We start from the raw sequence: 50,683 nt of genomic DNA, 5'->3' as shown, positions 1-50,683 counted from the left end.
GGCGAACACCGAGGCGGCGAACCTGCCGTACGGCGCCCAGCGCAAACTGGAAATCGCCCGCGCCCTCGCCACCGGCATGAATCCCTATAATGTGAGACGTCGCGTAACGCGACACCACACGATTTTCCCCCACGCGAAGGAGCCCATCATGACATCGTTGCCCCCGGTCGAATTGCGTACGCCACGCCGCAGCGAGCACGAGGAGATGCTGGACGGCAAACTGTACCGTTCCGGCGACCCCGAATTGAACGCCCTGCTCGAACGATCCGCCGACCTGTGCAGCAAGTTCAACGCGCTGCCGCGAGGCGCCACCGAGGCGAGAAACGCCATCCTCGACGAACTGCTGCCCGGCCACGGCGAGCATCTCGACGTGATGGGCCCTGTTTTCTTCGATTACGGCTGCCACACCACGATCGGCGACCGCGTGTTCATGAACTTCAATTTCACTTGTCTTGATTGCGTGCCCGTGACCATCGGCGATGATGTGCTGTTCGGGCCGAATGTCTCGCTGCTGCCGCCCATGCACCCGATTCGTTGGCAGGATCGCAATGTCAGGCGAGCGGAGGACGGCTCCTACTACGACTATGAGTACGGCCGCCCGATCACGATCGGTTCGAACTGCTGGTTCGGAGGCAATGTGACCGTGCTCGGCGGCGTGACGATCGGCGATGGCTGCGTGATCGGCGCGGGTGCCGTGGTGACGAAGGATATTCCCGCCAATTCCGTGGCCGTAGGCAATCCCGCGCGCGTAATCCGCGAAATCACCGACGCCGACGCCGCCGCCCTGCAGGATTACGCCCAGTAAATCCCGATGATCCCGCGAACCTAGGGAATCGTGTCTGCGGCCGACCGTAAAGACTCGGCCAGAGCGGCCCGGAGCGTGTCGGACACAGACACGATTCCCGACCACACCGGAACAAACAGGAAAAATCCACCCCGTCCCAATCCAACCGATCCCGCGAACCCAGGGAATCGTGCCTGCGGCCGACCGTAAAGACTCGGCCAGAGCGGCCCGGAGCGTGTCGGACACAGACACGATTCTCGACCACACCGGAACAAACAAGAGAAATCCAGCCCGTCCCAATCCGCCGAATTCCGAATCGCACAGAAGAACACGCAAACATCAGACGAACCGCATATATGCGAAAACCGTGCCCGCCCGACCATGGTCAAGCCGAAAAGCTTGAGCCGGTCAGGCGGACGCGGTTTCACCGGATCACGAATCGGGGAACTGCGTGCTTAGGCACCCAAGTACGCCTTGCGAACCTTCTCGTCGTGCAGCAGTTCCTTGGCGTCGCCTTCCATGGTGATGACGCCGGTTTCCAGCACGTAGGCGCGGTCGGCGATGGACAACGCCATCTTCGCGTTCTGTTCGACGAGCAGCACGGTGATGCCCTCGTCGTGCAGTTTCCTGATGATGGCGAAGATCTCCTTCACCAGCTTCGGGGACAGGCCCATCGAAGGTTCGTCCATGAGGATGGTGTTCGGATGGCTCATCAACGCACGGCCCATGGCGACCATCTGCTGTTCGCCGCCGGACAACGTGCCGGCCAGCTGGCGGCGGCGTTCCTTCAGACGCGGGAACAGCCCGAACACCATGTCCAGATCGTCACTCATCTTCGAATCGTCCTTGAGGCTGAACGCACCCATTTCCAGGTTCTCCTGGACGGTCATGCGCGTGAACACATGCCTGCCTTCGGGGATGTGCGCCATGCCGTAGGTCACGATTTTATGGTTGCGTTCGTTGAGCAGATCGTGGCCGTTGAACATGACCGAACCGGATTTCGCGGGTACGAGGCCGGTGATGGTGTGCAACGTGGTGGTTTTACCGGCGCCGTTCGCGCCGATCAGGGAGACGATTTCGCCGTCGTCCACGTGCAGGCTGATGTTCTTGACGGCGTCGATCGCGCCGTAGGATACGCACAGATTCTTGATGTCGAGCATCAGTTTGCCTCCTCGGATTCGGTGTCGTCGGCTCCAAGGTATGCGGAGATCACCTGCGGGTTGTTGGCGATTTCCTCCGGTAGGCCGGAGGCGATGGTCCGCCCGTAGTCGAGCACTTGGATGCGCTGGCAGACGTTCATGACCAGGCTCATGTCGTGTTCGATCAGCAGGATGGCGATGCCGAAGCGGTCGCGGATCGTGTTGATGCAGTTGAGCAGGTCTTCGGTTTCCGTGGGGTTCATGCCGGCTGCGGGCTCGTCGAGCAGGAGCAGTTTCATGCCGGTGGCGAGGGCGCGGGCGATTTCCAGTTTGCGCTGGGCGCCGTACGGCAGGTTCGCCGCCTCGGTGTTCGCCAGGCCTTCGAGGCCGAAGATGCGCAGCAGGTCGATGGCCTTGGCGTGCATGTCGTTCTCCTGCTTCCAGAAGCGCGGGGTGCGGAAGATCGCGCCGCCCATCTTGTAGGTGAACGATTCGTTGAACGCGACCAGCACGTTCTCTTCGACGGTCATCTGCTTGAACAGTCGGATGTTCTGGAAGGTGCGGGCGATGCCGGCGCGTACGACCTGATAGGTCTTTTTGCCGTTCATCTTCTTGCCGTCCAAGTAGAACGCGCCTTCGGTCGGCTGGTAGACGCCGGTGAGCAGGTTGAACACGGTGGTTTTGCCGGCGCCGTTCGGGCCGATGAGGCCGACGAGTTCGCCCTTGTTGATGGTCATGTTGAAGTCGGAGACGGCTTTCAGACCACCGAAGGTGATGCCGAGATGCTCCGCTTTCAGGATCGGTTCACTCATGCTTGGCCTCCTTGGCTTCGGCGGTGTCTGCGGTGTCGCTCTTGGCTTCGCTCTTCTTCCCTTTCGGGTAGAAGATGCGGTTGATGGCCTTCGGCAGTGAGAATTCCCAGTTGCCGAAGATGCCTTGCGGGCGGAAGATCATGATGAGTACGAGCACCACCGAGTAGACGAGCATGCGGTAGTCGGAGAATGCGCGCAGCAGTTCCGGCAGGATCGTCAGGCCGACGGCGGAGACGATGGAGCCGGTCAGCGAGCCCATGCCGCCGAACACGACCATGATCACGTAGTTGATGGATTGCAGCCAGCCGGCCATGCTCGGGGTGAGTGCGCCGATGTACTGCGCGAAGATGCCGCCCGCAATGCCTGCGAAGAATGCGGAGATGGCGAAGACGAGCACTTTCATGTAGGTGATGTTGATGCCGGATGCGCCTGCGGCGATTTCGTCGTCGCGGATGGCTTTGACCGCACGTCCGTAGCGGGAGCGCGCGAACATGAACAGCAGCACCACGGTGATGACGGTGATCCAGAAGACCACGTACAGGTTGGCGAGACGGTCGATGCCGATCAGGGCCTGGCCTTGCTGGCCTTTGTCGAGGCCTTCGCCGCCGGCGACCTTGAGGTTCTGGATGATGACTCGGATGATTTCGCCGAAGCCGAGCGTGATGATGGCGAGGTAGTCGCCGTGCAGGCGCAGGGCGGGGATGCCGATGAGCACGCCGAATACGCAGGCGACCAGGCCGCCGGCGACGGTGACGAGCAGGAATCGCAGGGTGTCGTTCATCACGACGCCGTTGGCGACGAGCAGTTTGCTGAGCAGTGCCGCGGAGTATGCGCCGATGGCTTCGAATCCGCAGCAGCCCAGGGTCAGCTGGCCGAGCACGCCGATGGTGAGGTTCAGGGAGGTGGTCATGATGACCGCGATGCAGCAGGTCATGATGATGCCTTTGACGTACAGCGAGACCATGCCGGTTTCGCACACGCCCATGAGGATGCCGAAGAGTACGACGACGCCGATGGCGCAGACGATGTAGGACTGTTTGATGGAAAGCATTGATTTCTTCATGGGATCACACCTTTTCGCTTTCCGGTTCGCCCATCAGGCCGGACGGTTTGACCAGCAGCACGATGATGAGGATGCCGAACACGATGGCGTCCGCGAATGCGGAGGTGATGATGCCTCCGGTGATGGTGCCGATGTAGGCCTTGGTGAGGCTTTCGACCACGCCGATCACCAGACCGCCGACCATGGCGCCGGGGATGGAGCCGATGCCGCCGAGCACTGCGGCGACGAAGGCTTTCAGGCCCAGCATGGCGCCCATCATCGGGGACACCTGCGGGTAGGAGATGCAGTACATGAGCGAGGCGACCGCGGCCAGACCGGAACCGATGGCGAAGGTCAGGGTGATCGTGGAGTTCACGTTGATGCCCATGAGGATGGAGGCTTCCTTGTCTTCCGAAACCGCGCGCATGGCCTTGCCTTGCTTGGTTCGGGAGACGAACAGCTGCAACGCGATCATGATGATGATGCCGAGCAGCACGGTCACGATCGTCGCGCCGTCGATTTTGAGGTCGCCGATGGCGATGGACGGGATCTGGATGATCGTGGGGATGGTCTGGTAGTCGGCGCCGAAGACGGCTTGGGAGCCGTTTTCGAGCAGCAGGCTCATGGCGATGGCGGTGATCAGGGCGGTCATGTTGTTGCCTTTTTCACGCACCGGCTTGTATGCGGCCTTTTCCACGATGATGCCGACTGCGACGCACACGAGGATTGCCGGGATTACGGAGAGCCATGCGGGCATGCCGCAGGCGATGATTGCTGGAATGGTAAGCATGAGCACGTACGCGCCGACCATGATGAAGTCGCCGTGCGCGAAGTTGATCAGACGAATGATGCCGTACACCATGGTGTATCCCAGAGCCACGAGGGAGTACACGCTGCCGATTTTCAGACCGTTGAAGATCTGACTGATAAACATTATGACCTGATTGCCCATCATTCCCCCTTTCTTATAGAGGTTGATTCGTTGCTGTTACGGGTGTTGGGGACCGGCGGTTCACTTGGCCGGTTCGATGGTGCTGCGATAGGTGGGTTCGCCGTTCTTCATTTCGAGCACGATGACGGACTTCTTCGGGGAGCCGTGCGAGTCGAGGGTGAATTTGCCGGTGACGCCGGAGAAGCTCATGCCGCTGATGGCTTTGCGGATGTCGGCTCGGCTGGCGTTGGGGCCGGCTTTTTCGATGGCCTGCTTGAACATGTAGACGGAGTCGTAGCCCAACGCGGTGAACGTGTTCGGCGTGGCGTTGTTGTTGGCCTTCTTGTACGACTTGATGAACTTCTGCACCTTCTTGTTGGAGGTGTCGTCGGGCGAGTAGTGCGTGGTGTACAGCACCTTGTTGTAGCGCGATTTGGCGCCGGTGATCTGCAGGCCGTCGTAGCCGTCGGGGCCCATGATGTACCCGTCGTAGCCGACGGATCGGGCTTGCGGGATGATGTACGGGCCGGCCGCGGAATAGTAGTACGGCGCGTACAGGAATTCGGCGCCTGCCGCCTGCACTTTCTGCAGCTGGGACGAGTATTCGGTGTCGTCGGCGCTGGAGGAGTTTTCTTCGGCCACTACTTCCAGTCCGGCTTTCTTGGCGGCGTTCACGAACGCTTTGCCGACGCCGGAGGAGTATGGGTCGCCGGTGCCGTACAGCACGGCGACTTTCTTGACTTTCAGGTCTTCGGCGGCGAATTTGGCTGCGATCTCACCCTGGTAGGAGTCCTTGAAGCAGGTGCGGAACAGGTAGCCGCCGGTTTCGATGGAATCGGATGTGGCGGCGGGGGCGATGGATGGCAGCTGATTCTGGTCGGCCAATGGCGCCACCGCGCCCGTGGTGGATGAGATGGTGGGGCCGAGGATGCCGATGACCTGCTTTTCGCCGGCGAGACGGTTGAAGGCGTTGGACGCCTCGATCACGTCGCCTTTGTCGTCCATGGATTTGAGTTCGACTTTCTTGCCGAAGATGCCGCCGGCCGCGTTGATTTCGTTGACCGCCAGTTTGAATCCGCTGACTTCCGCTTCGCCGTATGCTGCGGCGGCGCCGGAATTGGTGGTGACCGATCCCAGGGTGATGACATCGTTATCGGACAGTTTCATGCTGTCTTCGCTTGTCGCATACATGTTGCCGCCGGAACATGCCGTCAGCGACAACGTCATGGCCGCGGCCATGCACAGCGCCGCGGCCTTTCCGGCAAATTTTCGTTTCATTGCCGTTCTTCCTCTCCTTATGGTCCTCTGACCTGTTGCAGTCTTGCCGACCTTGATGCAGCCACTCATCATATGCGGGTGCCCGACGGCCTGTGCAATATCTTCTACATGGCGGACTCGCCGGGCATGACGGCTGGTAATGGCTGGTGGTTGCGACGGACCGTTTCCTGCCTGTGGCAACACCGCACGCGGGAATCGGCCGTCAGTCGCCGGAGCGCACGGCGACGAGATACCGGGGTCGACCGGTGTAATCGTTGCGGATGTGCACTTCGCCGAAACCGTTGGCACCGGCGAACGCGGCGAGGCGATCACCTTGCGAAATGTCGTGTTCCATGACGAACAGACCTTGCGGCTTCAACAGTTTGGCCGCTCGTCTGATGATGCGTTCGGGGATCAGGGTGCCATCCAGGTTACCGCCGTACAGCGCGAGTTCGGGATCATGGTCGCGCACTTCGGGCTGTTCGGGGATTTCGCTTTGCGGCACGTACGGCGGATTCGTGATGACCATGTCGATGGTTCCGTCGAGCTTGTCCAGCGTGGTGGGGCTGGTGGCGTCGCCTATTTCCAGTTCGTAGTTGGAGGCGAGCGCCGGCCAGCGCCGCATGGTTGCTTCGATGTTTTTGCGGGTCCATGCCACGGCTTGCGGGCTGATTTCCACACCCCAGACGTGGCTGCCTTGCACTTCGGTGACGATGGCGAGGCCGATGGCGCCCGATCCTGCGCACAGGTCGACCACGCGCGGGTTGTACAGCCTGTTTTTGGTGATCCAGTCGATGCCTTCCTGCACCACGAGTTCGGTTTCCTGGCGCGGGATGAACACGCCCGGCCCGACCTTGAGGTCGAGGTAGCGGAATGGCGTGTGACCCACGATGTATTGCAATGGTTCGCGTTTCGCGCGTCGTGCGATCATCGTGTCGAACGTCTCGGCGCTGTAATCGAGGCTCTCCCCCATGAGCATGGCTTTGTCCACGTCGCGCAGATCGCAGCCCGCCGCTTCGGCGAATAGGAGTTTCGCGTCGTGTTCCGGCGTATCCACTCCCGCTTCCTTCAGGGTGGCGGCCGCCGCTGCGATGGTTTCGTCCATCATCCTTCCGTTTCCTTTTCCCTCTACCGTTCCCGGCCTGTGCCATGAATCGTTCCATGAAAAAGCCGCCTCGCCCGGTTCTGGGCGAAGACGTCGTTCGCGCTCACTGCTGGTGGGCGAGCCTTTCGGCCTCATCCGCCTGGATGTCGGAGTCGATGACGGCCTGCAGGTCGCCGTCGAGCACCGCGTCGAGGTTGTACGCCTTGTAGTTCGTACGATGGTCGACGATGCGGTTCTCTGGGAAGTTGTAGGTGCGGATGCGCTCGGACCTGTCGAGGGAGCGGACCTGCGAATGGCGCATGTCGGCGGCTTCGGCGGCCTCCTGCTCGTGCTTCATGGCGAGCAGTCGGGATTTGAGCACGCGCAGCGCGGCGGCACGGTTCTGGATCTGCGACTTTTCGTCCTGCATGTTCACCGTGATGCCGGTGGGGATGTGCGTCATGCGCACGGCGGAATACGTGGTGTTCACGGACTGGCCGCCCGGTCCGGAGCTCATGAAGATGTCGATCTTCAGGTCTTTCGGATCGATTTCGATCTCGTCGTTGTCGTCGTCGGCTTCGGGGAACACGATGACGCCCGCCGCGGAGGTCTGGATGCGTCCCTGCGATTCGGTGACGGGGACGCGCTGCACGCGGTGCACGCCGCCTTCGTATTTCAGCGACGCCCACACGCCGTCTTCCGGCGCGGGCGTGCCTTTGGCGCGGATGGCGACCTGAACGTCCTTGACGCCGCCGAGTTCCGTGGTGTTTTCGGATTGCACGGTGACGGTCCAGCCGCGCTTTTCGGCGTACCGGGTGTACATGCGCAGCAGATCGCCCGCGAACAGCGCCGCTTCTTCGCCGCCGGTACCGGCTTTGATCTCCATGATCGTGTCGCGTGCGTCATCCGGGTCGCGCGGGATGAGCGCGGTGCGCAGTTTCTCCTCCACTTCGGGCAGTTCGCCTTCGAGTCTTTTGGCTTCGGCTGCGAAATCGGGATCCTCGGCGGCCATTTCCTTGGCGGCCTCAAGGTCGTTCTTCACGGCGAGATACGCGTTGTATGCGTTGACGATGCCGCCCAGTTCGGCATGACGACGGCCGAGCTTGCGCATCTTGTTCGGATCGGTCACCACTTCGGGGCTGGCCATCTGCTCTTCGAGCGATTGGTATTCCTTCAACGCGGATTGCGCCGCGGGGAACTGTTCGTCTGCCATGTGCTTCCTTGATGCTTGCGAATGTTTGCGTTGTTTGCGAATGTAACGGTTGGAGACGCGGGCGTGGATCGCGTTCTACGAGGCGATGCCTTCCGCGAAGGGTGCAGGGTTGGAAACCCCTTTGAGAATACGAAAACGCCAGCCCCCTCCGGAGCCGGGTGCGTTGGCACGCACCGGAACGGAAACGGGCTGGCGTTCGATAAGCTACTTGCTCTTCTTGCCGTAGCGCTTCTCGAAGCGAGCAACGCGGCCACCGGTGTCGAGAATCTTCTGCTTGCCGGTGTAGAAGGGGTGGCACTTCGCGCACACGTCGACCGTCATGTGGTCGCCCTTGGCGGTGGAACGGGTGACGAAGGTGTTGCCGCACGAGCACAGGACTTCGACGGCATGGTAATCGGGATGGATACCCTGCTTCATAGTGTCTCCTAGGGAATTCAGGTGACCCGGGTCGCCTCGCCCCTTTGGCTGGCGTGAACCGGAACCTCAGCAAGGGTAGACGATGGCTGGGACACCGGCGGCTTATGGCCGAACCCGGCGGGAAACGGCGCGGGAACCGCGCTGGAACGGCATGGAAAAACGGTACAGGCGGCATGAGAAATCGCCCGTCCTTCCGCATCGCGGCCCCGCGGGGCGCGGCGTGCGGCTTGGACGGGCGATTCCCTCACCAACAAGTCGGCCGGAGGCCGGCCGACGATCAATACAGCTCGGTGAAGATCTTGAGCACCCGATCGTAATCGAGCGGCACGAAGCAGTTCTTCATCAGGCGTTCCTGGGTTTTCATCACGCGGTCGGCGAATTCCGGCAGATCCTCCTCGGTCACGCCATACTCGTGCAGGGCCTTCTTCGGCAGCAGCTGGTCGATGAGCGCCTCCAGCGCGTCGTACACATCGGCCTCGTCGCAGTCGAGGATCTCGGCGAGGTACCGGTTGAGCTTGGCGATCTCGCCGTCCGATTTGATCTCCATATAGTTGCGGAGCACGCCGGTGAACATGGCGTAGTTGGATTCGCCGTGCGGCACATGGTATTTGCCGCCGAGCTGGTAGCTCAACGCGTGCACCGCCGCGCAGCCGCCGGTGTCGAAGCTGATGCCCGCATAATCGGAGGCGATGAGGAAATCGCCCATCAGCTCGTTGCGCTTGGCACGACGTTCCGGCGAACCGGCGGGACCGGCCTCGACCACCGCCTTATAGCCGCCGACGATCATCTTCATGGCCTCATAGCCGAACATCCTGGTATACGGCGTGGCGTTCGGCGACAGCGTCGATTCCACGGAATGTACGAGCGCGTCGAGCGAGCTGGTGGCGAACACATGGTCCGGCAGGCCGTACAGCAGTTCGGGGATGAGCACGGCGTCGTCCGCGAACATCTCCGGGCTGGCGACGCCGGCCTTGCAGCCGAGACGGGTACGGTTGATGGCCGCGATCTCCGTGACTTCGGAACCGGTGCCGCAGGTGGTCGGCACGAGCACGAGGCGCACTTTGCGCGTGAACTGCGGCAGATGGTCGATCACCTCGTCGATGGACGCGCCGCCCGCCACGGCGACGATCTTCGACATGTCCATCACGGCACCGCCGCCGATGGCGACGATGCGGTCGTACTCGTATTCGCCGGCATCCTTGATGAACTCGTCGATCATGACGTCGGTCGGCTCCTGGGCGCCGTATTTGTCGACCAGGATGACGTTCGCGCCGTTCGCATACGGTTCGAGGAACCTCGTGTAGATCGCCTCGATGCTCACCAGCAGGTCCGTGGGGCCCAGCCGGAAGGATTCGGCGAATTCCTTGACCGTGTCGAAGGAGTAGATGTTGTCCGGTCCGACGGTAAGCAGTTTCATCGGTCACGTTCCTTTCCCGCGTGCGCCGGCCTCCCCTGACCTGGAGCGACCGGCACACGCCTTGTCATTCGGCTATTGACGCACACCGCTTCGTGCGCGTTCCGGAACCCGCTTGGGGCGGGTCGGCGGCTTACTTGGCGCTTTCCTCGATGATGATCTCCTTGAGCACCTCGACGGCCTCGGTCAGTTCATCGTCGGTGATGACCAGCGGCGGCAGCAGACGGATCACGTTGCCGTTGATGCCGCAGGTCAGCATGATCAGACCTTCCTGAATCGTGCGCTTCGTAATGCGGCCGACAAGTTCCTTGTTCGGTCCCATCGTACCCGCCTTGACGAATTCGATGCCGATCATGGCACCGCGCCCGCGCACTTCGGCCACGGTCGGCACTTCGCCGACGAGCGGCTTGAGCAGACCGTCCACGACTTCACCGATATGCGCGGCCTTCGCCGGCAGGTCGAGCTTTTCCATGATGCCCACCGCGGCGAGCGCCGAAGCGCAGGATACCGGGTTGCCACCGTAGGTGCCGCCGATGCCGCCGGGCTGCACGGCGTCCATGATGTCGGCGCGACCGGTGACCGCGGCGATCGGCATACCGCCGCCGAGCGCCTTCGCGGTGGTGATGAGATCGGGAACGACGCCGTCGTACTCGCAGGCGAACCACTTGCCGGAACGGCAGAAGCCGGCCTGGATTTCGTCGGAGATGTACAGCACGTCGTGCGCGTGGGCCCAGTCGGCCAGTCCGGACAGGAAGCCTTCGGCCGGGACGATGAAGCCGCCTTCGCCCTGGATCGGTTCGGCGATGATGGCGGCCACGTTGGCGGAGCCGACCAGCAGTTCGATCTTGTCGGCGGCGGCTTTGGCTGCGGCTGCACCGTCGGCCCCGAAGGCGTCGCGCAGCGGGTAGGAGAACGGCACGCGGTAGATGTCCGGGGCGAAAGCGCCGAAACCTTGCTTGTACGGCATGGACTTGGTGGTCATGGCCATGGTCAGGTTGGTACGGCCGTGGAACGCGTTCTCCATCACCACGACGGCGGAACGACCGGTGTATCTGCGGGCGATCTTGATGGCGTTTTCGACCGCTTCCGCACCGGAGTTGACCAGTACGCTCTTCTTGGGGAAGTCGCCGGGCGTGTGTTCGGCGAGCTTCTTGCACACGTCGATGTAGTTGGCGTACGGGGTGGTGGCGAAGTTCGTGTGCGTCAGTTTGGTGACTTCATCCTGAACGGCTTTGACGACTTCCGGTGCGCAGTTGCCGACGCCGGTGACGGCGATGCCGGAGGCGAGGTCGATGAAGCGGTTGCCGTCGACGTCGGTGATGGTGGAGCCGGAGGCGCTTTCCGCGAAGATCGGCATGCCCTGGCCGACGCCCGCGCTCACATACTTCTTGTGTTCCTCTTCCAACGCCTTGGACTTCGGACCGGGGATGGCGGTGACGATGTTGCGTGCGACCTGTGGGACTGACATGATGGTTCCTTTCGTTGTTGGTGATATTCGAAAAGTCTTGGTGGTTGATGGTGGCACCGCCTTGCTGGCGGGTTCACGGATTATTCGGTTATCCGCTTATTCGGCTATTCGGCTCAGTCGCCGTATTCCGGCGGGTTGCGGCGGAACCCTCGGGTGAGCACCGCGAGGACGATGATGCCGATGGCGAGCCAGGAGAGGCCGAGTTCGACCGCGTGGATGTCGAGGTGCAGCAGCAGGTAGGCGCAGCACACGGCGCCGATGGCCGGGGCCAGCACGTTGAGCCATACGCCGCCGCGGAAATGCTCCTTGCGTTCCGCCGCATCCGCCTTGGCGTAGGCGCAGATGACGCACACGTTGACCAGGGTGAAGGCGGTGAAGGCGCCGAAGTTCACGAAGGATGTGGAGGTGGCGACGTCGAGGAACAGGGCGATCAGGCCGACGCAGGCGACCAGCAGGATGCTGAGCACCGGGGTGCCGAAACGCTTGCCCAGCTTGCCGAAGATCCGCTTGGGCAGAACGCCGTCGCGGCCCATCACGTACAGCAGACGGGATGCGGAGGCCTGGGTGGCGATGCCGGACGTGAACTGGCCGAAGCACAGTCCCGCGATGAACACGGAGGTGAAGAGGTTGCCTCCCACCTGGGTGGCGATCTCGTAGGCCGCGGACGATTCGTCGTCGAACATGCCGCCCGGATGCACCAGCTGGGTGATGTAGGCGATGCCCACGAAGATCAGACCGCCGATGAGCGCGACCAGCATGATCGCCTTGGGAATGGTGTGGCGGGCGTCGCGCGTTTCCTCACTCATCGTGGTGACCGCGTCGAATCCGAGGAAGGAGTAGGCGGCGATGGCGGCTCCGGCCACGATCACGGACGGCGACGAACCGTTGCCGGTGAACGGCAGGGTGCTGAACAGCGTTCCTGTGCCCATGCCTCCCATGACGGATCGGATGGAAAGCATCATGAAGATGACGATCACAAGCGCCTGGAACAGCATCAGCGCGTAGTTGATCTTGTCCGCCACGTTGAGTCCGATGACGTTGATGGCGGTGGTGAGCACGATGAAGCCGAGCACCCACGCCTGGATCGGCACCGCCGGGAACTGCGCGTTCAGGTAGGAGGCTCCGATCAGCCACACCACCATGGGCAGGAACATGTAGTCGAGCAGCATCGCCCACCCGACGAGGAAGCCGAGTTTGCGCCCGATGGTTTTGCCGACATATGTGTAGGCGCTGCCCGCCTGCGGGTGGAGCACCGCCATGCGGCCGTAGCTTCCCGCGGTGAACATCATGGCGACGGTGGCCACCAGATAGGACATGGCCGCCGCACCGTGCGAGGTGGAGGCGATCACGCCGAAGGTGCCAAGCGCGATGATCGGGGTCATGTAGGCCAGACCGAACAGGACCACGGAACGCAATCCCATGGTGCGTTTCAGCGCGCCTTCGGTTTCGACGGGCTGCGCGACGGAACGTGCGACGGCGGGGCCGTTGACTATCTGTGCTGTCATGTCGGTTCCTTCCTGAACAACTTGTTCTGTACGGACCGGTCGGGCGGTTCGCGCCGATCAATCCTGTATGCGCCAACGCTGCGGATCGATGGCGCCCTCGTATAGGGGAAGCTGGATGGGCGGTTCGCCCGGGCGGAATTGCTCCCACATCCGATTGCTGCCGGCGGTGCCGCGTTCACGGACCAGACGCACGGCGTCAAGGTCGATGGTGCGGATGATGACGTGATCGTCCGCGTCGTCGGTGGACGCGATGACGCCGCCTTCCGGATCGACGAGCAGCGATTCGCCGACGCCTTGCGGCGCGGGGGCGTTGAGGCTTGCGACGAACACCTGGTTGACGATGGCGTTCGCGCGGGCGAGGATAAGTTCCTGCGCACGATCCGGGGTGGTGGTGCGCACCGGGTTGATGATGAGGTCGGCGCCCAGCCAAGCCAGTTGGCGGCTGATTTCGGGGAACCAGGCGTCGTAGCAGATCATGATGCCGACGCGGCCTTTGCCGGGAATGTCGAACACGGTGAAGGAATCACCGGGCGTGTAACGTTCGAACGGACGCCACGGGCAGATCTTGCGGTAGGAGGCGACGAGTTCGCCTTCCGGGGAGAACACGGGTGCGGTGTTGAAGATGCCGCCTTCGGGATTGCGTTCCGCGACGGTTCCAGGAATGAGCCAGATGCCGAGTTCGCGAGCGAGGTTGCCGAGCTTGCCGGCCATGTCGTCGTGCAGGTCGGTGGCCGAGGCGCATTGCATGCGGTAGGCGCGTTCATCGTCGAGTTCACCGGTGCCGTAGAGATGCATTTCCGGGTAGACGATGAGTTCCGGGGCCAGCCCGTCGGCGCTCTGCATGGATGCCACACGGCGTACATCGTTCGCGAACGCGCCGAAGGGCTTGCCGATGGACAGCTGGCCCGTTTGGGCCATCGCGATGGTGAGTGTTCCACGGGTGGTCATCCTGCGCTCCTTTCGGTGTTCCGTTCGTTGTTGGCTTTCACCATAGGAATCCGCGGCGGTGAATGATATGGACGTTCTGTTGAAAATAGGTTCGATATATGGCCGAGTTGTCCACACAGTGCCGAAAGCCGGTTAGATTGGCCGTATGGCGATGACCTTGAACACGTTGCTGGAGCAGCGTTCCCTTGATCTTTCCCTGGTTGTGGAGGGCGATGCCGGTGCATTGGACGCGCCGATCTCATGGATGCATTTTTCGGAGTCCCCCGACCCGACGGCGTATCTCGAAGGCGGTGAGATCCTGCTCACCACCGGTCTGCTCATGCCCGACGATCAGCCGGACGATCCGCACCGCGCGTTCGCGTCCCGACTGGTCGAAGCCGGCGTGCGCGGTGTCGGATTCGGCATCGGCGTGCAGCACGACGCCATCCCCCAATGGCTGGTCTACCAGTGCGAAGCCACCGGGCTTCCCCTGTTCAGCGTCCCTCTGGCCACACCGTTCATCGCGATCTCCAAAGCCGTGGCACGTGGCATCTCCGATGACACCAGCCAGCATTTCGCACGCCTGTACCGCAATCAGCAACGACTGCTGCGCAGCGTGCACACCCTCGACCCGGTGAGCACGATCGTCTCCCGGCTGGCCGAGCTTATCGGCGGCTGGGCGGCGTTGCTGAACCCTGTGGGCACCATCATCGCCTCCTCGCACCATGCGATTCCCGTGGATATGGATTCGCTGGGTGACGCGCTGGCGTTCAGCGTGCTCGGCGAAGCGAAATTCACCGTGGCGAAAGGCTATGACATCGCCATCTTCCACATCGCCTCCCCCACCAAGCAGACGCTTGGCTATCTTGTTTCGGGGCGCAAGGGGAACAAGGGCAGCATCGACCACCCGCTGGTCGCGGAGGCGACGAGCCTGCTGTCGCTGGCCATCAACGGAGCCGCCGATTCCAACCGTTCCCTCGCCAATCTGCGATCCACCATGACCCGGATGTGCCTGGAAGGCGATGCCGATACGGTGCGCCGGTTCGCCGACGACGTGTGGAACGGCATGCCCGTGCAGCCGTTGGTCGCATTGCGCATCATCGGGCGGCAGGACGCGCTGGAGGACGCGGGGCGACTGTTCGAACCGTTCCGCCGAACGCTGGCCAAGAACACGAATCTTGCGGTGTTCGGCATGATGGACGGCGACATGTGGGCCATCGTCTCGCAGTCGAACGCGCGGACGTGGACGGAACAGCTGACCCATGACGGGCGTCTCACCGTCGGTCAATCGTCGGGCGCGACGTGGGCCGATATGCCCAGAGCACGGCATGAGGCGTATCAGGCCGGGGCGGAGGCGTTGACCTCAGGGGCGCCGTTGATTCGCTACGGCAGCGACCGGAATTCCGCAAGCTTGGAAAGCGTGGTGGAGCCTTCGCTGATGAGGGCGTTCGCCGATCTGAAGCTCGCGCCGATCGCCGACCTGACATTCGACCTGTCCACCGGCCCTCACACCCCGGATCATGACGCCGCCACCACGATCCGCGCCGTGGACGTGCTGTGGGCTTGGCTGAGCAGCCGTGGCAGAACCGAGGAGGCCGCGCGCATGGCCGGCATGCATCGGCATACGTTGACCAAATATCTTGGCGTCATCGCCAAGGCACTGAACGCCGACCTGACCGATCCGGGCACCACCGCCGAACTATGGTATGCCTGCCGTTTCTCGCGTTTCGGCAGCACCCTCCCCCAACCGGAATCAATCTGACATGCGGAAAATGGGCGCCCTTCGAACACGTACCGTCATTCGGATGAGCGGAAACGCCGCAACGATGCCAGCGGCTATTCGGCGGAGGGATCCTCTCCAGTGAACGGCGGCGCCATATTGTCACCGGTCTTGCGACCTTTAATCGCATCAATGACGCGCGGAAGCAAGCAGCCGATAAAGCATGCCACACTGAGCATCGCCTGTGCTTTCATGCCCAAAGCCCACAGAATCACCGTGACGATGAATATCATCACGATCAGCAGCGAGAACACGGCACTGGTGAATTTCAAGCACCAGTTTTCCGCCTTTCTGTCCTCGGCGTATATTCTGCGGATATCACGTTGCCCTTCGATTTCGGATTGCAATGATTGCTCCGCCATGGCGAGGATTCGATCCGCAGCACCGGGGAGAATCCTTTCATAACGTTCGAGTTCCGCAGCTGGAGGAAGCGGTCCCGATGTCACTTCCATGTGCGTCATCGAAACACGATGCCCTAGCGCTGCGTCTCCAACGCCTTTCGGATCGCGTTCCCGGTTCTGTTCCAGGCCATCGCCTGCAATTCTCCCGAGGTCGGAACCGCCGGCGCCTGCCGACGAACCACCCGGCCGGTCAGTCCTGTTTTCAGGCCCATGCGCATCCCCTTGGAAATCGCCGCCTTGCGACCGGTCATTGCCGTTTTGCCCATTGCTCATGCCCCCTCCGATTGCATATTTGGAATAGTCTCGTACAGAGCTCTATCCTACACAGACAATCTACGAAAACCCATCTGCGTCTTTCTATGCCGACAGCTGATTCACATGATCCGATTACACGATTCTCCCTCACCGGAAAATGGTTGGAATATGGAGGAACCCGCCGGCTTCGGCGGGTTCTCTGCTGTGCCCTCGCTGGGACTTGAACCCAGGACAAACACCTTATAAGGGTGCTGCTCTAACCGACTGAGCTACGAGGGCAACAGGTGGAAGTATATCCCGACCGCGGAATATTGACGGCATCACGCCGATGAGACGTTGCGGCAACACGCTTGCAGCACGTTATTTATAACTTTATAAATAACGTGCTATCCTATTTAGTAAGACGAATGGACGAATATGAATCAGTATACGTCCCACCCGCGTCATTTCACCGATGAAAGGACACCCATGCGCTACGGTCATTTCGACGATGCCGCCAAGGAATACGTGATCGAGACTCCTGCAACCCCGCTGCCGTGGATCAACTACCTCGGCAACGAGGACTTCTTCTCCCTGATCTCCAACACCGGCGGCGGTTACTCCTTCTACAAGGACGCCAAGCTGCGCCGCATCACCCGCTACCGTTACAACAACGTTCCGGGCGACAACGGATCGCGCTGCTACTACCTGAGCCTGATGGACTCCGCCGACGCCGACGCCAAGCCCCTCGAAACCTGGTCCCCGACCTTCCTGCCGACCAAGACCCCGCTCGACTCCTACCGCTGCCGTCAGGGCATCGGCTACACCGTGTTCGAATCGTCCAAGAGAGGCATCGAATCCAAGCTCACCGCCTTCGTGCCGCTGCACACCAACGCCGAAATCAACCGTCTCGACGTGACCAACACCACCGACGCACCCGTCGTCATCGACGCCACCGCCTCCGTGGAATGGTGCCTGTGGAACGCCGTCGACGATTCCTCGAACTTCCAGCGCAACCTGTCCACCGGCGAAGTCGAGATCGAACGCGAAAGCGACGCCACGCTGCTGTACCACAAGACCGAGTTCAAGGAACGTCGCAACCATTACGCCTTCTTCGCGGTGAACTCCCCCGTGATCGGTTTCGACACCAGCCGCGACGAATTCCTCGGCCAGTTCAACGGCTGGGACACCCCGCAGGTCATCGCCGAGGGCAAGGCGCACGATTCCGTGGCGCACGGCTGGTTCCCGATCGCCGCCAACCGCGTGCGCCTGGAACTACAGCCCGGCGAAACCAAGTCGCTGGTCTTCGTGCTGGGCTACATCGAAGTCGCCAAAGATCAGAAGTGGGAGGACCCCAACGATCCCGCCAAGGTCGGCATCATCAACAAGAAGCCGGCGCACGAGCTGTTCCGCCGCTTCGCCACCGTGGAACAGGTCGAAGCCGCGCTGAGCGAGCTGAACGCCTACTGGACCGAACTGCTGAGCACCTACAGCGTCGAATCCGGCGACGAAAAGCTCGACCGCATGGTCAACATCTGGCACCAGTACCAGTGCATGGTCACCTTCAACATGTCCCGTTCCGCCTCCTACTACGAGTCCGGCATGGGCCGCGGCATGGGCTTCCGCGATTCCAACCAGGATCTGCTCGGCTTCGTGCACCTGGTTCCGCAGCGCGCACGCCAGCGCATCATCGACATCGCCTCCACCCAGATGGAGGACGGTTCCGCCTGGCACCAGTACCAGCCGCTCACCAAGAAAGGCAACGCCGACATTGGCGGCGGCTTCAACGACGATCCGCTGTGGCTGGTCGCCGGCACCTACGCCTATCTCGCCGAAACCGGCGACACGAGCATCCTCACCGAGCCCGTGCCATTCAACAACGTGGAAGGCTCCGAAGTCCCGCTGCTCGAGCATCTGCGCCGTTCGGTGAACTTCACCATCACGCATAAGGGTCCCCACGGCCTGCCGCTGATCGGCCGCGCCGACTGGAACGACTGCCTGAACCTCAACTGCTTCTCCGACACCCCGGGCGAAAGCTTCCAAACCGTTGAGAACAACGACACCGGCGTCGCCGAATCCGTGTTCATCGGCGGCATGTTCGTACTGTACGGCGGCCAGTACGCCGACATCATCGAACATTACGGCGAAGCCTCCGGCATGACCGGCGCACAGACGGCGGCGGAAACGGCCACCATACGCGCCGAGATCAACGCGGTGGACGAAGCGGTGAAAACCGCCGGCTGGGACGGCGAATGGTTCCTGCGCGCCTACGACGCCTACTCCCGCAAGGTCGGCACGCATGAAGACACCGAAGGCCAGATCTACATCGAGCCGCAAGGCATGTGCGTCATGGCGGGCATCGGTCTGGACGACGGCAAGGCGAAGCAGGCTCTCGAATCCGTCAAGAACAAGCTGACCTGCGACTGGGGCACCGCCATCCTCGCCCCCGCCTATTCCACCTACCGCATCGAACTGGGCGAAATCTCCTCCTACCCGCGCGGTTACAAGGAGAACGGCGGCATCTTCTGCCATAACAACCCGTGGATCTCCATCGCCAACGCCCTGGCCGGCAACGACGACGAGGCATTCGCCGTATACAAGCGCAACTGCCCCGCGTACATGGAAGACAAGTCCGACGTGCGCAAGGTGGAACCGTACGTGTACTGCCAGATGGTCGCAGGCCCCGAAGCCGCCACCCCGGGCGAGGGCAAGAACTCCTGGCTGACCGGCACCGCCGCCTGGACCTTTGTGGACGTCTCGCAGTACCTGCTGGGCGTGCGCCCGACGCTTGACGGCCTGGCGGTCGAACCGCATCTGCCGGCCGAATTCACCGATCTTACGGTGACCCGCGTGTTCCGCGGCACGACCTACCGTATCGGCATGAAGCGCACCGGCGAGCGTTCCGTCAGCGTGAACGGCGAGCGCATCGACGGCAATGTGGTGCCGCCCGCCGCCGGCAACGACGTGGTCGAGGTCGAAGTCACGTTCTGACATATTTCGTATGCGGGGAAGACCGGCAATATGACCGGCTTCCCCGCACGAACGACTTATTTTCCTTGCTTGGAACGCAAGACCATCAACATCCCCTAATATCATGGGAGTGTTTTCGGGCAGCCCCTCAAAAAAACACACAGGCCCGGAAACACACGATCGCACGGAATCAAGGAGCAAGTATGGGCGTTGCGGCATGGGATGGTTTTGTGAACGATCAAAGTACATGGCCCGCAGCATCGCGTGCCGAAGCCTCCAAAAGCAATGTGACCACGGCCAGGGACACGTTGGGCGACAAAACCTTCGTCAGGCGCAAACGCATGAGTCCGGAGGAACGTCACCGGCAAATCCTGCAGGCGGCCGTCAAAGTCATCGCCATCAAGGGATTCTGGGGTATGTCGTTGCAAGGCATCGCCAACGAGTTGGGCATCACCGAAGCCGCGCTCTACCATTACATCTCCTCGAAGGACGACCTGCTCAACATGGTGCTGTCCGAATGCTACGACACTCCGGATGCGGACGAATACAATGCGGTGACCGCGGGATTCGTGGACGCGGACGGACACCGCGTCTACTGCTACCCGCGCTATTGTCTGAACATCGTGCTGTACAACCTGCAACGCCCGGAACTCGTGCAACTGTATTCGGTGCTGAACGGCGAAGCATTGAGCCCTTCCCACCCAGCGCACAGTTTCTTCATCGGACGTCATATGCGCCAGTGGGAGATGATTCGTTCGATGAACTGGCTGATGCCGCCCAGCATGACCGAGGATCGCTTCTACGACCTGTACACCCTGGCGATGAGCGCCATGGACGGCTTGCAATACCGCTGGCTGGGCGACGATTCGATGAACCTGCTGGAACAGTGGATCAGCCTGTCCGACATCATCTTCCCGGAAAACGAGTGGAAAGGCTTCCTCGACCCTTCGGAGCATGATCCGAAGCAGGAGACCGAGTGCCTGCTGCCGTTGACGCTGTCCGCACGAGCCTGAGCCGTTCCCGCGGAACGATCACAACGGCAGGTCGACGTCTGCGACCGCATGCGGCATACATAGCATCTCCGGAAACGAACCGATCACCAAGCAACCGGCGGATCCTGACGCCTTTCCAGCATGGTCACCCGCATATCAAGGAACTGCTGAAAAGAAACCATATCGATCATGGCCTGTTCGAGAAGCTCGCCGCACTCCATCTCGCCCGACCTGTACCGTTCCACAAGCCCCAGCAGATTGTCCATGTAGGCATGAGCATACGGCGAATCCTCCGCGTTTACCGACTGCATGGCCTGCAAAGCCTGATTGAACGCTTCCAATTGTTGTTTTTGGGAATCAAACATAACAACACCTCTACTTGCGTACGCCAATCAAATAGGTAACGCCAACGGGAGCGGTCACGCACGCGCCCCAAACCAATGTACGGCGAATCCTCTTCAATGTCTGCTCACACTCGTTTCGTGAGTTAAGTACACGTATCGCGTAATCATACAAAGGATTCGCCGATGCCGCAGGCGCAGCAACGCCCATCCCCAACAGCATGGCTACAGCAACGACCACTGCCAACAATTTCTGACGCATACTCCCCCTATCAAGCTCCGCCCCCATTAAGGAGACCTTAAGAGATTATAGGCATTCCCAAGAAAATCGACAATGGATGAGAAGACGGGGTTTCTCCGTCACAGACGCGCAACAGACTCAAAATGCGACCACGCACTACAACGGCAGGTCGATGTCCACGACCCATCGCTCCTTCGACGAACGGATATCAATCGTTCCGCCACGGGACTTGATTTGATCGGCATAACGTTGCAGACCCATCTTCGTCGGTACTGCAGCGGATTCCTTCTCGGAAGGCTTGTCGCACGCCGAGAGGGAGAATCGAGCCGAGGTCAGACCGATGGTGACGAAATACCCGCCTTCCGGATCGGCGTGTTTGACGATATCCGAGAACAATTCGCTCAACATGGCGGAAATCAGCGCATAGTCGCTGTCCGTCATGATTCCGCCGTCCTGGATGTCGGTGATGGTCTCGCCTTCGAATCCCAAACGCTGCAGACGCTCCTCGTATTTCGTCGCGATCGAACGCAGCTGACGTTCCCTTCCATGAAGCGCGTGATCGGCAGCGACTGCCCCTCGCCCGCCTATCACCGTATCGCCGTCGGCGTCGTTCGCCATGATGGACACCACGGACCGTGTCTGCCTCAATACGTTTTCCAGAACCGACCGCAGTTCCGCCATATCATGATCACCCATCGACCGCGAGGCTCCGCGGATCTCATCGATGCGGCGGATGATGTAGGCCACGTCGTTGCAGGTCTCGTTATGCAAGGTGAGCGCCAAACGCTCCTGCTTCCTACGGTTGGCCAGATGCCGGACCACCGTCAGATCGCGAAGCGAACGGCGTAGCAGCGCACCGGCGAGCGCGCAGACGAACACGGTCATGGCGAACAGCGCGACATTCACCGGCACCAGGTGTTTTCCATCAATCGAATTCACCATGATGTATTCGCAGACGCATATCACCGTCGCCGCGCACCCCTGCGCGAACGCGCGGAATCCCAATACCGCCACTCCCAGCAGACAGGCGAACAGCACCACCGATGATGCGCCGAACGCAAACAGACCGCCCGCCTGGCTGAACATCACAATCAGCCAACTCCCCACCGTGGGGTTCCACGCCGCGATCAGCAGCACAACCGCTTCGCAGACGCTGAACACCGCATGGCTGATCTTGTCCGGTTCGACCGCCCGAAACGCGCATTCGTCCACAATGAGGACAATCAACAGCCCCATGAACAGAACCCTCGTCACAAGGGCAAGCGCATCGTCATATGATTTCGACGCTGCTTTGCCGGCGAACCGCGAGCGCACCGTTGCTATACCAGATCGTATTTCCTGCATACGGCCATGGCCTCATTTCTTGTGGAAACGTGTAGTTTCCTCAATATGCGATGGATATAGGTGAACACCGTGTTGGGGCTGACGTGCAATGCCAGCGCAATCTGAGCCGTGGTGTCCCCGCGCATATACCGTCGCAGCACGTCACGCTCGCGATCGCTCAGCATGGTGCGCATGGTTTCCCCGCGTTGCAGCATCTCATGTGCGGCGGCGGCATCCATGAACCGGTCATCCATGGGCATTCCCCGAGCCGCACGGACGATCGCCGCGGGCAGGTCCCGCACCAGACGTTCCTTCGACAGCAATCCCTGGGCGCCGGCTTCGATGGCGTCCCGCTCATAGCGTTCCGTGGGATAAGCCGTGATGCATAGCAACCCGATATCGCCATTTCGCCGCCGTATGCGCTTGCAGACCACATCGCCGCTGATATCGTTCAACGCCATATCCACAATGAGCACATCCGGCACGTTCCGATCGAACAGACAGCGGTGCAGGGCGTCCGCGCTGGAGTGGGTGCACCATCGCATCCGGAAGTCGGCCGACGCCTGTTCGATCCATTGCGAAAGCATGCTCGCCGACCAAATGTCGTTGTCGACCAATGCGATACCGATAGTGTCATCCCCCATGCCAGTCATGGTACACCGGCGGCATCTTACGGTCTTGCCCATGTCAAGAAAATCGTGACATGTGGTGGAAAAATCGGTCGGCGGCTCATACCGTTGACGCTGAACCCATCATCGTCGCGTATCACAAGGAGCATTTCCGATGAGAGGAACTTTGAATCAAAGCAAGCGGAACCGATTCGCCGCGCTGTGCGCCATATTGTTGCTGCCACTGTCCTTCGCTTTCCCGCAGCATGCCATGGCCGCGGAAAGCACCTATGTCATCATCGACGGCGTCCGCGTCGACAGCTCGCTTGGCGTCACCACCAGCGATCAGCTGACACAACGGCTGCTGGAAGGCTACATACAGGTGGAATATATCGACGGCCAGCTTGCTAGCGTGGAACCGCTCAGCGAGGAGGATCAGATCGCCGTGATGAACAGCACGCGCACCCCCTGCCGGAACACGGATGTGTGCCTGACGTTCCGCGACGGCAGCAATCGCGGATTCTACGGAACCGGCTACCGCGCCACGGTCTGACCGGCATTCGAAGACGCCGGGCCGTTGCGTTGATGCCGACCCGGTTCACGATATCGCCGGGCCGCCATCAGGCGCCCACCCTGCACACACCCTTCAACGCCCCCTACCCCCTCCGCTTCGAACCCTCGTTGACAATAACGTCAATCCCGTAAAACGCCAACGTTTGCAACGAAATAAGCTGTTATTTTCTTCTGTTTCCACGAGACATTTGCCATGACGGCTTGTCAACAATCACCGATACCGTTGTGCATGGAGGTTCTGTGGTTTCCATGCGTGGCATGTTTTCCGTCGTTGCCGTCGGAACGCCCAGACCCCCGTCGATGACGTTATTCACGTCTCGCCATTTAAGGAGAAAACAAAGATGAGAAACAAAGCCGTCGCGTGCATTGGCGCGATTGCCGCATGTGCGATGATGCTCGCCGGAGTCCCGAGCACCGCCATGGCGGATGAAGCAAGCGAACTGAATCCCACCTATACGTATAACGCCGCCAACGGCATGACCTTCGAAAAGGTCAGCCACGCCGACCAGGGCCTTCAGCAGGCCGATGGCGTGGTCGATTACACCGGCAACGGCACCATCGCCCCCTACACTTCCGGCCTGAGCGCCACCGGCAACGGTGACCGCGGCCAGTCCTACAGCTACGCCGCCGCATCCTACGGCGACTGGGTGTACATCGGCACCATGTACGGCGGTCTGGGCGTGCAGGCCATTCTGAGCCGCGACATGACGAGCCTGGGCCTGACCTCGCAGGAGGCCACCGCGCTCATGCAGACCATGTACGCGGGCAACATGTACCTTGGCGAGCCCGACGGCAAGAGCGCCGGCGGCATGCTCTTCAAGTTCAACGTGAAGACCGGCGAAACCAAGATCCTGATGTCCAAGAGCGCCGGCATCGAAGGCGGCAAGGGCGTCATCCCGACCTTCCGCAGCGCGTTCAAGATGAACGGCAAGCTGTACTTCGAAGGCATGATCATGGACACCAACGACAAGGAGCTCACCCAGCAGGAGATCCAGACCGCCATGGCCTATCAGAACGGTTTCCCCTGCATCTATGAGGTCGACCCGGAGAACGGCGACAAGCTCACCCGCGTCTACGACAGCGTCGACGTCAACGGCTTCCGCTCCCTGGTCAAGGGCAACGTGTTCACCTCCACCCGCGCCATCGGCTCCTTCGGCGACACCCTGATCGCCGGCGATCTCAAGCCGACCGCGGACGGCAAGGGCAAGGCCCAGCTCGTGGCCTCCAACACCCCGTCCGATCCGAACTCCTACAAGGTGATCGCCGATATGGCGAGCTTCGACAACCTGCCCGCCATCCACCGCCAGGACGTCAACGGCGGCGGCGGCATCTACCAGGTGCAGGAGTTCAACGGCAAGCTGTACGTGGTGGTCTGCACCGGCGACACCAGCACCCTGAACGAGGAAACCGGCACCATGCGTTCCTTCGCCATCTACGTGGGCGAGAACAAGGGCGACCCGACCAACAAGGCCGATTGGACCTGGCGTCCGCTCGCGGGCGATACCTCCAAGGGCGCCAAGTACTACTACGGTCTTGACAAGAGCCGCGTGAGCGCCGGCGCCTGCACCCTGCAGGTCTACGGCGACTACCTGTACATCGGCGACTACAACGATGTGAGCAGCGCGCTCCAGGGCTTCGTCACCAAGAGCAACTTCGTGACCCAGGCCACCAACCTCGAGCAGTCCGTCAACCTGTACCGCATGGACAAGAACGAGAACGTCGAAATGCTCGTGGGCGACGCCAACGATACCTTCCCGAACGGCGGCACCACCGGTCTCGGCAGCGGTTACGACAACCACATGAACCAGTACACCTGGCAGACCGCCGTCCATGAGGGCAAGATGTACCTGTCCACCATGAACACCACCACCCTGCTGGAGCCGGTCGCCCAGTTCACCAACGGCGACATCCTGAACATGAGTGAGAAGGACTGGAACAACACCGTCCACTACCTGCGCGTGTTCCTGCGCCTGCTGTGGGGCATGGGCCCGACCGATCCGGCCTCCGCCGTCTCCACGCAGAGCGCCGACGAGAAGGCTTCCGAACAGTCCATGCCGTCCACCGACGACCCCGAGGCACTGGTCGACTGGGCCCGCGCCGAAGCCGCCAAGGACGCCTCCGTGGCTCAGCCGCAGTCCGCCGACGCGAACTCCTCCGCATCCAACGATGCCATCACCCTGACCAAGGCCCAGACCAAGGAACTGGTCGACGGCATCAAGGACGGCAGCATCGTCCCCGGCAGCCTGGCCTCCACCTCCGACGCCGCGCAGCTCTTCGACATCAACAATGAGCTCGACGCGCTCGGCTCCCAGCTCTCCGACAAGGGTTCCGCCGACTTTGCCAACGCTTACGGCGAGGTCGTGGACGCGTTCTCCGGCATCGGCGATCTGATTCCGGACAAGTTCAAGGGCCTGTACGAAACCCTCGTCAAGCTGACCTCCAAGGCCAACCTGAAGGCCTACGCCAAGGCTCTGCCGTACCTGTCCAAGTCCAAGCGCGGCTTCAACCTGTTCGAGATCTCCGACAACGGCAAGGTGAACGTGAAGACCGTCACCGATGAAGGCTTCGGCGATCCGTTCAACCACGGTCTGCGCATCTTCTGCGACACCGACGACTACATGGTGATCGGCACCGCGAACCCGTTCTACGGCACCCAGCTGTGGCGCGTGCGCAACACCGAGTTCGCCGTGAACGTGTCCGCCACCAAGGGCGGCACCGCCTCCGCGAACGTCGAGAGGGCCGCCAAGGGCGCCACGGTCAAGCTGACCGCCACCGCTGAGAAGGGCTACCACTTCAAGGAGTGGAAGGTGACCAAGGGCGATATCACCATCGCCGACAACGCCTTCACCATGCCCGACGGCAGCGTCTCCATCCAGGCCGTGTTCGAGGCCGATTCGCCGGCTGAGCCGTCGAACCCGGGCACGAACACGAAGCCCGCCGCCAACAAGACCACCAAGCCGGCTTCCACCGCGAACACCGGTGCGCCCGTCGCGGCCATCGTGCTCGCCGGCGCCGCTGCCCTGCTGCTCGGTGCCGCGATCATGCTGAAGAAGAAGCAGGCGTGATGCCAGGCGGCGGGATTCCTCGGCACCCGCGATTCACGGAATAGCGGAATCTCGCCGCCGGCCGCATCCGGCTAGCCGATACGGCTGATACATGAGAAGGCCGATGCCTGTTACGGGCATCGGCCTTCTTGTATATTGATCGGCCATTACATGTTTCCGCGCTTCGGAACCATGATTCGTCTACGACTCATCTACGACTCGCCTACGATGAACATGCGAGATCCGCAGCTTTGCGCCCGCATCATGCCTTCTCGGCGATGAACGCCAGCGGATTGTCGATGAAGCGGCGCAGCCCCACCTCCGCGGCGCCATACAGCGCGGGATGGTCGGCGACGGGCGGCATGGACACGCTCACCTGCATATCCGAAGCCCCCAGCACCTGCGTCTGCAGACGCTTCTCAAGCGTCTCGTAGAACGACTGACCGAAGTTGATCCACCATCCGCCCAGCAGCACGGTGTCCACATCCGTCAGGTTCACCGCCGAACCGATGGCCGAAACCAACGCATCGACGGCCCGTTCGACGGCCTTCACCGCCTGCGGGTCATCCGCATGCCACGCGTCCAGCAGCCTGTCGAGCGCCGCCACGGTGGACGCCTCATCATCGCTCGTCGCCACACCGGATTCCCGCACCAGCGCACGGCGACCGGCGTACGCCTCCAGGCACCCCCTGCGCCCGCAACGGCACAACGGCCCGTCCAGCGACACCGACGTATGGCCGATCTCGCCTGCGAAGCCGTGGGAACCGGTCACCACCTCGCCGTCACGCACGAGCGCACCGCCGATGCCGATATCGCAGGACAGGTACAGGAAGGAATCGGTGCAGTCGACCGCATCCAAGTAGTCGGCACGCACGCACGCATAGCCGGGAATCTGCGCGATGGCGGCCATCTTCGCCTCGTTGCCCGGCACCACGTCGTATTTGCGCATGACATCGAACGCCGTCAGATCGACGTTCTCCCAGCCGAGGTTGCGGGCCATAAGCAGTTGCTTTCTGGACGTGACCAGACCCGGCAGTGCGCATGCCGCGCCCGCGACGAGGCAACCCTTGCGCTTCAGCTTGCGCTCCACGGAGGCCGCCATGGTGCCCAGCCTGGAGAACACGTCCTCCGGCGCCACACCGCTCATATCCGCATCCACCCACTCGTGGCACAGCGTGTCGCGGTTGATATCCAGCGCGACGCAGCCGTAACCGTCGGTGTTGACCTGCATACCGATGCCGCACACGCGCCCTCCGGCCACCGCCAGCGGCGTCGACGGACGCCCGTAGTTCGACGAGCTCTGCGGCTCGCCCTCCTCCACGACACCGGCGTCGATCAGCATCGATACCAGCAGCGACATCGTGGCCTTGGTCAGGCCGGTCTCCTTGGCAAGGTCGGCGCGGCTCATCGGCGAGGAGGCACGCAGCAGCGTGTCGATCACCACCGAAAGATTGTGGTTGCGCAGATCATCCTGATTGATCCTGCGAAGGGAAGCCATAACCGTTCCTCACTTTGCCTTGTCGCTTGCGTTTTTCCGCATCGAATATGCCGAACCGATGGTTCGGGACGCTTATTGATGCTACACTACCATAGTATAGTTCATTCATCTAACTATAGACCGTGCGCCGCTGGCGAACGGCATGCGCAAGGAGGCAATACACATCATGGCACAGACTCTGGTGGCCGGCGTCGACACCTCGACCCAATCCTGCAAGGTCCGCGTGACGGACGCCGAAACCGGCGAACTGGTCCGCTTCGGGCAGGCCAAGCACCCGAACGGCACATCCATCGACCCGTCCTACTGGTGGGAGGCGTTCCTTCAGGCCGCACAGCAGGCAGACGGACTGGACGACGTGGCCGCGCTGGCAGTCGGCGGCCAGCAGCACGGCATGGTGATCCTCGACAAGCAGGGCAACGTGATCCGCGACGCCATGCTGTGGAACGACGTGAGCTCCGCACCGCAGGCCGCCGCCCTGATCGAGAAGATGGGCGAAGCCCCCGCCGAAGCGGGCGAACCGGACGACCCGATCGCCCGCGGCAAGCAGCGTTGGGTGAAGGCCGTGGGTTCCTCCCCCGTCGCCTCCTACACGCTGACCAAGGTGGCGTGGGTCGCCGAAAACGAGCCCGAAAACGCCAGGAAGATCGCCGCCATCTGCCTGCCCCACGATTGGCTGAGCTGGCGCATCGCGGGCTACGGCCCCGTCGCCGAAGGCGAGGATGCCCACCTCGACGCGCTGTTCACCGACCGCTCCGACGCCTCCGGCACCATCTACTACGACGCAGCATCGAACGAATACCGCCGCGACCTGATCGCCATGGTGCTCGAAGCCGCCGAAGGAGCCGAAGCCGCCAAAGCCCATGCGGACGCCATCGTGCTGCCCTCCGTGCTCGGCCCGCGCGACGCGGCACCCGTCAAGGCCGATCCCGCCATTGCTGGCGCGAACGTCAGCGGCGGCTGCATCCTCGCCCCCGGCGGCGGCGATAACGCCATGGCCTCGCTCGGCCTGGGCATGGGTGTCGGCGACGTCTCCATCTCCCTGGGCACTTCCGGCGTGGCCGCCGCCATCTCCGAAAACCCGACCTACGATCTGACCGGAGCTGTCTCCGGCTTCGCCGACTGCACCGGCCACTACCTGCCGCTCGCCTGCACCATCAACGGCTCGCGCATCCTCGATGCCGGCCGCGCGGCGCTCGGCGTGGACTACGACGAGCTCGCCCGGCTCGCCTTCGCCTCCAAACCCGGCGCCGGCGGCATCACGCTGGTGCCCTACTTCGACGGCGAGCGCACCCCCAACCGCCCCGATGCCACCGCCACGCTTTCCGGCCTGACCTTGGCCAACACCACGCGCGAGAACATGGCCCGCGCCTTCGTGGAAGGCCTGCTGTGCTCCCAGCGCGACTGTCTGGAGCTCATCCGTTCCCTCGGCGCCGAGATCTCCCGCATCCTGCTCATCGGCGGCGGCTCGAAATCCGAAGCCATCCGCACGCTCGCACCGAGCATTCTGGGCATGGACGTGACCCGCCCCGCCACCGACGAATACGTGGCCATCGGCGCCGCGCGACAGGCCGCATGGGTGCTGTCCGGCGAGGCCGAGCCGCCCGCATGGAAGCTCACCATCGACGGCGTGGAAACCGGAGAGCCGACCGAAGCCGTATACGAGGCCTACGCGAAGGCTCGCGGCTGATCGGCCAGCCGAAGAGAAAAACGTAAGGGTGGCATCACGCTTCGTGCGTGATGCCACCCTTACGTTTCGCCCCACATTCCTCACCGCAACAGGTTCAGAAACAACACTCCGCGACGACATCATGACAGATACGGAGCATATAGCGGGATCCTCTATCTAGCACTCTGCATCCGCCTTCCTCGCTACTCCAACGGCGTGCGATCCCACTGGTCAGCACACGGAACAGTGCGCAAACCACGCGAACTGACAATAAGCAACGCGCTAACAAGCATCACCGCCCAGAATGCCAGCATTGCCCCACGGAACCCAAGTACGGGCAGCAAGCTTCCAGCAGTGGCCGAGCAGAACGCCGAAAGTGCTTGAGCTGGCACACTGAGCGTCACGGTGATGCGCCCCTGCATCACATCAGGCGTCTTACTGAACACGAATCCAAGCAGCAACGCGTTAATAATCGGGAATGGCAGACACATCGCAGCATCCGCGACGATCAACACCCAATAATTGTCGGTAAACAACATCGGCAACGATGCAATGCAAATGAACACGAATCCGCAGCATGTCACAGGGCCGACCGGCGCGATGGCGCTGATTCGCCCAGCCACGAACGCACCTGTGAGCGTCGCGAGGAACACGCCCGTATTCACGAAACCAATGAGCGTCGCATTCACGTTTACGCGCATCAAATGGAGCTGAATCGCATACTGGAAACCGTTGACTCCGAAATTCACCAGTGCGGACGACACCATCGTCAGCACCAGCATCTTGCGGTGCAGCGACCATGACCACCCTTCGACAAAATCACGAAAGAACGATGCTCCCGTACGAGAGCCATCGGATTGCCGCGCAGCCGTCATGCTCTCGCCGTCTCCATCAGCACAGGATGTGGTTCTCTCGCAATGTCCCTCAGCCTTATCGTTCTTCGATATCCCGGTAGATCGAATGCATGCGGCAGCCACACCGGCCAGCAAGTACATGACCGATGCCAACAGGAACGGCAGCCAAGGGGCGATACCGTACAGCAAACCGCCCACCGGGCTACCTGCCATGTTGATAGTCGCGTCACGCCCCTCGTTGAGACTGCGCGCCTTGGGATACGAGCGAACATCAACGATGGACTTGAGCATCGCATCCGACGCGGGACCGAGAAACCCGTTGACTGCAGATTCCAACACCGCGATAACAAGCAGTATGGAGAAAACAAGTCTATTTGTCATGAGGAGCGCAGCGACTGCTCCCCAGCAGACGACACCCACAACCGCATTCACGACGATCAGGGCCCTGCGGTCATGACGGTCAGCGAACGTGCCTCCGAATATGGCAGTCACCTGCTGCGCAATCGCAGCCAACGACCCCAGCCAACCTGCGGCTACAGTCGATCCCGTCAGATTGAAACCGATCAAAGAAACCGCCAAATACCGTAAGGCCACGCCTACGGCTGTCGCGCTGTCCGCCGTAAACCACAGCAGATAACCCGGAATATCCCATAACTTACAATCAGAAGCCTGCACGTCGGAAGCACCAGCTTGTTTACCCATGATTCACCCCAAATGTTCATCAGTAAGTTCGCACCGGCAGGAAACGTTGCTTTCAATAACATCTATGGGAAACATGCTGATCCGTATCAAAACCAAAACCATTCCGGACTGTTTCACATGCCATTTACAGCGCCCCCTCCATAAGCATTTCCAAATCTATCCCCCATCGCCGAAAATACCACTTTTACCGAGGGCGAACATCATTGCCAGTTGTCGCGATTCAATTGGTAATTGAAGCTTTATACACCTCAATCGCAAAATGCTTAATTGCATGATTCGGGGCAAGCGGCACAGGGCGACCGCAACGACCAGCCACCGCCTCCGATCCATCCGACGGTCCAGCGGACTTGAGAGGAGACGGAACACCCCGTACGCGTCAGAGAAGGCCCTCGACTTCGGCGAAGGCGGGATCATGTTCGGGGATCTCGCGAATCACATGCGCGGGATTGCCGACGGCTATCGAATTTTCGGGGATGTCGCGCGTGACCACGGACCCCGCGCCGATAATGGAATTCGCCCCGATCGTGACGCCGGGCGTGACCGTGACGTTCGCGCCGAACCACACGTTGTCGCCGATCGTCACCGGTGAGGCGTGCTCCCACCCCGCCAATCTGGTCGCCGCATCCTTGGCATGGTTCGGAGTGGCGATGGTGCACCGCGGGCCGATCAGGCAGTTCTCGCCGATGGTCACGTACCCGCCACCCACGATGAGGAAATCCTTGTTGAGGAACGTCCCGCGCCCAATCGTCAGACCGATGCCGTAATCGATGTTGAACGGCGGCGTGAACTGCACACCTTCCCCCGCGTCGGGGATGAGCTCGTGGAACAGACGGTAGGCCTCGTCGGGATCGTCGAAGAAGATGCGGTTGATCGTCGCGCACGTCTGCATGGCCTGGCCGGTGAATTTCGGCAGCGACCGCGATTTGCGGTATTGCGTGGGCTTGCCGGTGAACAATTTGGTCAGATCCTCATCCGAGGCGATCATCCTCTCGGTTTCGCTGGTCATGGTTTCTCCTTGGCGGGGCGGTATGGGCGCTGGCTTCCGCCCGGCATCGCGCCACCCTTGCATCGAACTTCTGGTTGCGGCGTATTCGGCAGCGGCACGCGCGGAACCGGCACGCACGGAACCAAAACCGGAACCGACGTCGGCATACGCCGCGCATATGACATGAGGCCGCCCGCGCGAATGGTGTGTGCAACGCGGGCGACCTCATGGGAACTAGGAAGGAAAAGGGAGGCGAATCGGAGGGGAGCCCGATTCGCTCCCGGTCCCTTAAGCGGGACCGGGCTGTAGGCGATGGGCCGGGGAACCGTGACCCCGACCCATCAGGGTCACGCCTCGGCCAGAGCCTCGACGATGTAGTTGTTGATGGTGGCCTTGACGGACTCCAGGTGATCGGACTTGGTGGCCTCGATGAGCTTGGCCTGCGGGATGTCCAGAGCGTACTCCTCCAGGGAGGCCAGGGTCGCGGTGCCGTCCTCAACGGTCGCGCCGATGCCGGAATCGTAGGAGCTGTAGCGCTCGGCCTGCAGGTTCTCGATGAACTTGTCCTCGTGCATCTTGGCCGCGACCAGCAGACCGGCGGCGAAGGCGTCCATACCGGCGATGTGGGAGCGGAACAGATCCTCGGCGTAGAAGGAGGTACGGCGCGGCTTGGCGTCGAAGTTCAGGCCACCGTGGGGGCCGATCTGGCCTGCGGCGAGGACTTCCCACATGACGGTGGAGGTCTCGTACAGGTCGGTCGGGAACTCGTCCATATCCCAGCCGATGAGCTTGTCGCCCTGGTTGGCGTCCAGGGAGCCGAGCACGCCGGCTTCGCGGGCGGTGCGGATCTCGTGCTGGTAGGTGTGACCGGCCAGGTTGGCGTGGTTGCCTTCGAGGTTCAGCTTCATGAAGTCGATGTCGTAGGTCTTCAGGAAGGCGATGGCGGTGGATGCGTCGAAGTCGTACTGGTGCATCGTCGGTTCCTTGGCCTTCGGCTCGATGAGGAACTGGGCGTCCAGGCCGATCTCCTGAGCGTACTCATGGCACATGTGGAAGAACTTGGCCATGTGCTCCTGCTCACGCTTCATCTGGGTGTTCCACAGGTTCTCGTAGCCTTCGCGGCCGCCCCAGAACACATAGTTCTCGGCGCCCAGGCGCTTGGCGATCTCCAGGGAGTGCTTCAGCTGACCGCCTGCGTAGGCGTAGATGTCGGCGAACGGTGAGGTGGAGGCGCCGGAGACGAAGCGCGGGTTGGTGAACAGGGAGGAGGTGTTCCACAGCAGCTTGACGCCGGTGGCCTTCATGTTCTCTTCGATCTTGTCGACGACCTTGTCGAGGTTCTTGTTGGTCTCGCGCAGGGTGTCGCCTTCGGGGGCGATGTCGCGATCGTGGAAGCAGAAGTACTCGACGCCGAGCTTCTGGAAGAATTCGAAGGCGTAGTCGACCTTGGCCAGAGCCTCATCCTCGGCCTTGGCGTACTTGCCGTACCACGGGCGCTGGGCGGTGCCGGTGCCGAACGGATCGACGAGTTCCTGATCGAAGGTGTGCCACCAGGCGACGCCGAAACGCAGCCAGTCCTTCATCTTCTTGCCGGCGACCACGCGGTCGGCGTCGTAGTAGTGGAAGGCCAGACCCTCCTTCGGTCCCTGTTCGCGGCCGACGTACGGAATCTTGTCAATGTCCCACAGACCCATGGGTTGCTCCTTTGCTTTACGGCTTTGCCTTTGCAAGCGTTGCACTTGGTGTACTTCCGGCGGGTTCGTCCCGTCTTGCGATACATAATAAAATGAATTACCTATCTTTGTCAATTCGTTTTACTTTCGGTGTTTCGCCCGGAAAATCAACGATTCTCGCAGGGATGCTAGAGTATGTGTGTTTTATTCAACGAGCAGACGCAAGGAAGCGCCGAAAAGGAGCATCAATGAGCGAACACGTCGACACCATCTGTGTGCAGGGCGGCTACCAGCCGGGCAACGGCGAATCACGCACCCCGCCGATCATCCAGGCCACCACCTTCAAATACCAGTCCAGCGAACAGATGAGCCGACTCTTCGACCTGTCCGAAGCGGGCTACTTCTACACCCGCCTGCAGAACCCGACCAACGACACCGTCGCCGCGAAGATCTGCGAAATGGAAGGAGGCGCGGCCGCCATGCTCACCTCCTCCGGCCAGGCGGCGAACTTCTTCGCCCTGTTCAACATCTGCAACAACGGCGACCACATCGTCGCCTCCTCCGCCATCTACGGCGGCACCTTCAACCTCATCAACGTCACCATGCGCAAAATGGGCATCGAATGCACCTTCGTCAGCCCCGACTGCACCGAAGAGGAACTCGAAGCCGCATTCCGCCCGAACACCAAAGCCGTGTTCGGCGAATCCATCTCCAACCCGGCGCTCATCGTGCTCGACTTCGAAAAGTTCGCGAACGCCGCCCACCGCCACGGCGTGCCGCTGATCGTGGACAACACCTTCCCCACCCCAATCAACTGCCGCCCGTTCGAATACGGCGTCGACATCGTGACCCACGCCACCACCAAGTACATGGACGGCCACGGCTCCTGCGTGGGCGGCGCAATCGTGGACTCCGGCAACTTCGACTGGATGGCCCACGCCAGCAAATTCCCCGGCCTGACCACCCCGGACGAGTCCTACCACGGCGTCACCTACGCCACCGAATTCGGCAAGGCCGCCTACATCACCAAGGCCACCGCGCAGCTCATGCGCGACTTCGGATCCACGCCCGCGCCCATCAACTCCTGGATCATGGGCATGCACATGGAATCGCTGGGCGTGCGCATGGAACGCCACTGCGCCAACGCGCAGAAGGTGGCCGAATGGCTCAACGCCGACCCGCGCGTGAGCTGGGTGAGCTACCCCGGGCTGGAAGGCGACAAATACCATGAGCTGGCGCTCAAGTACATGCCGAACGGCACGTGCGGCGTGATCTCCTTCGGCGTGCCCGGCGGGCGCGAGAAAGTCTCCGCCTTCCTCGACCACCTGAAGATGGTGTCCATCGCCACCCATGTGGCCGACGCGCGCAGCTGCACGCTGTACCCCGCGGGCACCACGCACCGCCAGCTCACCGAGGAACAGCTTGAGGAGGCCGGCGTCGGCATCGACTTGGTGCGCCTGAGCTGCGGCATCGAGAACGCCGACGACATCATCGCCGACCTCGATCAGGCGCTCGCCGCGGTGCAGGAGTAAACGGCCGCAAGCCGGGAGGGCGTGAAGCGAGCGGCGTGCACGCTTCCAGGCGGGCTTTCGCCTACATCTCGCCCTATATCTCGCTTATTTGTGGCAGATTTGCCCGGCGTGAAATAACCAGGTGGCTTATATACGGCACCTATTCCCGAATATCCCGGGTATGAGCCGCGTAACGGCGCGGTTCATACCCGGGATATTCCGTTTTCCGTGCCATATATAAGCCACCTAGCACAATGCGGACCCACAAATCCGCCATACATAAGCGAGTTAGCGTCTTTTCGAGCGCGCACCCGCGCCTCTTCACCCTTATGCGCGCATAGGTCGCCCCGAAATGGGCGCAAGTTGAGCGCAACTCGCATGTGATTCACACGCAGCCCGCACCCAAGTGGCGGCAGCCGCCAAAGTCACCAGGCCGCACCCCGACCAGCCTCAGCACCAACAACAGCGGGGCGGGCAAGTCACCGACTTGCCCGCCCCGCCGCGGATACCACGCCTGCTTCCTCACTTCCGGAAAGTCCACCGCCCGGCGAGCATGGTCACCTGCACATGCTCCGGCATCGCCCGCATCTCCTCGGGCGAAGCCGCACGGGAAGGGTCCCGGTCCAGCAGCACCATATCGGCGACGTCGCCCGCCGCCAAAACCGCACGCCCGGTGGCCGCGGACGAGGCCAGCGCCGTGCCGAAATCAAGGCACTGCTCCGGCTGGAACGGCTCACGATCCGAGCTTTCCGTGCCGAACACCGCCGCGGAGATGGCCATCCACGGGTCAAGCGGCGCCACGGGCGCATCCGAGCCCATAAGCAGGCGCGTACCGGCATCATGCAGCGCCTTGAACGCATAGGGCACGCCGGCCGGATTCCCCCAGAACCGGGCGATCACATCGCGATCGTCCATGGCATGCTGCGGCTGGATGCTCGCGGCGAGCCCCAGCTTGGCCAATCGCGGAATATCGGTGGGTTTGAGCATCTGGGCGTGCTCGATGGAGCCGCGCGCCTTGGAGCGTTCGGCGCAATCCAACACGATGGTGTTCGCCTCGTCGCCGATGGCATGGCAGGCGATGTCGAACCCGTGACGCGCCGCCACGAACATGTAGCATTCGACCTGTTCCGGCGTATAGCTCATCGTGCCGAACGTCTCCGGTTCGATGCCCGAATACGGCGTCGAACAGTAGGCCGACCTCGTGTTCAGCGAGCCGTCGGAGATGAGCTTCATCGCGCCGACATGCCCCAGGCCATCGCTCCCCGGCAGCTCGTCGCCCGTATGCCAGCCGTCGTTGATGGCCTGCTGCAGACGTTCCGGGTATACGCCGGCCTGCACGCGCAAACCGTTGATGCCCCTGTCGAAGCGGGCGATCCATGTATCGATGTTCTCGGCCATCTCGTAGTCGCGCACGCCGACGATGCCCTTGCCAGCGGCATCGAGTTCGGCGTTGCGCAGCAGGTGGTCCAACTCCTCGGCTGCTCCCGGCGCATCGTCGAGCTTGCAGTAGGCGTCGAACCATTCCAGCTCGCCTACGAGCCCGGACTCGCCCACCTGCACGCCAAGCTTGCGCGCGGCGGCGGAATTCACCCATCCGCAGTGCATGTCGGCGCTGGACAACGCCACCGGCTGATCGCCCGTGACCGCGTCGATGGCGGCAAGTGTGGGCTGCTCATCGTCGGCCCACAACGAATGGCGGAACCGCATGCCCACCACATACCGGTCGGGGTTGAGCCGCCCTTCGGCGCGCAGATCGTCGAGGTGGCGACGCAGCATCTCCATCGCCTCATGCGCGCTGCGGGCGTTGAGCAGATCAAGCCGTCCCAGTGTGTACGACCATTGCGTGAAATGCGTGTGGCAATCCCACAAGCCTGGGATGATCCACATGCCTTCGGCGTCGAATACCGGCAGATCGCGTTCATGTTCCGCGATTCCCGGCGTTATGCTTTCGATCCGTCCTTCACGGATTATGATGTTCACCGGCTCATCGGAGCCGAGGGGTCTTACGTTCCGGATATATAGCGTTTCGCTCACGGCCGTATGGTCCTCTCTTTGTTTTCCTCTTCCAACGTGCCATGATATGCCTCCCCTCCGTGAAACGCCGCGTACTTCCTACAGTGCGGAATCCGCGAGCGCCGGGTACGAGGCGCCCTCGGAGCGCCGCCCGCGTGGGAGACCGGCGAGCGCGGCACGGCGCTGTATGCTGGGGAACGTACCTACGGCAAGGCGGCGTGACATGGACAATGACGACTACACGGCCAAAATGACCGAGCTGATACAGCTCATGCGCATCATCGGCAACGATACGCAGCAGTGCGAGGTCAAGGAGTGCGCGCATAAGATCAGCACCACCATCACCGACACATTGTCGGCGTTCTCGAACGGCAACGGCGGCTATATCATTCTCGGTCTGAGCGAGAAGAACGGTTTCACCCCGGTGGAGGGGTTCAACGCGCGTTCCATGCAGGAGTCGCTCAGCCAGGCCTGCGAGAAGCTCACGCCCACGGTGCGCCCGATCATCGTGACCTGCCCGTTCGAGGGCGCGAATCTGGTGTTCGCCGTGGTCGACGAGATGCTGCCGCGCGAGAAACCTTGTTATTTCACCGCGGCCGGCCCATATAACGGTTCGTATATCCGCACGGGCGACGGCGATCGACGCATGACCACCTATGAGGTGGACCGTCTGTTGGAGGAGCAGCGTCAGCCGGAGCATGACGTCGTCATCGTCGGGGATGCCACGCCGGATGACCTGTCCCCCAACCTGGTGCGGGCGCTGCTTGACAACGAGCGCAACACCCACCGGCATGTCTTCGACGGCATGAGCGATGAGGAGATGCTGCTCGACCTGCGCGTGCTGGGCCGCGACGACGATTCGGTGCCGCATCCCACGCTGGCCGGCCTGTTGGCGCTTGGCCGCTACCCGCAGCGCTGCTACCCGCGGTTGAACATTTCGGCCGCGCTGTTCCCGGGCGTCTCGCGTGACGAGGTGTTCTCCACGGGGCGTGAATTGGTGCGTACTGCGGTGTTCGTGGGGCCGATTCCGACCATGGTTGCCGATGCGGTCGATACGTTGATGGATTGGAGCGGCGGCGTGACCGGCGCGGCAACCGCCCGCCCGCCGTATGTGAGAGCGGTGTTGCGTGAAACCATTTCCAACGCGCTCATCCACCGCGATTATTCGCCTGACGCGGTGGGCACGCCGGTGCATGTCGACATGTTCCCGGATCGTATCGAGATCACCAATCCGGGTGGCCTGTTCGGCGCGGTGACGAAGCATACGATGAAGCACCCGGTTTCCAGTTCCACGCGCAACCCGTTCCTGTTCTCCCTGCTGCGTTCCGTCCCTTACCCGGGCGACGGCATGGTGCTGCGCGACAACGGCACCGGCTACCGCCGTATCGAGGCGATGCTGCGCAGCGAGCATCGTCCGGCCGCGCGAATCGACAATTCGATCGATTCGTTCCGCGTCACGATTCCCGCATGCCGGTCCGGGCTGGCCGGATAGCCACGGCGGGAACATGCCATAGGATGTGATGGTGTCGGAACCGTGCGGCGTGCAGTCGCCGCGGCACCATGGAAAGGATGCGTATGCAGCGTGCAATCATGACTTCGATCCCGTTTCTGAGCCAGCCGTCCGAGGAGGCGCGCAATACCGCCGAGGATCTGGCGGTGGCGGAGGATCTGCGCGATACGCTCGACGCGCACCGCGAAGGGTGCGTCGGCATGGCCGCCAACATGATCGGCGTCTCGAAGCGCATCATCGCGTTCGTGGATGAGGAGCTTGGCGGGCGTATCACCGTCATGTTCAATCCGCGTATCACGGCGGCGGACGGCGCGTACGATACCGCCGAAGGATGCCTGTCGCTCAGGGGCGAGCGCCGGACCGTACGCCATCAGCGCATCGAGGTCACGTATTGCGATCGCAGGTTCCGTGAGCATCATGCCGCGTTCACCGGGTTCACCGCGCAGATCATCCAGCATGAGATCGATCACTGCGACGGCGTCATCATCTAACCGTTTCCGGCGATGCGCCCGGCAGGGACGCCATCCGCCCAGATCGGCCTGACCGGCCATGCCATGTCTGGCCGATCTGGGCGGATCCGGTCAGTGACCGACCGGGTCCGGCATGGCATGGTATTGCGGTTTGCCGTATAGGTCGAACAGCACATCGTCAAGCTCCCGCATGAGTTCCACCGGCGCGGGCCTCGATTTCAGCATGCTTCCTTTCGCGAACGCCGCCAGCTTACGACCATCGGTTTCGCTCTCGTCGGCGCATCGTTCGATGAATTCGGCCATCAGCGGCGTCATGGCGTCCACGTTGCTTCTTCCTACGGCTCCGGTGAAATCGAACAGCCCCACCATGTGCTTGGACGGCTGCACGACCACTCGCCGGCCGAGTTCCGGCACGTCGAGGCCGGCCGTTTCCAAGGCGCCGCCGAGAAACACGAGCCGTTTGAGCACCCACGCGGCGTCTCGCCCTGTCAGCTTGCCCAGCGCACCGAGCGTCCAGCCGTCATCCATCAGCCCGCGTTCCACTCGCACTGCGGAGTGCAGACCGTCGGCCTGTGGAATCATGACGGGCGAGACGCGTCCGCCGACGTCGACGGGAGACCCGCTGACCAGGCGGTTCAGCTTCTTCACAAGCCTGCCGATATCACCCCCGTTTGGGCCGCCTGCGCTTCTGGTTACCGACAGCCACCCGCCGGGGGTTGTGAACAGGACGCTGGACTCGGTGCGGAGCACTTCCGTCGGCTTCGTTGTTGGTTTGGGAGCAGCAGCGGTGCTCCCGGGCTTGCCGTCATGCGCCGTCAGCCAATCCTCCCATAGCGCGTTCAGTCGCGCGGCCGCGGCGGTGGCTTCCGGGGACGGGTCCACGTCCGGGTGCACGGCCCGCATGAGCCTGCGGTATTTGTTGATGGCGCGTTTTCTGATGGGCGGAAATAATGCGTCGGCGTCCGCCGCGGCATTGATCTCGTCAATGGTCTCGTTAGACATAATCAGCTCTCCCGTAAAACGACTGGGGCTGGTAAAGACCCAGCCCCAGTGTGGATAACGGCTATCGGCTACAGGCCAAGGTCGCCATACGAGTCGTCGACCGGCACTACAGCGTTCCCGCCGTCGGCGTCCGCAGTCCCGTACATGCCTTTGGTGGCATCGACGGCCGCGAGCGCTTGGGATTCTCTGAAGCCGGATGCCATCAGATCCTCGGGCAGGGTTGCGTAGTCCGTGGTTTCCTCCATCGCGCCGATGATGGACACGATGGTGGCCGGAGCCTCGTGGCCGTCACTGATCTTGATGACGCGTTCGGAGCCAAGCAGGTCCTTGTAGCAGCTTTCGGAACGCTGGCGCTTGGCGGCGCCGTTATCGATGAGCAGGAACCACACGTTCCACTTCTCCTGCAGCTTGCGGAACGCCTCGGCCGCCGTCACGTTCGAGGGGTCGGGCGACCCCATGAAGTCGCGGATCTGGCTTGCCTTGAGGTCGAGGGCCTTCTCGTCGCCGATGAAGAAGCAGTACCCTTTCCTGCCACGCTTCTCCCACGCGTCGGTCCGCGTGTTCTCGGCGAGGTACAAGGCGGCCAGGGTGGACGTCTCGCCGCCGTTACCGCCGCCACCTCCCTCGATGAACACGTTATCCAGCTCGTCGTCGATCCTGTTGTCGGATTCGAACTGCCCGACCTGGAGCGGCACGTCGTCGCAATAGGCGTCGCCGTACGCCACGATACTGATCTGCGGATCGGGAACGATGTCCTTGCGGACGAGCATGCCGAACACGTTTTTCAGATCGGATTGCAGGTACGACGGGTTGCTGCCCATGCTGCCGGTCACGTCGAACGCTATGGCGATCGACGTGGATTCGGGGTGTTCGTTGCTGTCCCTGGATTCCCTGATTGTGGGATTCCCTTCCTTCAGCGGGTCGAGGGACTCGTGCGCCTTCCGGATTCCGGTCCGGAACGCTTCGCTTGTGTAGCCGAACGTGGATCCGGAACGCATCTTGGCTCCGGTGACCCTATCGTACGTGCTTGAACTCCAACTACCGCCACCCATGATGGTGCCTCCTTGTACAGCCCGGCTGTGCAGACAGCGGGGCGTCTTATATTGTTCATATTCAGTTATGAGATTCGTTTGGGCGGGTCGGTCCGCGACTTCCTTCAAAGGTCAGTCCGCGACTTCCGCCACAGGCCGTTCCGTCCAGTCGGACAGCACGGCACCGGCCCCATCCATCACGATGGGAGCGTTCGCCGTCTTGGAAATGGCCTTGAGTACGGCATCCAATCCCATTTCCTCGATGACGGGCTTCGCTTCGCGCAATGGTGCGTAGACGTTCTCCGGGTCGAAGCCGGCGTCATCATCGCGGCGGCGTATGCCGTCGTCGGCGGCCAGAGCGTAATCGCCCGGCTGCACCGGCTCGCCATCCGCGTTCTCCCATCTGGTGATGGCCTTCCCGGGGTACAGGTCCTCGCATGAGACGCTGAGAACGTCCGGCTTCACCAAACCGGCGCTGTATTCCAGCATGGGCAGGTCAAGCAGACCGGTTCTGAACGCCCCTTGCCACACCCCGGTACCGTTGTCCGTCTCATCCACGTCACACGTGCCTTCGGGCGGGAACGGCCCGTTCCCATGGCGCGTGGAGTAGGTGCGCGTGCAGCCGACCACCAGCGGGGCCGGCAGCGAGGCGCGCTCGGACAGCTCCCTGGCGTTCCCGGCATCCATCCAGCCGTAGGTCACGTGCGGAAAGAAACCGTAGCGCAGGTCGAGCAGAATGCCCTGGGACCCTTCGAACACCACGGCGCCGGGAGTCCACCGGTAGTCCTCCAACGCCTCCCATGCGGGGATGAATTCGGCGCCACCGGCGGTGAAATCGCCGTACATCAGGTGAAGCTCGGTGGCCTGATCTTCCGCCTGTTCCTTGGTGTAATGGAAATCCATCCCCCAACGCTCGCCCAGCCATTCGGCCTGCGCCCGCATCTTGTCGGCGAGCAGGAACGGCCTCGCCAGGTCGAACGCCGTGGGAATGGCGTCCACGGAACCAGCTTCCCGCATGGCCAGCTCGTAATCCCTGGCCACACCTACGCCCATTCCCGTCGACCCGTGACGTCTGCCGATCTTCGCCCGTGTTGTTTCGAGCATCCTATTGCACTGCGCGTGCACGGGGAGCAGCAAGGGGGTCTTGGGATCCACGCTCAGCAGAGGGAGCGGATTGTTGCCGGTCTGCGCGATCAGCGCGGTGGTTTCCTTTGCCAAGGCGTAGGGCTGAAGAAGCGTGTGTTCGGACAGTATGGTGGCGGCACCAGTGAGAGTACCCGCGCCTAGTTGGCTGAACGTGTGATGCAGCACCTTGCCGTCAGACGTCGTCACCCTCACGTTGTGGGCCGCTTGCGGTCCACCGTTGTAGCGCACTACCACGGACCTACCGTAGCCAGCTTGGGCTTGCTGCGCGAGGAAGGCGGTCGTCATGCCTTTCCCCTCGTCACCATAGCCTAGCCCGACTACGCACTTGGGCCTATTCATCCCATACATAGTTTTTCGTCTCCATCTTGTGTATGCAACGGATCTTTTTCAAGACCGGTCGCGTGAACCAGATTTGTTAGACGATTGTCAGCGTATACCGCGAACCGCGAAAAGCAAAATCACGACACGCTGGGGATTCGGGGATTCGGAGATTCGCAGATTCGGGGGGTAAGCGGGATAGGCAGGGTAAGCGGAGATCGCCCGCTTACCCGCACAATCAAAGTCGCATGCGCCTGCAGGCAGGTCACTCCATGGCCAGGCCGCGCTTCCCGGCGACCGAGAACAGTTTCGGGCTGCGGGGATCCGACGGGTCGACGACGCCGACCTCATCCCACAGGACGGCGTACTTCTTGCGGAAGTTGGCACGCTTCATCTCGTGGTAATCCTCGTCGAACAGCGAGGAACGCAAGCGCATGGCGTCGGTCAGCGTGAACTCCTCCGGAAGCGTGTAGAACACGTTGGGCGTCCAAGCGAACTGATCCCGCAGGCGATCGACCACCAGGCTCAGCATCCTCGCATGATCGAACGCGTCCACCACATCGCCCGCCGGAGCCGAATCCGGGGCCGCGGCCACGGCGCCGCCGAGTTCGTCGAGCGCCTCCACCGAATAACCGGCCAACGGTGCCCACACCGCGTCCACACCGTCATTCAGCTCGAGACTCATGGCCTCCGAGGCGTACACCACGTACAGGATGCTCGCCGTCTGCCCGCGCGGATCGCGCTCGATGCCGGTGAACGTGCGAATCTGCTGGATCCTGGCCTCGACTTCCTCGGGGCGTACGAACAACCACGCGAGCTCACGCCGGACGGCTTGACCGGCGCTCCTCTCGTCGGCGTGCAGGAACGTTCCCGGAAGGGACAGATGGCCGCGCCACGGATGGCTTTTACGCCGTACCGACAGGAATTTCAGGGAATCCTCGGCCTGCGTACTCTCATCGTCGTCGTAGGTCAGGATGACGCAATCGATCGTCACATCGGGGCGGACGGAGTCGTACAGGCTCCTACCCTCCTCACGCCACCATTCGGCCCATTCATCGTACGAGGCTTCCCGCTCGTACCATTCCTTCCCGCGATCATTACCCATCGAAACAGTCTTCCTATCGTGTGCCTACCATGAGCCCGACAACATGGGCTGATGGTGATTACCATGCCAACCGCATCATTGTACGATTTGCGGCGGAAAGCGGAACGGTACGCGCTGCGGCAGCGGGGCAACGATACGAGCCGCGACGGGAGTCTTCACGCACCGCCGAACCGTGTGCCCGACCGCGCGACTTTCGCATACGCGGCCGTGTAGATGGGGTATGGGATAATCGCACGTGGTATTGTGCGTGGGTTGCGTTCCGGGATCCATTCGCGGATCATCCGTTGACCGCTCATGCAACACGCTGGAATTCCAACGTTTCTTAAGGATGGAACACAACATTGGCTGAATTTGTATATCAGATGATCAAGGCCCGCAAGGCCTTCGGCGATCGTGTGATTCTCGACGACGTGACCCTGAGCTTCCTGCCGGGCGCGAAAATCGGCGTGGTGGGCCCCAACGGCATGGGTAAGTCCACGCTGCTGAAGATCATGGCCGGCCTGGAGACCGTGAGCAACGGCGAAGCGACCCTCACCCCTGGCTACACCGTGGGCATCCTGCAGCAGGAGCCGCCGCTGGACGACACCAAGACCGTGGGCGAGAACATCAAGATGGCGTTCGGCCCGATCGCGGACAAGGTCGCGCGTTTCAACCAGATCGGCGAGGAGATGGCCAATCCGGACGCCGACTTCGATGCCCTGATGGAAGAGATGGGCAAGCTGCAGACCGAGATCGACGCCGCGAACGGTTGGGATCTCGACTCCCAGCTCGATCAGGCCATGGACGCCCTGCAGTGCCCGGATCCGGACACCCCGGTCAACGTGTGCTCCGGTGGCGAGCGCCGCCGTGTGGCACTGTGCAAGCTGCTGCTCGAAGCCCCCGATCTGCTGCTGCTCGACGAGCCCACCAACCACCTCGACGCCGAATCCATCCTGTGGCTGGAGCAGTTCCTGCACCAGTACAAGGGCGCCGTCATCGCCGTCACCCACGATCGTTACTTCATGGACAACGTGGCCGAATGGATCTGCGAGGTCGATCGCGGCCACCTGTACCCGTACAAGGGCAACTACTCCACTTACCTGGAGACCAAGGCCAAGCGTATGGAGATCCAGGGCGCCAAGGACGCCAAACTCGCCAAGCGCCTCAAGGACGAACTCGACTGGGTCCGCTCCTCGCCGAAGGCCCGTCAGGCCAAGAACAAGGCCCGTCTGGAACGTTACGACCAGATGGAGCAGGAGGCACGCAACAGCAAGAAGCTCGACTTCTCCGAAATCCAGATTCCGGCCGGCCCGCGCTTGGGCTCCCAGGTGCTGGAAGCTACGCACATCCACAAGGCGTTCGGCGACCGCGTGCTCATCGACGATCTGAGCTTCACCCTGCCGCGTAACGGCATCGTCGGCGTGATCGGCCCGAACGGCGTCGGTAAGTCCACGCTGTTCAAGACAATCGTCGGCCTCGAACCGCTGACCAGCGGCGAGCTGAAGATCGGCGACACCGTCAAGATCAGCTATGTCGATCAGAACCGTGCCGGCCTTGATCCGAACAAGAACCTGTGGGAGGCCGTGTCCGACGGTCTCGACTTCATCGAGGTGGCCGGCGTCGAAGTGCCGACCCGCGCCTACGTGGCCAGCTTCGGCTTCAAGGGTTCCGACCAGCAGAAGCTCACCGGCGTGCTGTCCGGCGGCGAGCGCAACCGTCTGAACCTGGCGTTGACCTTGAAGCAGGGCGGCAACCTGCTGCTGCTCGATGAGCCTACGAACGATCTTGATGTGGAGACCTTGGAATCGTTGGAGAACGCGCTGCTGCAGTTCCCCGGCTGCGCCGTGGTCATCTCCCACGACCGTTGGTTCCTCGACCGCGTCGCCACGCATATCCTCGCGTGGGAAGGCGATGATGAGAACCCGGCCAAGTGGTACTGGTTCGAAGGCAACTTCCAGGCCTACCAGGAGAACAAGGTCGCACGTCTGGGCGAGGATGCGGCGCGTCCGCACCGTCTGCACAAGAAGCTCGTGCGCGGCTGATTTCCCGCTTTCGTAGAACCAGAATGGCGGCCTTCCATATGGAGGGCCGCCATTCGGTCATTCTGGGCGCACACCGCCCGCACACGGCCCGCGCATGGCCCGCGATCACGCTGCGAACGCACCGCAACCACCCTGCGATCACGCCGTTAACACCCCCGCAATCGCGCCGCGTACCGTAACACCGTCACAACATATCAGGCCGGGCCTGTGTAACACGTGCGGTATAGAGTGGCTGCATCGAATAAACCAATCGAACCAACGTCGAATCGAGAGATAGCATGACCCAAGAAGCCCTCACCCCATTGGAGCATATCGTGAAGGTTCTGGCTCTCGGCACCCCGTCCGAATACCGCAGTCACACGTATATCAACGGCGAAAGCATGTACTTCCCCACGGGCCGCGTCTACGGCGGCCAGGTCATCGCGCAGTCGCTGATGGCCGCCGCCAAAACCGTCTCCCCCTCCCGCCTGCCGCATTCCGTCCACGGCTATTTCGTCGCCCCGGGCGACATCCACCAGGATCTGCTGTTCGATGTGGAATCGTTGAGGGACGGCCGCTCGTTCTCCGCCCGCCGCGTGAACGTCACGCAGGCCGAGGGTTCCATCCTGACCGCGATCGCGAGCTTCCAGGAGTCCGGTCAGACGGGCGTGGAGTTCGCCGACCCGATGCCGGAGGATGTGCCGGATCCGGAAACGCTGATGAGCGCCAAGCAGCTGATGGAACCGTATTCGGAGAAGTCGCCGTTCGCCCGTTTCTACGCGCAGCAGTCGCCGTTCGATATCCGCCATGTCACGCCCACCGTGATGCTCGCGCCCGATAAGGCTTCCGCCGAAGCCGATTCCGGCAGGCAGATGGTGTGGATGCGCAGCGATGGCCGGGTGGATGTGCCGCAGACCATGCATCGTGCGCTGCTCGCGCTCGGCTGCGATCAGGTGATGATGGAACCCGTGCTGCGCCGCGCCGGGCTGAGCATCACCACGCCGGGTATTTCGTATGCGTCGATCGACCATTCGATGTGGTGGTACCGTGACGTGGATATCAACGAATGGCATCTGTACGTGCAGGATACGCCGACCGCCGCGCATGGGCGTGGCCTGTGCGAGGCGAAGGTCTATTCGCAGGATGGCGAGCTGGTCGCGGTGATCGCGCAGGAGGCCATGCTGCGCGTGCCGCAGGCGTGATGCCGGGGCGCTGATCGCAGCCATACGCGAACGCGGGAGGCGGCGGATTCGTTATGTGACGAGTCCGCCGCCTCCCGCGTTTACGTGTCGTGCGCGTGCGCTCCGTGCACGTGTGCCGAACCGTTCAGCGCACGGTTTTGGCCGCAGCACCGGCGAGGCCGCCCTGCCGCTGCTGCTCCTTCATCTTGGGGCTTTCCGGCCCTTCGTTGGGCGGCAGCTGGCACAGCCACTCCCCCACGAAGCCGATGATCATATCCGCCAGGCATACGGCGGCGGTCACCGCGCATTCGAGCACCGCATGCTCGTAGAACGAGCCTTCGATATGGGAGATGGTGGGGATGATCTGCCCGCCGTACCATCCGGCGAGCGCCGCGCCCGCCAGAATCATCGACTTGCACAGCACGAGCGTGTTGAACGCGACCGAAGGGTTCACGAAGGTTTTCGGTCGTTTCTTCGGATCGGTCGTGGCGTATTTGTGCACGTTCAAGGCCAGGACCAGCGCCACCACGCCGATCATGACCAGTACCGCGGCCACGAACCACGGCGTGCCGATCAGCGTCAGGCCGGTGCTTTCGCCCAACACCGCGATGCCCGCGCCGGCGATCAGTCCGAGCACCAGCGCGACGGCGGCATGCCACCAGGGCGTCCTATGCGCGTTCATCGTCGCTTCTCCCTCCCAAATCCGGTTTCCTCATTGCTCTACTCAATCGTTAGGTCGTTCAATCGTTCGGTCGTTCAGTCATGCAATCGTTCGCGCGTTTCGTCATTCCGCGTCGGCGCCGAAGATCCACGCGTCGCTCAGCATGCCCACGCGCCCGGCGTCCTGCGCCATCGCCAGCAGGAACGATACCGGGTCGCCGTCCAGCGTGGCGTTGGGATCCATGTCCATCCACGGGGCGAGCACCGCGGCGCGTTTGCCTGCGGACGGCCAGGGCACACGGCAGTCCGGCTCATCCGAAACGACGCCCTGCATATCGACCAGATCGAGGTCGACCGCCTTGCCATGCATGGATTCGATGGCCTCCAAGGCTTCGATGAGTTCGCGCGGACCGAGTTTGGTGAGGATCTGCACGACGGCGCTCATGGCGTCGGGGCCGTCGAGGTTGCCGACATGGTACAGGGGCGAGATGCCCTCGACCTGACTGCCGGGGATGCCGTCGATGGTCACAATCGCCTCGCGGAACAGGTTCTCGGCCTCGGTGGAGACGGATTCGAGCGAGATGACGGCCGTTCTGGCCTGCAGGCCGTCCGATGCGCCCGCAGTGCCGGCGGAGGCGCCGGAAGCGCCGGGACCGCCGTCGGCGGCATGCCTCGGCTGGCGTTTGCTCTGGCTGTCATGCTTGCCTTGACCGTCGCGTTTGGCGTCACGATCGGCATTGCGCTTGGCATCACGGCCGGTTTCACGCTTAGCCTTTCGATCGATGCCATGCCGGGAGCCTCGCGTGCCCGAACCACCGCTCAGCCAATCCGACGCCACGAATTCGACGGGCGGCTCATCCGCCTCGTCGAGCAGACCATCGGCAAGCTCGCCCACCGGACCGCCATGCATGCCCGGCAGATCGGCCTCCGGGTCGAGCGCGGCCCACGGCACCAGCACGAAGGCCCGCTGCCATGCGCGCGGATGCGGCAGGGTGAGCGCCGTATCATCCGATTCCACACCGTCGTAATCGATGATGTCCAAGTCGAGCGTGCGGCTGGACCAATGCGTTTCACGCTTGCGGCCGTGGTCGTTTTCGATTCCGTGCAAGCCGTCGAGCAGATCGTACGCGTCCAGGGTGGTGCTCACTTCCACCACGGCGTTCAGGAAGTCCGGTGTGCCGTCCGGCATACCCCATGCGACGGTGCGGTACAGCGGCGAAACACCGGTGACCTGCGTGCCGCCGAGCGCGTCGATGCGGCGGACCGCATCACGCAGCGTGGCCTCCACATCGCCCTGATTGCCGCCGATGGCAATGACCGCATGATGGGTGGCAGGTGCGCAACCGGCTTCCTTGGCGTTCTTCCCCGCGTTCCTTTCCGTGCCCTCCTTCGCGTTCTCCTTCGACCGCGTGATGCTGACGGCCACATCGTCGAAAGGCACGGTGATGGGCGCGTGCGGCTTATGCACGGTCACGTCCACCTTGGCGATCGGCGGGATGGCGAGCAGCCGGTCCGCAATGCGTTGCGCAAGATGTTCGATGAGATCGGCGTGCCTGCCTTCGATGACGGCGACAATCTCCTTCGCGGCGCGACCGTAGTCGACGGTGTCGTTCAGGTCGTCGCTCACCCCTGCCGCGGCCAGATCCAGGTACAGCGTGGCGTCGACGATGAACTGTTGCGCACGCTCGTGTTCGAAGTCGAGCACGCCATGCGTGCCGTTGGCGCGTACGCCGGTGAGAACAATCCTGTCCATGGAATCCTTTCCGCATGCGCCGGGCGCATGCCCTTGCCCGCCGAAATCGCCGGGCCTTTCGAAACCGTCTGTCTTACCGAAAACCGTCTGCGTTATTGGAGCCGTTCAGCCGCCGGAACAGTCAAAACAGCCGGAACGGCCACTTATCGCTGCGCGTAGGCCCGCCAGACGTCGCCCACCGCAACCGCCGCGCGGGAACGTGCCACGTCATGCACGCGCACCGCCCACGCGCCATGCTCGGCGCTCAACGCCGACATCGCGGCCGTGGCGTCGTCGCGCGCATCCATGCCGACCTGCTCGAAGCCGGCATCGGCGAGCAGCGCGGAGACGAAACGCTTGCGGGACTGCCCGATAAGCACCGGGTAGCCGGTGCCGGTGAACGTATCAAGCCCGGCCAGCAACGGCATGTTGTGTTCCACGCCGGGCTTGGAGAATCCAAGACCCGGGTCGATGATGATCCGTTCGGGGTTCACGCCCGCCGCGATCACCGCGTCGACCTGCCGCATGAGTTCGTCGCGCACGTCGGCGAGCACGCCATGCTCGTAGTGGGAGGTGTCGGCGTCCGGCGTGGAGCCGTGCGATCCGGCAAGCCAGCCGCGCCAATGCTGCACGATGTACAGGCATTCGTGATCGGCCACGACGTGCGGCAGTTCCTTGTCCAACGTGCCGCCGGACACGTCGTTGATGATCTGCGCGCCGAGTTCCAGCGCTCCGGCGGCCACGCTCGCTCGCGTCGTGTCGATGGACAGCACCGCGCCTTCGGGGATCAGCGCCTCGACCGCTCCCCTGATCCGGGCCAGCTCGTCCTCTTCGGATACGCGCTTGGCGCCCGGTCTGGTGGATTCCGCGCCAATGTCGATGATGTCCGCGCCGGCGGCCATCATGTCACGGCCATGTTCGGCGGCTTTGGCCGGGTCGAGCCATAGGCCTCCGTCGGAGAAGGAATCCTCGGTGATGTTCAGCACGCCCATCACGAGCGTGCGTTCGGTGTTGCGGATCGATTGCGGTTCGGTCATTGCCGTCCCTTCCTGACAAACCTGAAAACGTGGAATCTGGGAGTCTGAAAGCCTGAAAAGTGTGGGAGTGCCGGCGGCGATGCGCGGCA

The 50,683-nt window shown here is 62.3% G+C and carries 40 protein-coding genes and 1 tRNA gene; 12 read left to right on the top strand and 29 right to left on the bottom strand.

Annotated elements, in window-relative coordinates; translation table 11 throughout:
• The first annotated feature begins 148 nt into the window (after nucleotides 1–148).
• Nucleotides 149–805, top strand: a complete 657-nt coding sequence (locus KIH75_RS06025; protein WP_219055872.1) for a sugar O-acetyltransferase — start codon at nucleotides 149–151, stop codon at nucleotides 803–805.
• Nucleotides 806–1,239: 434 nt separating this feature from the next.
• Here the strand turns inward: KIH75_RS06025 and KIH75_RS06020 are convergent, their stop codons facing one another.
• From KIH75_RS06020 to KIH75_RS05965, 12 genes are all read right to left on the bottom strand, one after another.
• On the bottom strand, nucleotides 1,240–1,944 hold the full coding sequence (locus KIH75_RS06020; protein ID WP_219055869.1) for an ABC transporter ATP-binding protein: 705 nt from the start codon (nucleotides 1,942–1,944) through the stop codon (nucleotides 1,240–1,242).
• Nucleotides 1,944–2,735 (bottom strand): ABC transporter ATP-binding protein, encoded by a 792-nt coding sequence (locus KIH75_RS06015; RefSeq protein WP_219055868.1) that lies wholly within the window; start codon nucleotides 2,733–2,735, stop codon nucleotides 1,944–1,946. Before KIH75_RS06015 ends, KIH75_RS06020 begins: the two co-directional genes overlap by 1 nt.
• A complete protein-coding gene (locus KIH75_RS06010) occupies nucleotides 2,728–3,798 on the bottom strand; it encodes a branched-chain amino acid ABC transporter permease (protein ID WP_219055867.1) in 1,071 nt (356 codons plus the stop codon). The genes KIH75_RS06015 and KIH75_RS06010 overlap by 8 nt, the downstream gene beginning before the upstream one ends.
• Before the next feature lie 4 nt (nucleotides 3,799–3,802).
• Nucleotides 3,803–4,729, bottom strand: coding sequence for a branched-chain amino acid ABC transporter permease (locus KIH75_RS06005; RefSeq protein WP_219055871.1), 927 nt, complete (start codon nucleotides 4,727–4,729; stop codon nucleotides 3,803–3,805).
• Nucleotides 4,730–4,789: 60 nt separating this feature from the next.
• Nucleotides 4,790–5,986 (bottom strand): ABC transporter substrate-binding protein, encoded by a 1,197-nt coding sequence (locus KIH75_RS06000; RefSeq protein WP_219055866.1) that lies wholly within the window; start codon nucleotides 5,984–5,986, stop codon nucleotides 4,790–4,792.
• A gap of 202 nt (nucleotides 5,987–6,188) precedes the next feature.
• On the bottom strand, nucleotides 6,189–7,070 hold the full coding sequence (gene prmC / locus KIH75_RS05995) for a peptide chain release factor N(5)-glutamine methyltransferase (RefSeq protein ID WP_420829182.1): 882 nt from the start codon (nucleotides 7,068–7,070) through the stop codon (nucleotides 6,189–6,191).
• 103 nt (nucleotides 7,071–7,173) lie between these two features.
• Complete coding sequence (prfA, locus tag KIH75_RS05990; RefSeq protein ID WP_219055864.1) at nucleotides 7,174–8,262, bottom strand: peptide chain release factor 1; 1,089 nt, start codon at nucleotides 8,260–8,262, stop codon at nucleotides 7,174–7,176.
• A 204-nt stretch (nucleotides 8,263–8,466) separates the two neighbouring features.
• Nucleotides 8,467–8,679, bottom strand: coding sequence for a 50S ribosomal protein L31 (rpmE, locus tag KIH75_RS05985; RefSeq protein ID WP_003827752.1), 213 nt, complete (start codon nucleotides 8,677–8,679; stop codon nucleotides 8,467–8,469).
• A 277-nt stretch (nucleotides 8,680–8,956) separates the two neighbouring features.
• Nucleotides 8,957–10,096: a 4-hydroxybutyrate dehydrogenase gene (locus tag KIH75_RS05980; RefSeq protein WP_219055863.1), complete on the bottom strand. Its 1,140-nt coding sequence runs from the start codon at nucleotides 10,094–10,096 to the stop codon at nucleotides 8,957–8,959.
• A gap of 130 nt (nucleotides 10,097–10,226) precedes the next feature.
• The gene (gabT, locus tag KIH75_RS05975) at nucleotides 10,227–11,561 is read right to left on the bottom strand and encodes a 4-aminobutyrate--2-oxoglutarate transaminase (RefSeq protein WP_219055862.1); all 1,335 of its coding nucleotides are present in this window, start codon (nucleotides 11,559–11,561) and stop codon (nucleotides 10,227–10,229) included.
• Nucleotides 11,562–11,674: 113 nt separating this feature from the next.
• The gene (locus KIH75_RS05970) at nucleotides 11,675–13,066 is read right to left on the bottom strand and encodes an APC family permease (RefSeq protein ID WP_219055861.1); all 1,392 of its coding nucleotides are present in this window, start codon (nucleotides 13,064–13,066) and stop codon (nucleotides 11,675–11,677) included.
• A 57-nt stretch (nucleotides 13,067–13,123) separates the two neighbouring features.
• The gene (locus KIH75_RS05965; protein WP_219055860.1) at nucleotides 13,124–14,014 is read right to left on the bottom strand and encodes a carbon-nitrogen hydrolase family protein; all 891 of its coding nucleotides are present in this window, start codon (nucleotides 14,012–14,014) and stop codon (nucleotides 13,124–13,126) included.
• A 145-nt stretch (nucleotides 14,015–14,159) separates the two neighbouring features.
• Here KIH75_RS05965 and KIH75_RS05960 point away from each other — a divergent pair, with 145 nt between their 5' ends.
• Nucleotides 14,160–15,755: a PucR family transcriptional regulator gene (locus tag KIH75_RS05960; protein WP_219055859.1), complete on the top strand. Its 1,596-nt coding sequence runs from the start codon at nucleotides 14,160–14,162 to the stop codon at nucleotides 15,753–15,755.
• 74 nt (nucleotides 15,756–15,829) lie between these two features.
• Here KIH75_RS05960 and KIH75_RS05955 read toward each other — a convergent pair whose 3' ends face one another.
• Both KIH75_RS05955 and KIH75_RS05950 read right to left on the bottom strand, forming a co-directional pair.
• Nucleotides 15,830–16,447: a DUF2335 domain-containing protein gene (locus tag KIH75_RS05955; protein WP_219055858.1), complete on the bottom strand. Its 618-nt coding sequence runs from the start codon at nucleotides 16,445–16,447 to the stop codon at nucleotides 15,830–15,832.
• A 187-nt stretch (nucleotides 16,448–16,634) separates the two neighbouring features.
• Nucleotides 16,635–16,708 (bottom strand) — tRNA-Ile (locus KIH75_RS05950).
• A 138-nt stretch (nucleotides 16,709–16,846) separates the two neighbouring features.
• On the opposite strand from KIH75_RS05950, the gene KIH75_RS05945 reads away from it, so the two are divergent.
• On the top strand, nucleotides 16,847–19,399 hold the full coding sequence (locus tag KIH75_RS05945; protein WP_236028078.1) for a glycoside hydrolase family 94 protein: 2,553 nt from the start codon (nucleotides 16,847–16,849) through the stop codon (nucleotides 19,397–19,399).
• Between the two features lie 182 nt (nucleotides 19,400–19,581).
• Nucleotides 19,582–20,391 (top strand): TetR/AcrR family transcriptional regulator, encoded by an 810-nt coding sequence (locus KIH75_RS05940; RefSeq protein WP_219055857.1) that lies wholly within the window; start codon nucleotides 19,582–19,584, stop codon nucleotides 20,389–20,391.
• 83 nt (nucleotides 20,392–20,474) lie between these two features.
• Here the strand turns inward: KIH75_RS05940 and KIH75_RS05935 are convergent, their stop codons facing one another.
• From KIH75_RS05935 to KIH75_RS05925, 3 genes are all read right to left on the bottom strand, one after another.
• Nucleotides 20,475–20,735, bottom strand: a complete 261-nt coding sequence (locus KIH75_RS05935) for a hypothetical protein (protein ID WP_219055856.1) — start codon at nucleotides 20,733–20,735, stop codon at nucleotides 20,475–20,477.
• Nucleotides 20,736–21,108: 373 nt separating this feature from the next.
• Complete coding sequence (locus KIH75_RS05930; RefSeq protein WP_219055855.1) at nucleotides 21,109–22,188, bottom strand: sensor histidine kinase; 1,080 nt, start codon at nucleotides 22,186–22,188, stop codon at nucleotides 21,109–21,111.
• A gap of 83 nt (nucleotides 22,189–22,271) precedes the next feature.
• Entirely contained in the window at nucleotides 22,272–22,919 is a 648-nt protein-coding gene (locus tag KIH75_RS05925; RefSeq protein ID WP_219055854.1) for a response regulator transcription factor, read from the bottom strand.
• A 139-nt stretch (nucleotides 22,920–23,058) separates the two neighbouring features.
• Between KIH75_RS05925 and KIH75_RS05920 the strand changes: the two genes are divergently transcribed.
• Both KIH75_RS05920 and KIH75_RS05915 read left to right on the top strand, forming a co-directional pair.
• Entirely contained in the window at nucleotides 23,059–23,436 is a 378-nt protein-coding gene (locus KIH75_RS05920; protein ID WP_219055853.1) for a hypothetical protein, read from the top strand.
• Between the two features lie 361 nt (nucleotides 23,437–23,797).
• Nucleotides 23,798–26,521, top strand: a complete 2,724-nt coding sequence (locus KIH75_RS05915) for an InlB B-repeat-containing protein (protein ID WP_219055852.1) — start codon at nucleotides 23,798–23,800, stop codon at nucleotides 26,519–26,521.
• A 241-nt stretch (nucleotides 26,522–26,762) separates the two neighbouring features.
• Here the strand turns inward: KIH75_RS05915 and KIH75_RS05910 are convergent, their stop codons facing one another.
• Nucleotides 26,763–27,998, bottom strand: a complete 1,236-nt coding sequence (locus KIH75_RS05910; RefSeq protein ID WP_219055851.1) for an ROK family transcriptional regulator — start codon at nucleotides 27,996–27,998, stop codon at nucleotides 26,763–26,765.
• Nucleotides 27,999–28,164: 166 nt separating this feature from the next.
• On the opposite strand from KIH75_RS05910, the gene KIH75_RS05905 reads away from it, so the two are divergent.
• Nucleotides 28,165–29,685, top strand: coding sequence for a xylulokinase (locus tag KIH75_RS05905; RefSeq protein ID WP_219055850.1), 1,521 nt, complete (start codon nucleotides 28,165–28,167; stop codon nucleotides 29,683–29,685).
• Between the two features lie 182 nt (nucleotides 29,686–29,867).
• Here the strand turns inward: KIH75_RS05905 and KIH75_RS05900 are convergent, their stop codons facing one another.
• From KIH75_RS05900 to xylA, 3 genes are all read right to left on the bottom strand, one after another.
• The gene (locus KIH75_RS05900) at nucleotides 29,868–31,220 is read right to left on the bottom strand and encodes an MFS transporter (protein WP_219055849.1); all 1,353 of its coding nucleotides are present in this window, start codon (nucleotides 31,218–31,220) and stop codon (nucleotides 29,868–29,870) included.
• A gap of 376 nt (nucleotides 31,221–31,596) precedes the next feature.
• Complete coding sequence (locus KIH75_RS05895; protein WP_219055848.1) at nucleotides 31,597–32,226, bottom strand: sugar O-acetyltransferase; 630 nt, start codon at nucleotides 32,224–32,226, stop codon at nucleotides 31,597–31,599.
• A gap of 326 nt (nucleotides 32,227–32,552) precedes the next feature.
• Nucleotides 32,553–33,899, bottom strand: a complete 1,347-nt coding sequence (gene xylA, locus KIH75_RS05890; RefSeq protein WP_219055847.1) for a xylose isomerase — start codon at nucleotides 33,897–33,899, stop codon at nucleotides 32,553–32,555.
• Nucleotides 33,900–34,126: 227 nt separating this feature from the next.
• On the opposite strand from xylA, the gene KIH75_RS05885 reads away from it, so the two are divergent.
• Nucleotides 34,127–35,410: an O-acetylhomoserine aminocarboxypropyltransferase/cysteine synthase family protein gene (locus KIH75_RS05885; protein ID WP_219055846.1), complete on the top strand. Its 1,284-nt coding sequence runs from the start codon at nucleotides 34,127–34,129 to the stop codon at nucleotides 35,408–35,410.
• A gap of 501 nt (nucleotides 35,411–35,911) precedes the next feature.
• Here the strand turns inward: KIH75_RS05885 and KIH75_RS05880 are convergent.
• Nucleotides 35,912–37,342 (bottom strand): amidohydrolase, encoded by a 1,431-nt coding sequence (locus tag KIH75_RS05880; protein WP_420829181.1) that lies wholly within the window; start codon nucleotides 37,340–37,342, stop codon nucleotides 35,912–35,914.
• 283 nt (nucleotides 37,343–37,625) lie between these two features.
• Between KIH75_RS05880 and KIH75_RS05875 the strand changes: the two genes are divergently transcribed.
• Together KIH75_RS05875 and KIH75_RS05870 are read left to right on the top strand one after the other, a co-directional pair.
• The gene (locus KIH75_RS05875; protein WP_219055844.1) at nucleotides 37,626–38,894 is read left to right on the top strand and encodes an ATP-binding protein; all 1,269 of its coding nucleotides are present in this window, start codon (nucleotides 37,626–37,628) and stop codon (nucleotides 38,892–38,894) included.
• Between the two features lie 83 nt (nucleotides 38,895–38,977).
• The gene (locus tag KIH75_RS05870; RefSeq protein WP_219055843.1) at nucleotides 38,978–39,403 is read left to right on the top strand and encodes a peptide deformylase; all 426 of its coding nucleotides are present in this window, start codon (nucleotides 38,978–38,980) and stop codon (nucleotides 39,401–39,403) included.
• 90 nt (nucleotides 39,404–39,493) lie between these two features.
• On the opposite strand, the gene KIH75_RS05865 is transcribed toward KIH75_RS05870, so the two are convergent.
• The 4 genes from KIH75_RS05865 to KIH75_RS05850 all read right to left on the bottom strand — a co-directional run bounded on the left by KIH75_RS05865 (nucleotide 39,494) and on the right by KIH75_RS05850 (nucleotide 43,984).
• A complete protein-coding gene (locus KIH75_RS05865; RefSeq protein ID WP_219055842.1) occupies nucleotides 39,494–40,384 on the bottom strand; it encodes a hypothetical protein in 891 nt (296 codons plus the stop codon).
• Nucleotides 40,385–40,452: 68 nt separating this feature from the next.
• Entirely contained in the window at nucleotides 40,453–41,436 is a 984-nt protein-coding gene (locus KIH75_RS05860) for a hypothetical protein (RefSeq protein WP_219055841.1), read from the bottom strand.
• Nucleotides 41,437–41,547: 111 nt separating this feature from the next.
• Nucleotides 41,548–42,900, bottom strand: coding sequence for an adenylosuccinate synthetase (locus KIH75_RS05855; RefSeq protein WP_274608102.1), 1,353 nt, complete (start codon nucleotides 42,898–42,900; stop codon nucleotides 41,548–41,550).
• A gap of 244 nt (nucleotides 42,901–43,144) precedes the next feature.
• Nucleotides 43,145–43,984: an NUDIX domain-containing protein gene (locus tag KIH75_RS05850; RefSeq protein ID WP_219055839.1), complete on the bottom strand. Its 840-nt coding sequence runs from the start codon at nucleotides 43,982–43,984 to the stop codon at nucleotides 43,145–43,147.
• Between the two features lie 341 nt (nucleotides 43,985–44,325).
• Here KIH75_RS05850 and ettA point away from each other — a divergent pair, with 341 nt between their 5' ends.
• Both ettA and KIH75_RS05840 read left to right on the top strand, forming a co-directional pair.
• On the top strand, nucleotides 44,326–46,005 hold the full coding sequence (gene ettA / locus KIH75_RS05845) for an energy-dependent translational throttle protein EttA (RefSeq protein ID WP_219055838.1): 1,680 nt from the start codon (nucleotides 44,326–44,328) through the stop codon (nucleotides 46,003–46,005).
• A 278-nt stretch (nucleotides 46,006–46,283) separates the two neighbouring features.
• Entirely contained in the window at nucleotides 46,284–47,186 is a 903-nt protein-coding gene (locus tag KIH75_RS05840) for an acyl-CoA thioesterase (protein ID WP_219055837.1), read from the top strand.
• A 124-nt stretch (nucleotides 47,187–47,310) separates the two neighbouring features.
• Here the strand turns inward: KIH75_RS05840 and KIH75_RS05835 are convergent, their stop codons facing one another.
• The 3 genes from KIH75_RS05835 to folP form a co-directional block, all read right to left on the bottom strand.
• Nucleotides 47,311–47,847 (bottom strand): DUF3180 domain-containing protein, encoded by a 537-nt coding sequence (locus tag KIH75_RS05835; RefSeq protein WP_219055836.1) that lies wholly within the window; start codon nucleotides 47,845–47,847, stop codon nucleotides 47,311–47,313.
• Between the two features lie 102 nt (nucleotides 47,848–47,949).
• Entirely contained in the window at nucleotides 47,950–49,578 is a 1,629-nt protein-coding gene (folK, locus tag KIH75_RS05830; protein WP_219055835.1) for a 2-amino-4-hydroxy-6-hydroxymethyldihydropteridine diphosphokinase, read from the bottom strand.
• Between the two features lie 143 nt (nucleotides 49,579–49,721).
• A complete protein-coding gene (gene folP / locus KIH75_RS05825; RefSeq protein WP_219055834.1) occupies nucleotides 49,722–50,594 on the bottom strand; it encodes a dihydropteroate synthase in 873 nt (290 codons plus the stop codon).
• Between the last annotated feature and the right edge of the window lie 89 nt (nucleotides 50,595–50,683).

The organism is Bifidobacterium pongonis (genome assembly GCF_019331805.1).
Taxonomy (GTDB): Bacteria; Actinomycetota; Actinomycetes; order Actinomycetales; family Bifidobacteriaceae; genus Bifidobacterium; species Bifidobacterium pongonis.
This window is presented reverse-complemented; position numbering and strand designations above follow the sequence as displayed.

Bases quoted from the DNA above. Each gene is read 5' to 3' on its own strand.
- KIH75_RS05920 (WP_219055853.1), top strand. From the start codon at position 23,059: ATGAGAGGAACTTTGAATCAAAGCAAGCGGAACCGATTCGCCGCGCTG.
- KIH75_RS05870 (WP_219055843.1), top strand. From the start codon at position 38,978: ATGCAGCGTGCAATCATGACTTCGATCCCGTTTCTGAGCCAGCCGTCC.
- KIH75_RS05850 (WP_219055839.1), bottom strand. From the start codon at position 43,984: ATGGGTAATGATCGCGGGAAGGAATGGTACGAGCGGGAAGCCTCGTAC.
- prfA (WP_219055864.1), bottom strand. From the start codon at position 8,262: ATGGCAGACGAACAGTTCCCCGCGGCGCAATCCGCGTTGAAGGAATAC.
- KIH75_RS05855 (WP_274608102.1), bottom strand. From the start codon at position 42,900: ATGAATAGGCCCAAGTGCGTAGTCGGGCTAGGCTATGGTGACGAGGGG.
- KIH75_RS05980 (WP_219055863.1), bottom strand. From the start codon at position 10,096: ATGAAACTGCTTACCGTCGGACCGGACAACATCTACTCCTTCGACACG.
- KIH75_RS05875 (WP_219055844.1), top strand. From the start codon at position 37,626: ATGGACAATGACGACTACACGGCCAAAATGACCGAGCTGATACAGCTC.
- KIH75_RS05940 (WP_219055857.1), top strand. From the start codon at position 19,582: ATGGGCGTTGCGGCATGGGATGGTTTTGTGAACGATCAAAGTACATGG.
- KIH75_RS05915 (WP_219055852.1), top strand. From the start codon at position 23,798: ATGAGAAACAAAGCCGTCGCGTGCATTGGCGCGATTGCCGCATGTGCG.
- gabT (WP_219055862.1), bottom strand. From the start codon at position 11,561: ATGTCAGTCCCACAGGTCGCACGCAACATCGTCACCGCCATCCCCGGT.
- KIH75_RS05960 (WP_219055859.1), top strand. From the start codon at position 14,160: ATGGCGATGACCTTGAACACGTTGCTGGAGCAGCGTTCCCTTGATCTT.
- KIH75_RS05945 (WP_236028078.1), top strand. From the start codon at position 16,847: ATGAATCAGTATACGTCCCACCCGCGTCATTTCACCGATGAAAGGACA.
- KIH75_RS05935 (WP_219055856.1), bottom strand. From the start codon at position 20,735: ATGTTTGATTCCCAAAAACAACAATTGGAAGCGTTCAATCAGGCTTTG.
- KIH75_RS05895 (WP_219055848.1), bottom strand. From the start codon at position 32,226: ATGACCAGCGAAACCGAGAGGATGATCGCCTCGGATGAGGATCTGACC.
- KIH75_RS06010 (WP_219055867.1), bottom strand. From the start codon at position 3,798: ATGAAGAAATCAATGCTTTCCATCAAACAGTCCTACATCGTCTGCGCC.
- rpmE (WP_003827752.1), bottom strand. From the start codon at position 8,679: ATGAAGCAGGGTATCCATCCCGATTACCATGCCGTCGAAGTCCTGTGC.
- KIH75_RS05970 (WP_219055861.1), bottom strand. From the start codon at position 13,066: ATGACAGCACAGATAGTCAACGGCCCCGCCGTCGCACGTTCCGTCGCG.
- KIH75_RS06005 (WP_219055871.1), bottom strand. From the start codon at position 4,729: ATGGGCAATCAGGTCATAATGTTTATCAGTCAGATCTTCAACGGTCTG.
- KIH75_RS05860 (WP_219055841.1), bottom strand. From the start codon at position 41,436: ATGGGTGGCGGTAGTTGGAGTTCAAGCACGTACGATAGGGTCACCGGA.
- prmC (WP_420829182.1), bottom strand. From the start codon at position 7,070: ATGGACGAAACCATCGCAGCGGCGGCCGCCACCCTGAAGGAAGCGGGA.
- xylA (WP_219055847.1), bottom strand. From the start codon at position 33,899: ATGGGTCTGTGGGACATTGACAAGATTCCGTACGTCGGCCGCGAACAG.
- KIH75_RS05965 (WP_219055860.1), bottom strand. From the start codon at position 14,014: ATGACCACCCGTGGAACACTCACCATCGCGATGGCCCAAACGGGCCAG.
- KIH75_RS06025 (WP_219055872.1), top strand. From the start codon at position 149: ATGACATCGTTGCCCCCGGTCGAATTGCGTACGCCACGCCGCAGCGAG.
- KIH75_RS05900 (WP_219055849.1), bottom strand. From the start codon at position 31,220: ATGGGTAAACAAGCTGGTGCTTCCGACGTGCAGGCTTCTGATTGTAAG.
- KIH75_RS05885 (WP_219055846.1), top strand. From the start codon at position 34,127: ATGAGCGAACACGTCGACACCATCTGTGTGCAGGGCGGCTACCAGCCG.
- KIH75_RS06020 (WP_219055869.1), bottom strand. From the start codon at position 1,944: ATGCTCGACATCAAGAATCTGTGCGTATCCTACGGCGCGATCGACGCC.
- folK (WP_219055835.1), bottom strand. From the start codon at position 49,578: ATGGACAGGATTGTTCTCACCGGCGTACGCGCCAACGGCACGCATGGC.
- KIH75_RS05955 (WP_219055858.1), bottom strand. From the start codon at position 16,447: ATGAGCAATGGGCAAAACGGCAATGACCGGTCGCAAGGCGGCGATTTC.
- KIH75_RS05930 (WP_219055855.1), bottom strand. From the start codon at position 22,188: ATGGGGCTGTTGATTGTCCTCATTGTGGACGAATGCGCGTTTCGGGCG.
- KIH75_RS05905 (WP_219055850.1), top strand. From the start codon at position 28,165: ATGGCACAGACTCTGGTGGCCGGCGTCGACACCTCGACCCAATCCTGC.
- KIH75_RS05840 (WP_219055837.1), top strand. From the start codon at position 46,284: ATGACCCAAGAAGCCCTCACCCCATTGGAGCATATCGTGAAGGTTCTG.
- KIH75_RS05865 (WP_219055842.1), bottom strand. From the start codon at position 40,384: ATGTCTAACGAGACCATTGACGAGATCAATGCCGCGGCGGACGCCGAC.
- KIH75_RS06000 (WP_219055866.1), bottom strand. From the start codon at position 5,986: ATGAAACGAAAATTTGCCGGAAAGGCCGCGGCGCTGTGCATGGCCGCG.
- KIH75_RS05910 (WP_219055851.1), bottom strand. From the start codon at position 27,998: ATGGCTTCCCTTCGCAGGATCAATCAGGATGATCTGCGCAACCACAAT.
- folP (WP_219055834.1), bottom strand. From the start codon at position 50,594: ATGACCGAACCGCAATCGATCCGCAACACCGAACGCACGCTCGTGATG.
- KIH75_RS05925 (WP_219055854.1), bottom strand. From the start codon at position 22,919: ATGGGGGATGACACTATCGGTATCGCATTGGTCGACAACGACATTTGG.
- KIH75_RS06015 (WP_219055868.1), bottom strand. From the start codon at position 2,735: ATGAGTGAACCGATCCTGAAAGCGGAGCATCTCGGCATCACCTTCGGT.
- KIH75_RS05835 (WP_219055836.1), bottom strand. From the start codon at position 47,847: ATGAACGCGCATAGGACGCCCTGGTGGCATGCCGCCGTCGCGCTGGTG.